Source organism: Pseudofulvimonas gallinarii, assembly GCF_004343305.1.
GTDB classification, from domain to species: domain Bacteria; phylum Pseudomonadota; class Gammaproteobacteria; order Xanthomonadales; family UBA2363; genus Pseudofulvimonas; species Pseudofulvimonas gallinarii.
In genome coordinates, this window is sequence record NZ_SMAF01000013.1 from 1 (window position 1) to 56,405 (window position 56,405).

The window sequence follows — 56,405 nt, forward strand, 5'->3', positions numbered from 1 at the left end:
AACCGGGGTCGCGCGAAGCCCGCTGCGTAGTGGCGAGAAGCTGGCCGATCGGGTCCATGCGCAACTGTCCGACATCAAGCTCCGGCCCGACCTGGCGCGCTCGTTCTTCGGGCATACAAGTGTCGCCTATATTTCTGACTGATCAGTAAACCTTTCCACCCACGCCCTTGAACTTCTCGACAAAGGCGGCGATTTTCTGGAACACGCTCTGCTTCTTGGTCAGGAATTGCGGGTTCAATGGGCTCATCTTGGGCAGAAGCGCGTTGAGCTCCGTGCCGTTTTCGCTGGCGTACTCACGCTTGAGTGAGGTGGTGATGTATCGCCTGGCGGCCTCGGCGTTGAGGCTCTCACTGTCGATCAGCTCCTGGGCTTCGCGCTGCTGCTCCGCTTGCGCAAATGTGAAGAAAGCCTCGATCACACTGGTCTTGTCGCCAAGCTGGTCCAGGTCGGTCTGATTGATAAAGTCCACCACCAGGCTTTCCTTGGCGCGGTTACCCAGGCTTGCCCGGATCACACGCCGCACCTCATCCACCAGTTCAGACTTGCTCTTGGTCTTCTTGTTGTGCTCGAAGATCAGTTCCAGGATGTAGTCGAGGTTGATTTCCTGCGACTTCAAGAGATCCACCTCGAAGACCACGTCATCCCAGTCGATGGTCGATTTATCTTTCTCGTCCCCTGCCTTCTGGCGGCGTAGCCAGTCACGCACGTCGTTGTAGGTCGAGCGGTAGTCCTGAATTTTCCGATCTGGCGGGAGCTTGATCGCCTGCAGCGCGGTCAGGTCTTCATCGCTCAGGTAATGTTTAGCCTTGAATGCTTCCACTGCGGCGGGGTCCGTCAGATCGACGCTCTGCAACGCCTTCAAGCTGGCAAATTCGTCATAGTTCTGCAGCACGTTCTCGACGCGCAGATACTCGCCGAACAGTTTGACGAAGGCCTTCTTGTCCGCCTCCTTCTCAATGGCGGCAGGGTCGGGGAAGCGCTCTTCCAGTTCCCGCACCACATCCATGAAGCCCCGGCGCGCCTCACCGGTGGCCGCATCGGTGAAGCCTTCCATATACTCCTTGTAGCTTTTCTCCAGCAACACGTTCCGGGTGTTCTTGTCACCAAACAGGGTGATGGCATCGATGGTCGCCTGTTCCAGATCGCGGAAGGTGACGATGTTGCCGAAGGTCTTGGTGGCGTCAAAAATGCGGTTGGTGCGCGAATAGGCCTGCATCAGCCCGTGGTAGCGCAGGTTCTTGTCGACAAAAAGCGTGTTGAGCGTGGGGGCATCAAAACCGGTAAGGAACATGCCGACCACAATCAGCAGATCGACATCCTGCTCTTTGACGCGCTTGGCCAGGTCGCGGTAGTAGTTCTGGAAGCCATTGCTGTCCACGCTGAAGTTGGTCTTGAACAGCGCGTTGTAGTCGGCGATGGCCGCGCTCAGGAACTCCTTGGCGCTGCTGTTCATGGCCGACACATCAAAGCTCTCGTCCTGGATATCGCCAATCGCATCCTGCTCCTCGTTGGCAGCAAACGAGAAGATGGTGGCCACCTTCAACGGCTTGTCGCTGTTCTTCTGCAACTCCCGGAAGCACTCGTAATACAGCTTGGCCGCATCCACGCTGCTGACGGCGAACATGGCGTTGAAGCCCTTGTTGCCCGGTTGCAGGCGGTGGGTCTTCTGCCGGAAGTTGTTCAGGATGTACTGGGTGATCTCGCGGATGCGATCCGGGTGCAGCAGGGCTTGCCGGTTCTCCGCCGCACTCAGCTTCTTCTCGTCCTGTTCGGTCTCGATGGCCTTGAATTGCGGGCGCACATCGTTGTAGTCCACCTTGAACTTCAGCACCTTCTCGTCGCGGATCGCATCAGTGATCACGTACGCGTGCAGCTCACGGCCAAACACGCTGGCCGTGGTTTCGGCGCCCAGTGCGTTCTGCGGGAAAATGGGCGTGCCGGTGAAACCAAACTGGTAGAACCTCTTGAACTTTTTCTTCAGGTTCTTCTGCGCCTCGCCAAACTGGCTGCGGTGGCACTCATCGAAGATGAACACCACCTGCTTGCCGTAGATGGGCAAGTCGGCCTCGCTCTTCATCAGGTTGTTGAGCTTCTGGATGGTGGTGACGACGATCTTGTTGTCGTCCTTCTCCAGGTTGCGCTTCAGGCCCGCCGTGCTGTCCGAGCCGTTGACGCTGTCCGGTGAAAAACGCTGGTATTCCTTCATGGTCTGATAGTCCAGATCCTTGCGATCCACCACGAAGAACACCTTGTCGATGAAGTCCAGCTCAGTGGCCAGGCGCGCTGCCTTGAAGCTGGTCAAGGTCTTGCCGCTGCCGGTGGTGTGCCAGATGAAGCCACCGCTTTCCGTGTTGCTCCAGTTCCTGGCCTGATAGCTGCTCTTGATCTTCCACAGAATGCGTTCCGTGGCGGCGATCTGGTAAGGCCGCATCACCAGCAGCGTGTTGCTGACGTCGAACACCGAGTAATGCAGCAGCACATTGAGCAAGGTGTGCTTCTGGAAGAAGGTGGCCGTGAAGTCCTTCAGGTCCTTGATCAGCGTGTTGTCCGCCTTCGCCCAGTTCATGGTGAAGTCGAAACTGTTCTTGTTGCGCTGCGTGGTATTGGCAAAGTAACGGGTGTCGGTGCCGTTGGAGATCACGAACAGCTGCAGATACCTGAACAAGGAATGTTCGCTGTTGAAGCTCTCCTTGCTGTAGCGATGCACCTGGTTGAAGGCTTCCCGGATCGCCACGCCGCGCTTCTTCAGCTCCACCTGCACCAGCGGCAGGCCATTGACCAGAATCGTCACGTCATAGCGGTTGGCATGACTGCCCGTCTGCTCGAACTGCTTGATCACCTGCACCTTGTTGCGGGCGATGTTCTTCTTGTCCAGCAGGTAAATGTTCTGGATGCGCCCATCGTCAAAGATAAAGTCGTGGATGTAGTCGTCGTGAACCTTGCGGGTCTTTTCAACGATGCCCTCGCTGGGCTTGTCCAGCCAGGTTTCCACAAAGCGCATCCATTCGCCCTCGGTGAACTGAACGGCGTTGAGTGCCTGCAGCTGCACGCGCACGTTGGCCAGCAAATCGAGGGGCGACTTGATGAACGAAGCAAACTCGTAGCCCTGATTGACCAGATCCTGGATCAGCTCCCGTTCCAGGTCGCTTTCGCTCTGGTAGTTCTCGGCAACTTTCCATTCCGGCTCATACCTATCCAGAACAATGAAATTCCGGGACTCGGCGATGGTCTTGTAGTCACTCATTCTTCGGCACCCTTCCTTTTCAGCAGCTTTTTCACGGTGCGATCGAAATCGAATTCGATGCGATACTGCATTCGGCAAAAATGTCGGTGATTTGTTGATAAATCCGCCACTCGCTGGCACGTATCGAGCGCACCCGCTCCAGCAGTTCACGGAAATAGTCCTTGCCAAAGTAACGGCCATTTTTCAGCCGCTCATCATCCATGGCAAAGCCCTTGATGATGTATTCCTTGATCAGCTGGGTGGCCCAGATACGAAACTGTGTAGCCTGCGCCGAATTGACGCGGCAGCCCACCGAGATGACCGCATCGAGGTTGTAGTACTGGGTCTGGTACTTTTTGCCGTCTTCGGCAGTTGTTTTCAAAATGGAAATAACTAAATCCGGGTTTAGCTCATTACTTTCAAAGATGTTTTTCAGGTGCTTGGAGACGGCAGGCACACCCACGCCAAACAACTCCGCCATGCGCTTATGGGTCAGCCAAAGGGTCTCGTCGGCAAGCAGAACCTCGACCTTGATCGCGCCATTCGGGGCGGTGTAGAGCAGGAATTCCGTGGTTTGGTCGCGCAATGTGAGCTGGTATCTTGGCATGGCCGTATCCCTTTACGCACTGGCGGCGGAAGCGGTTTCAGCTTTGGGAAAGTTGAACAGCAAGTCGCGGTAATACGCGTATTGCTTCTGGCGCAACTCGATTTCGCGGGGCAAGCCTTCGGTGATGGAGTTGGTCAGGGCGTCGAATTTGTCGAGGATGGCGACGATGCGGGCTTGTTCGGCAAGTGGGGGGATGGGAATAAGCACGCCTTCCATCTCGCTTTTTCTGATCGATGGTACAGCACCAGAATCATTTGCCACCGACCTCAGATCGAACGTTTGTATCCAATAGAAAAGGAACCGGTCGATTATTTCGCTTCCCGGGATCACGCCCATCACGTTGTTGTCGTATGCGGATGGCACGGAAAGAAGACGCTTTTTGTTCGTCGCCACGGCAGCGCCGATTTTTGGAAATATAACTGTCCCCACAGGTGCCGGCTTTACCCCGAGTTTCCGGATCGTCTCTGCATCAACATAATTGTTGGCCTTCTGCATCGTTGTTTCATTCCCAACGATGTTCATGTCGCTGACCTTGTAGAACGGGTACGGGCCTCCGTCATGGCCCTGATAGGCGTTGGGAAAGCCCCAGCCGCTGCGAACTTCCGCAACGTCTCCCAGCGTTTTCCACTCCACTTCGTCGTCTTCAAAACTCAACAACTGATCGCGATAGTAGTTGTATTGTTTTCTGCGGGCGGTCAGCTCGGCGGTCAGCTCGGCGGTCAGCTCGGTGAAGCTGTCCAGTATGCGAACGATTTCGGCCTGGATTTCAAGCGATTTTTGGGGGTTGTCTGGACAAAGGATAGGTACGAGGATTTTTCTGAAACGATCCTTAGATACATTAAAGCGGGTGACACCACTTGCCATCTTGGCAATTTCAGACCTCATGAAGCTGCTGCGAAAAAGATGCTTTGAAAACCCAGGAGTTATCGGAATATCCTTTTTAAATCGAACTCCAAATGAAAAGCTATTTAAGAAAACAGCGCCTGCAACGTCCGTCGTGACGGCTGATGACATCCCGACTTCATCCGCGGTCTCGGATGATCCGGTAAAAAGAACATCGCCATACCTAACCTCATTCTGCCTTTCTGAATCAGACACTTTGACGCACTCGATGGCAGAGAAGTCAACACTTTTGTTTGCGAAGATATTTTTGTAAGTTACATATTTAGCGTTTCCGCCTTCGAAGTCAGATTTACTCTTTCCGGTAAGGCCGCCATAGATCTGGGCCAATTCCCCTAATGGCAGCCATTCAACTTCAGCACCATCTAACAGCTTTTCCAAGAAGTTCTTGCCGCTCATACCTTCGACTCCTCGCCCTCGATCTCCGCAACGATGGCATCAATGTCCTTGCGCAACTGGTCGATCCGGGCAACGGTGTTTTTCAGTTCGGCATTGAGCTGGGCGATGTCCACCACTTCGCGGTTGTCCTTGGCTTCCACGTAGCTACTGACCGACAGGTTGTAGTCGTTAGCCGCCACCTGCTCGAACGGCACGGATCTGGCGAAATGATCGACGTTGGCCTTGCTGTCGAACACAGCCATGATCTGGTCGATGTGCGCATCCATCAGCAGGTTGTTATTAGTGCCCTTCTTGAACAAGTCGCTGGCGTCGATGAACTGGATGGTGGTATCGGTCTTGTGCTTGGACAGCACCAGGATGTTCACCGCGATGGTGGTGCCGTAGAACAGGTTGGGCGCCAGCGATATCACGGTTTCGACGTAGTTGTTATCCACCAGATACTGGCGGATTTTCTGCTCGGCACCGCCCCGGTAAAAGATGCCGGGGAAGCAGACGATCGCAGCGCGGCCCTTGCTGGAGAGGTAGCTGAGCGCGTGCAGCACAAAGGCAAAGTCGGCCTTGGACTTGGGCGCAAGCACACCGGCCGGCGCGAAGCGTTCGTCGTTGATCAGTGTCGGGTCGTCGCTGCCGATCCACTTCACCGAATACGGCGGGTTGGAGACGATGGCGTCGAAGGGCTTTTCGTCGCCAAAGTACGGTTCGGTCAGGGTATTGCCGAGCTGGATGTTGAATTTGTCGTAGTTGATGTTGTGCAGGAACATGTTCATCCGCGCCAGGTTGTACGTGGTGTGGTTGATTTCCTGCCCAAAGAAGCCGTCTTCGATGATGTGGTCGTCAAACTGCCTCTTGGCTTGCAGCAGCAACGAGCCCGAACCGCAGGCCGGGTCGTAGATCTTGTTGATGCTGGATTGCCCATGCATCGCCAACCGGGCAATCAGCTTGGAGACCTGCTGCGGGGTGAAGAACTCGCCGCCGGATTTCCCCGCATTGGCCGCGTAGTTGGAAATCAGGAACTCGTAGGCGTCGCCGAACAGGTCGATATGGCTGGCGTCGAAGCCGCCGAAATCCAGTTCCGCCACACGTTTGAGCACCTTGGCCAAGCGCTCATTCTTGTCTTTGACGGTATTGCCCAGGCGGTTGCTGGTGGTGTCGAAATCCGCAAACAGGCCTTTGATGTCATGCTCGGAGGGGTAGCCGCTGGCCGACGCTTCGATGGCCTTGAAGATGTTGGCCAGGTCCGTGTTCAGGCTTTCGTTGGTGTTGGCCTTGGCGGCGACGTTGGCGAAGAGCTGGCTGGGGTAGATGAAATAGCCCTTGGTCTTGATGGCGTCATCCTTGGCGGCCGCAATGTTAGGGTCATCGTCCGCCATGGCGGCGTAATTGACGGACGGGTCGCCGCCGGTGATGTAATCGGTGAAGTTTTCGCTGATGAAGCGATAGAACAGCGTGCCCAGCACGTATTGCTTGAAGTCCCAGCCATCGACGGCACCGCGCACGTCGTTGGCGATATCCCAGATCTTGCGCTGTAGCGCGGCGCGTTGTTCGTTGCTTGTCATTCTGTTGTTCCTGATTCGATCGTCGGTTGTTATTTCTTCAAAGCGCCGACTGGGGGTCGATAACCCGGCGCGAGTTTTGCGTTTTCGACGCCATACAAGGCCAGCGGATCACTGAGCCACAGGCGGTACTGTTCTTCTTTGAGGCGATGGTCGGGCGAGCAGTCCACGCTCCAGCGCAGCAGCATGTAGCCCGCGACGGCGGCACGGACGCGCATCCGGATTGAGCCGTCGGTCATCCCGTAGTCCATCTTGATGATCTCGGGGCGCTCAAGACGCGGGTGCGGCACGAAGTCCAGCTCGACGATGCGCGTCCACTGGATGTCGTTGTCCGGACGTTCGTTGGCCTGTGGCTCCTCGTCGAGCAGCGTTGGCGTTTCGATACGGGTGATGACGAAGTCCCGAAACTCTCCGCTCTTGCGATCAAAGGCCCGGACGTGCCAGCGCAGGCCGGTGTCCACCAGCGCGAAGGGAACGATGACGCGCTCGGACTCACCGCTGCTCATCGAGTGGTAGCGGATGGCGATTGGCCGCTTGGCGTGGATCGCCCGGCAGACCGGGGCCAGCACATCCATCCTGGGATTGCTCAGAGCGGTGGGTGACTCGCACGGCAGCAGCGGCTGCGTTGCGCCGTTCACCCCATCGCCGAAGCCCAGAGCCAGCGCGGACAGCACGCGCTGCGATGCGTGATCGAACAGCGGGGAGAATGCCTGCCCGATACGGTAGATCTTGTTGCTACCGTCAAAGGTGATGTTCTGCGGCGCGATTTCCCGGTACAGCGCCAAATCGCGTGTCGCCCCTGCAGGCGCCACACCAAAGCGCTCAATCAGCCCTGGGCGACCAATCTCACCGAAGAAGTAGAGCCGGAAGTCGATGTAGGCCAGCCGCTCGCGCTGGGCGTGGCTCAAGCTCTCGACGCGCGGGGGTTGGGTCACCGAAGGCTCCTCATCCACGACGGACGACCGAAAGACTGTGATTGGTTTTATGTTTGTCCATTGGTAGCCGGCTCACATGATCAAAATGATGATATCATGCGCCACTGCTTGTAGCTGAGCAAGCAATCGAAGCGGACAAATCGTCGAATCCACGCCCTCAAGGCCAAGGCGTTACTACTTAACTCGGCAAACGGACGCGGGTTCGGTTCCGTGTTCCGCCACCAAGATCCCAACCCTTATCGGTTGGGATTTTTTTTGGCTGAAACGCCAATGTTGGCGCGGTTTCCGGGCATGGCCTCGCGAGCGGTGGGTATGCTCACAGCCTCGTTTTCGCCCCTTCTCGCCTCTCTGTTCTCGGTTTTTCTCTAATGGCCTCGCGAGCGTTCGCGAGGCTTCCCCCTGGTTTTATGCGGGTTTCGGGTCGATGGGTTGTGGTTGGTCACTGCATGGATGGGGCGACCGAGGGCCGAGCGACCAAAGAAAACGGCCTTCAGGCGGTTCCTGGCGCCGGATGCGAGACGGGACGGACTCAACCCCAAACAGCGGCTGGCCATGGCCGCTTAACTCTACTTTTGAGCGCCCCTAGTTCCGGGGGGATTACCGTCTGCGTCTTTCTTCATGCGCGCCCCCCCCCCGTTGGAGCATCGTCCAACACATAGCTTGTACTGCGCCCGCCTGCATCCGATTTCCGCAGCACGCCGCGCGCGAGCAGGTCGTTGATGTCACGCAGCGCCGTGTCTGGCGAGCACTTGGCGATCGCCGCCCACTTGCTGCTGGTGAGCTTGCCCTCGAAGCCATCGAGTAGCCGGTTGAGCAATTTCACCTGTCGCTCGTTCAAAGGTGTGGCTGCCCAGCGCTGCCAGAACCGCGCCTTGGCCAATACAGAGTCGAGGGTGTGCTGCGCCTGATCGACGGCGCGATGCAGGGTGTCGAGGAACCAGGCCAGCCACTCGGTGACGTCCATGGACCGCTTCTGGGTGCGCTCCAGAATATCGTAGTAGGCCTTGCGCTCCCGCTGGATCTGCGCCGACAGGCTGTAGAAGCGCTGCGGGCTGCCGTCGGCGCGCGCCAACAGCAGGTCGCCGATGGCCCGGGCGATACGGCCGTTGCCGTCGTCGAACGGGTGCAAGGTCACGAACCACAGATGGGCAAGCCCCGCCTTGACGAGCGGTGGCTCACCCGAGTCCGCATTGACCCATTCGAGGAAACGACCTGTCTCGGTCTCCAGTCGATCGGCGGGCGGCGCCTCGAAATGCACGCGCTGGCGGCCGATGGGACCGGAGACCACCTGCATGGGGCCACTGGCATCGTCGCGCCAACTGCCGACCTTGATTTTGGAAAGGCCGGAGTAACCGGTGGGAAAGAGCGCCGCGTGCCAGCCAAACAACCGCTCGCGGGTCACTGGCGCCGCGCAGTTGACCGTGGCGTCGAGCACCATCTCCACCACGCCTTCGACATGACGATCGACTGGAGCCAACGCCCCGATGTCCACGCCGAGCCGGCGCGCGATGGACGAGCGCACGGATTCGACGTTGAGCTGCTCGCCTTCGATCTCGCTGGTCTTGACCACGTCTTCGGTGAGCGCCGCCAGGCTGGCCTGATCGCGCAGCGCCATGCCCACGTCGGCCAGACGCCCCAGCAAGAGCCCTTGAGCACGACTCACATCCGCCATAGGGCCAGCGAGCGCCGCCAGGTCGAAGCGCCAGTCCGGCCAGTCACTGGCCTGCCAGATGTACTTGTAATCGCCGCTGTTCATGCGGAGATTATGGGCTTCATTCTCCGCATGCGCAAGTTATTCACCGCATATAATGCGGCGATAGAAGGTGCGATTCCCCGCACCCCGGGCTGCCTTACCCCGGAGTGGGTGTGAATGGGTGTGCTCCTGGTCGGGGGGACGGACGTGGGTTCGATTCCCGGATCCCGGAATCGAACCGGACCAGAGAAGCATACGAATTTGAACGGCCATCTCGGTGACCGATCCGCGGGGAAAACCGCTTGATCGTCCGCTGACTCTGACCTGTCAACCCCCGCTTTTCGCAGCAGCCAGCAGGACTTATCAACTTGCCGGAACGCCGGTATCGCGTACTTTCAACGGTCGTTTGGCGCGGGTTGCCCGACCAGCGGCCGCGCCGAGCCAGGCAAGTCAACTTGACCACCCGATCCGGGCGATGTCGTTCCAACGGCCATTTGACAGAGGTGCGACCTCGGGAAAATGCCTTTCGAGCGAATCTCATGCACGGACGCGGGTTCGATTCCTGCCGGCCGACCAGATCAGGAAAAACTCGAACCGCTGATTCCAGCGGCTTTTCTTCCAACGTGACTGGCCAACAATTGGTCACGTCCGGGCTTGGCCGGGCGTGGTTTGAGCAACATTTTCGGCCATATTGCCGAGCGGCAGAGGGGCGAACCTGTCCGCGCCTCCGCCAGCCGGTTGCCGCGCCAGGGCATGGCCGCGCACGACATCGACGCGGAACAGTTGCACCAGTCCGACGACGAAGAACAGCGCGGTGACCTGCAAGGCGATGCGGTGGTTGCCGCCGCTGAACCAGTTGACGAAGCCGTAGCTCAGCGGCCCCAGGATCATCGCCACGCGCACCGCCAGGCCCCACAGGCCGAAGATTTCGCCTTCGCGTTCCGGCGGACACAGGTAGCCGACCAGTGCGCGACCCGCCGACTGCGAGGCGCCCAGGCTCAGTCCGGCGAAGTTGGCGGCGGTCCAGATCACCCAGCGCGCATCGGAGAGGAAAAACAGCAGGATCGCCAGCAGCCAGCCGACGAGCGTGATGGCCAGCGTGCGGCGGTGGCCAAGGCGGTCCTGCACCAGTCCGAACACGAAGGCGCCGACGGCGGCGGTGACGTTCACCACCAGCACCAGGACGATACTTTCCTGGGTGCTGAAACCCAGCGCCTGGGTGGTGAATACCGCCGCCAGGGTGATCACCGTCGCCACGCCGGACTGGTACCAGACGATGCAGATCAGGAAGCGGCGCAGGTCCGGCAGGTCGCGGCTGCTGGCGATGGAACTTTTCAGACCGGCCAGCGCGGTGGCAACCATGCCGGCGGTGGCCTGCCCGGTGGGCTGCGAGCGTTCGCGCAGCAGGGTCAGCGTCGGTACTGCCGACACTGCGAAGGCGATGGCGGTGATCAGCATGGTCTGGCGTATGGCCACGTCATCGGTCACGCCGCGGCCGGGTGCACCGAGGATCCACACCAGGCAGATGCCCAGCACCAGCAGTCCGCCGACATAGCCGAATGCCCAGCCGAAACCCGACAGGCGACCCATCGACTCGTCGGCGGCCAACTCTGGCAGGAAGGCGGCGATGAGGCTTTCACCCAGGCTGTAGGCGAGATTGGACACCACGATCAGCACAAGGGCGAGCCAGACATCGCCCGGCCCGCACAGCGCCAGCGCCGCCGTGCTGAGCACGCAGCCGATGGTGGTGATCCACAGCAGCTGCAGCTTGTTGGCGCGGCGGTCGGAATACGCACCCAGCACCGGCGCCGCGATGATCACCAGCGCGTACGACAGCGACAGCCCCAACGTCCAGGCCAGCGTGCCCCAGCTGGCATTGCCGGTGACCACGGCGACGAAGTAGGCATTGAACACCGCGGTGATGACCACGGTGGTGTAGCCCGAGTTGGCGAAGTCGTAGCAGGCCCAGGCGAACAGCTCACGACGTCGTACCGGTGGCACCTCCGGCCCATACTGCCTGCGCACGCCGCCTCCCTTCCCTGTCGCACTGTCCATGCCGTCTAGCCTAACGCGCCGCCCGACGCAGGCGAAGCGCCCTGGTCACCTGGCCCCTGCTGCGTCCATTTGCCGTGTCCCGGTACAAGCCATCACTCCGGAGACACCATGAACCTGGCCACCCGTCCGCTTCTCGCCGCCACCCTGGGGCTGGCCGCCGCGACCGCGCAGGCGCAGCCCTGGCAACTGCAGCAGCTGATCCTGCCCCCGTTCGAGACAGCACAGCAGATCAACGCCTAAGCCGGCTTCGGGCGCACGGTGGCGCTGTCGGGGGACTGGCTCGCCGTCGGCGTGCCCTTCTGGCACTGCTCCGGTGGCCCGCCGGGTGCCGTGCTCATGTACCGGCTCGGCACCGATCACCAGTACCGCCATGTGCAGACGCTGTGCAATGTCGGCCCGGGCACGTCGATCACCATCGACGGCGACAGCATGGTGGTCGGATGGAGCCATTATGACGCCACCCCGGGTGATGACCTGTACACGGGCCGGGTCAGCTTCCTGCGCTGGAACCCCGTCCTGCAGCACTGGGCGATCGCGGGTATCCGCGATGGCAGCGCCACGGGCCTGCTCGGCAGTTCGGTGGCGATGCGCAATGGCGTGGTGATCGCCGGCGAGTCCGGCTATGCCCAGGGCCACGGGCGTATCCGCAGCTGGCGCTGGGCGGGAGCATTCGTCATTGAGGAAACACCGGTGCTGCCGCCGCAGGTCCCGTTCCCGATCCGCCCCGGCAACGAACCGGAAGGCTTCGGCTCGCAGGTCGATCTCGACCTGCGTGGCTGCGTCGGCGACTGCATCGAGCCGCTGGATGCCCTGGTCACACTCGGGCGAAGTGGTGTGTACACCGCCGCCCGGACCTCCGCCGGCTGGGGCCCGCTCGCGCTGAAGAAGCCGCTGCGCGGAATGAAGACGGCGTTCTCCGACATCGCCATCAACGACTCGCTGGTGGTAACCACCATGCAGATGTTCGGTGACGACCCGGACTCACCCTGCGCCACAGACATCTGGCGCACCGAGGTCCGCCTGCTGCAGCGTCTGCCCGGCAGCGAGAACCTGCGCGAGATCGGCATCCTCTGCCGCGACCAGATGCCGTTCGGCCCGGGCCCGCAGTTCGTCAACGAGGTCGAGCTGGACGACCGCGGACCGGTCTTCCACTTCAGCCTGCCCGACGAGCCGGCGCTCATGGAAGGCGTGGTCAGTACCTGGGCCATGGATGTACGCGGCCGTCCCGAACTCGTCGATGCACTGGTCGATCCGGACCTGGTCACCGTGCGCTGGGAGGAGACCGGATTCTTCGCCTACAACCCCGATTTCGCCGGTGACTATTTCGGCGACGGCCTGGCTATCGATGGCGACCGCATGGCCATCGGAGCGCCCATGCGCAACGCGCTGCTTTCGACACTGGGATCCGGCTACGTGGTCATCTACCGCCGCTGAGGCGGGGCGCACCACGCCGGCGGCCAGGCAGTGACGGCGTGGTCTGCCGCCGGGGACGGCGCCAAACGACCGGGACCTGCTCCACCGGCCATGGATGGCGCGCCGGCAGCCATCGCATCCGGCATCCGCCGCCGGTCACCGCCCATCAATCTCCACGCAGCCACTTGATCATGTGTGGATAGGGCTCGACACCCTCTTGCCGCGCCGCCTCGCCAACGCGGGTCATGCCCGCCTGCGCGAGGCCGTGGGCGCCAGGATACACGCCCATCGAATAGGTCAGGATCAGCGCCTGCGACTTGCCGCGGTAGCCACCGGCATGGAACAGCACTGACGGCGACAGACCCAATGCCACCGTCGCCGCGTAGGCCCACGCGGTCGCTTCGACCTCGCCGGCGTGTGCCGCCGCGACCTGGCCGTCCACATCGTCAGTGAGGCGAGCGCGCTCGTTCGCCGGGGTGACCGCGACATGTCCGGCCTCGTGCAGCAGGTCCCCCGGCCAGCGCAGTTTCGCCAGGTCGACTACTAGCTCGCCCGTTTCGATGCGCAGCCCCGGCAGGAAGGCATCGTCCGATACGTCGCCTTCGCGGACCACGATCCCGATGCTGCGCAGAAAGCCGATGATCGTTCGCGCCGGGGCGTCCGCGTCGGATTCTGGCGTGGTGTCGGTGTTTGCATCCTCGCCGACCGGAGATGCCTCGCGCGTCATGGCGTGCCCCGCGTCCCGGCCATCAGTCTGCGCCGTGCGGATCCACGGATTCGACAATGCGCACGGCCTCACGCGCCGCCGGCCCTTCGTAGCCGGCATCCCAGGCGAAGCGGTACTCGCGATCGGGGAGGAACATCACCAGTGCCGGGAACGGCTGGTCGTCGTAGTGGCGCATGGCGGTGCCCAGGTACTCGTCATACTGGTCGGCGCGCAACGGCTTGAACACGACCGGATAACCGCCGGTGAGAATGCTGTCGTCCTTGACGCCGGACTGCAATGTTCCGCCGTTTTGCAGGCGCTGGTGGCAGGCCATCAGCACGGCATGCGCGTGCGCTTCGGGCAGACCGAACACCAGCACTTCGGGCGCTCCGAAGGTGGCCCAGAACCCGATGGAGCAACTGAACGGATCTTCGTCGTCGCTGGATGCGGCGACATGGAGGCAATGCCAACCATGCATCTGGATGTGACTGGCGATCGTCTGTTCCTGGGTCACGTCGTTTCCATCGCGATGAATGTGGCGTCGAGGATACAGGAGGTGCCCGCGCCCACACGCCACAGGAGCGCCGAGCAAGTACACCAGGGCGCCATAACCTCGCGCAACGTCACTATTTCGCATTTGACCGGCTGAAGCGCCGCCCCGCGGCTACAATCGTCGCCCCTGATTCGTTGCCCCTTGCGGAGCTTTCATGTCTGTCCTGGCCGCCTCCCTGTCCGACCGTGTGGACGCCCTCGCCCAGCACTTCGCGTCGGCCAGTCCCTTCCCGCATGTTGTCATTCCCGACTTTCTTGACGAGGCCTTCTGCCAGTCGCTGCTCGCGGATTTCCCCGACTTCGAGAAGCGGCATGCGCTCAACGAGATGGGCGAGGTGGGTGGCAAGGCGGTGCGCATGGACGTGCGCGACATTTCCGACAGCTATCGGCAACTGGATGCCCTCATCCAGCGCGAGGAATTTCTGTCGCTGGTGTCCCGGATCACCGGCATTCCCGACCTGCTCTATGACCCCGACTACCTTGGCGGCGGCACCCACGAAAACGTCGATGGTCAGGGCCTGGATGTGCATGTCGACTTCAACTACCACCCGCGCACGCGTTGGCACCGTCGCCTGAACCTGATCATCTACCTCAATCCCGACTGGCAAGCCGAATGGGGCGGTCAGCTGGAGCTGCATGCCGACCCGTGGAGCGACCGCGCGGAAGGAAAAGTCCAGGTGCCGCCGCTGTTCAACCAGTGCGTGATCTTCGAGACCAGCGAGCACTCCTGGCACGGTTTTCCGACCATCCATCTGCCGGAAAACACGCCGAACCTGTCGCGCAAGTCATTCGCCATCTATCTGTATACGCGCGAGCGGCCGGCCACGCAGACCGCGCCACCGCACGCCACCGTTTACGTCCCGCCGCTGATGCCCGATGGCTGGCAGGCCGGACGGACGCTCGACGACGCAGACCTGCGCGAACTGCGCAACCGCTTCGCCCGCCTGCGCGGACAACTCCGTTATCTCTACGATCGCGAGCTGCGCTTCGGCGCACAGCTGAGCGAGCTGGAAGCTGCCCTTGACGAAGCCCGCCGCGGCCAGCGCCTGGACATCCAAGGCTTCGTCAGCCAGCCCGACGGCTGCACCGGCCTGTGGCCCGACGGCTGGGCCGGCGCCGCGCTCGCCACACGACTGGTGCCCACGCGCCCTGCCCGTTCGCTCCGGTTGCAACTGTGGGCGCCGCCGCAACTGGCGGGCAACCAGACGCTGCGCTTCGAACTGGACAAGCAGTCGCACGACTACACCTTGTCGCCAGGCGACGTCACCACGATCAACCTGCCGGTTGATGGACGCAGCGGCCGCGACAGCGATCTGCGCATCCACGCGGAACGGGTGTGGCAGCCGGCCGCAGCCGGCGATTCGTCGGATCAGCGTGAGCTGGCTTACAGGGTCGTATCGGTGGTCATCGAATAAGCCGCGGCATATCCTGAGCGTGCGGGTGCGCGGATGCTTGACGGCGCCGCGCGCGCTCGCCACGCTGCCGCGATGAAACCGATCCTGATCCGCAACGCCGACGTTTTCGCCCCCGAGCCGCTGGGTCGCCAGCATCTGTTGCTGGCCGGTGGTCGCATCATCTGGATGGGCAGCACCGATCTGGAACTGCCACCGGTGCTGGACGTGGACACGCTGGACCTGGGCGGTCGCCGGCTGATTCCCGGCCTGATCGACGGGCACGTCCATGTCACCGGCGGTGGCGGTGAGGCCGGCTTCGCCAGCCGCGTGCCGGCGCCGAAGCTGTCGCGCTACACCCGGGCCGGCGTGACTACCGTGGTCGGCCTGCTGGGCACCGATGATGTTTCGCGTGGACCTCGCGAGCTGGTGGCAACCGTCAACGCCTTGCGCGAGGAAGGACTCAACGCCTTCGCCTACGCGGGCGGCTACCACCTGCCACCGGTCACGCTGACCGGCGCGGTGCGCAGCGATCTGGTGTTCATCGATTGCCTGCTCGGCGTCGGCGAACTGGCGATCAGCGATCACCGCTCCAGTCAGCCGACCCTGGACGAGCTGCTGCGCATCGCCTCGGAATGCCATGTCGCCGGGCTGATGACCGGCAAGGCCGGCATCCTGCACCTGCACCTGGGCGATGGTCCACGCGGCCTGGAGCTGGTACGTCGCGCATTGGACGAAACCGAATTGCCGGCGCGGGTGTTCAATCCCACCCACGTCAACCGGCGCAAGGCGCTGTTCGCCGAAGCCATCGACCTGGCCCGCCGTGGCTGTCATGTCGACATCACCGCGTTCCCGGTCGAGGACGGCGAAGACGCGTGGTCGGCCGAGGATGCGCTGATGCGCTACCTGGACAGCGGCGCGCCACCGAACCGGGTCACGATCAGCTCCGATGCCGGCGGCTGCCTGCCCTGTTTCGACGCCGAAGGCCGGGTCACCGGCATGGGCGTCGGCGAGTCCGGCGCGCTGCTGGAAAGCCTGCGTGCCCTGCTGGCGCGCGGCGTGGCCCTCGCTGACGTGCTGCCGGCCTATACCCGCAACGCTGCCGACCTGCTGCGCCTTGGCGGCAAGGGCCGGATCGAGGCTGGTGCGGACGCCGATCTGGTCGTGCTGGATGAGGCCGGCCATGCCTGCGACGTGATCATCGGCGGGCTGTTGCACCTGCGTGACGGACAGGTGGTTCGTCGTGGTATGTTCGAGCACGATTCAGGGTGAACAAAGGACACCCGGAACCGGCCCCGCCGGTTCGACAATGACATGTAATGAATGGAGCAGTGGATGCCGAGCAAGGTAGCTGAGGGGCAGCAGCGCGGATGGATCGTTCCCATCGGCGGTGCTGAAGACAAGGAAGCCAATCCGAAAGTCCTCAAACGATTCCTGGATGTGTGCGGCGGCAGCGATGCCGACATCGTGGTGATTCCCACGGCCAGCCGACTGGTCGAAACCGGCACGCAGTACGACCGGTTGTTTCGCCAGCTGGGCGCGCGCGACGTGGAGATCCTGGACTTCGATACCCGTCGCGACTGCGAGGAGGAAAACCGCCTCAAGCGCATCGAGCGGGCGACCGGCGTGTTCTTCACGGGCGGCAACCAGCTGCGGCTGTCGACCACGATCGGCGGCACGCCGGTGGCCAAGCTGATCCGCGTGCGCAACGCCCAGGGCATGACCGTGGGCGGAACCAGCGCCGGCGCCGGCATTCTCAGCGAGCACATGATCGCCTTCGGCCAGGAAGGTTCGTCGCCAACAGCGAGCAGCGTGCGCCTGGCGCCAGGCCTCGGACTGACCAACCGTTTCATCATCGACCAGCATTTCCGCCAGCGCGACCGCCTCGGCCGCCTGGTCGCGGCGATGGCCTACAACCCGTTCGCGGTCGGCATCGGCCTGGACGAGGACACCGCCGCCTTCATCGCGCCGGACAACACGCTGGAAGTGGAAGGCTCCGGCGCGGTCACGGTGGTCGATGCCGGTGGCCTTCAGTTCTCGTCGATGGCGCAGGTGGCGGAGAACGAACCGGTGTGCCTGCTCGGCCTGACCGTGCACATCCTGACCGCCGGCGCCACCTTCAACCTGCACACCCGAAAGGCTTCCGCCGGCACCTTGAGCCCACGAAAGAGCTGATCGAATCGAACAAGGACAGTCCCATGCGCATACTCAATCGCAACGTCTACGTCGGCCCTTCGCAGTATGCGCACTTCCCGGTGATCCGGCTGGAGCTGGATCTGGGTCCGCTGGAGGACTGGCCGACCGCCCGTCTCGGACCGGCGTTCATCGACGCACTGGTGGAACGCCTGCCCGGCCTCGCCGAACATGGCTGCTCCTATCGCGAGCCCGGCGGCTTCATCCGCCGCATGCGCGAGGATGAAGGCACCTGGCTGGGCCATGTCTTCGAACATGTCGCCATCGAGCTGCAGAACATCGCCGGCGAGGATGTCACCTTCGGCCGCACGCGCAGCATCGACGACCGGCCCGGTGTCTATTCGGTGGTCTACGAATACGCACAGCGCGAGGAAGGCATTGCCGCAGGCGAGCTGGCGCTGCGCCTGCTCAGCTCGCTGCTGCCGTCCGGCCTTCGTCCCGCCGGCATCGTGCCGGACGACTGGGACTGGGAACACGAGCGCGACAGCTTCATCAAGTACGCGCAACGCCGCGCGCTGGGTCCATCGACGGCGTCCCTGGTGCGCGCCGCCCGCGAGCGCGACATACCCTGGCTGCGCCTCAACGAACAGTCATTGATACAGCTCGGCCACGGCAAGTACCAGCAGCGCATCCAGGCGACGATCACCGGGCGCACGCCGTACATCGCCGTCGAACTGGCCGGCGACAAGGAGGAGACCAACCGCATCCTCGCCAACCTCGGCCTGCCGGTGCCGCAGCAGATCCTGGTGACCAGTGCCGATGCCGCGGTGAAGGCGGCGCGCAAACTCGGTGGCCAGGTCGTCACCAAACCCTACAACGGCAACCACGGCCGCGGCATCACCATCGGCATCAGCAGCGACGAGGATGTGCGCGCCGGCTTCGAGGCCGCGCGCGAGCATTCCCGGTCGGTGATCGTGGAGACCTACCTGCCTGGCGACGATCATCGCCTGCTGGTGGTGAACGGCAAGCTGATCGCCGCCACGCGGCGCACGCCGGGCCACGTGGTCGGTGATGGCAAGCGCACCGTCGCCGAGCTGGTCGAGATCGTCAACCAGGATCCGCGCCGCGGCGTTGGCCACGAGAAGGTGCTGACCAAGCTGCAGCTCGACCGCGAAGCGAACATGATGCTCGAGCGCATGGGCTACACCAGCGAGTCGGTGCCCAGGGACGGCGAGGTCGTCTACCTGCGCTCCACCGCGAACCTTTCGACCGGCGGCACCGCGACCGACGTCACCGACATCATCCATCCCGACAACCGCGACATGGCCGAACGCGCCGTGCGTGCGATCGGCCTGGACGTCGGCGGCGTCGACTTCCTGTCGCCCAACATCGCCGAAAGCTACCGTCGCGTCGGCGGTGGCATCTGCGAGGTCAACGCCGCGCCTGGCTTCCGCATGCACGTCGCACCCAGCGAAGGCACGCCGCGCGATGTCGCCAGCCCGGTGATCGACATGCTGTTTCCGTCGGGATCGCCTTCGCGCGTGCCGATCGCGGCGATCACCGGCACCAACGGCAAGACCACGACCACGCGCATGCTCGCGCACATCACCAAGATGGCCGGCTACACGCCGGGCATGACGACGACCGATGGCGTCTACATCGACGGCCAGCGTACCGTCGAGGGCGACATGACCGGCCCGGTTTCGGCGCGCATGGTGCTTTCCGACCCCACGGTCGACATCGCGGTGCTGGAAACGGCGCGCGGCGGCCTGGTCCGAGCCGGCATGGGCGTGACGCGCGTGAACGTCGGCGCCGTCATCAACGTGCAGTCCGACCACCTCGGCCTGAAGGGCGTGAACACGCTGGAACAGCTCGCCGAGATCAAGCGTGTCGTCGTCGAAGTGGCCGAGGACTGTGCTGTCCTCAACGCCGATGATCCCAACGTCCTGAAGATGTCCGGCTATACCGACGCGAAGACCATCTGCTACGTGACGATGAACCCGTCCAACGCGCTGGTGCGCGAGCACATCCGCGCCGGCGGCCGCGCCTGCGCGCTCGAGGCTGGCGTCAACGGCCAGATGATCACGCTGTACGACAAGGGCAGCCATATCCCGCTGCTGTGGACGCACCTGATCCCGGCCACGCTGGAAGGCCGCGCCCTCCACAACGTGCAGAACGCGATGTTCGCAGCCGCGATGGCGTATTCGCTTGACATCAAGCTGGACGCGATCCGCCTCGGCCTCCGCACCTTCGACACCACGTTCTTCCAGGCGCCGGGCCGCATGAACGTGTTCGACGAGCATCCGTTCAAGGTGCTGTTCGACTACGCGCACAACGCCCACGCAGTCGGCGTGATCGCCGAGCTGGCACAGCGCCTGGATGTCGAAGGCCGCCGCATCGTGGTCGTCGCCGGTCCGGGCGACCGCCGCGACGAGGACATCGAAGCCATCGGCCATGCCGTCGCCGGCAGCTTCGACCACTACATCGTGCGCCGCGACGACAACCTGCGCGGCCGTGACGGCGACGAGGTGCCGCTGCTGCTCGCCCGCGCCCTGCGCGACAAGGGCGTCGGTGATGACGCGATCTCGGTGATTCCCGACGAACAGCAGGCCATCGATGCCGCCCTGCAGATGGGCCAGCCGGGCGACCTGATCGTGATCTTCGCCGATGCACTGGCGCGTTCCTGGAAGCAGATCACCAAGTTCCGTCCGGAAGGCGCGCAAGCGTCCCGTGCACCGGCACCGCCGCCGGCCAGCTTCGTCAGCGACGACGCCATGGAAGACCCCGTGCCGGCGCTCGACCTGGAAGGCATGATCCGCGACGAACGCGGCCTGCGTTACGCGCCGCAGGAAGAAAGTGACTGAAGCCGCGGGCCGGCCAGCCTGGCCGGCCCGACCCGTGAAAAGCAGACCGGATTGACCCGCACGATGACCGATGCCGCGCCATCGCCGTTCGACGACTCGCGCCGACTGACCGGCCCCAACCTGTATTTCGCCAGCACCGGTGCGGCGCTGGAAACGCTGGTCGGGGCGCCGGTGCCGGAAACGCTGCTGGCCGGCTGGCAGGCGCGAATCGGCCAAGCTCGGCAGGCGCTGGGCTGGCCGGACGGCGATCTCGTGATCCGGCGCCACCACTCCGGCGCATCACTGGCCTTCAGCGCGCCCTTCGACCAGCTGTACGCGGCAGCGGACGTCAACGAATGGGCGTGGCTGGCCAGCCTGCATGAACACGGCAGTCTTGACCCGGGCGCAGTGCCGTTCGCGCCCGGCCATCCGGCCCTCTGGAACCCCGAACAGGCGATGCAGACATTGCAGGCGGCTGCACGCGCCGAACAGCGGCCTCTGCTGCACGAACTGGAAAACGCGGCCCTGCAGACGCAGCGGGCCTTCCTGGTTGATGACGACGAGGTGTCCATCGGCCTCGGCACGGGCAGCCGTACCTGGGCGCTCGACGATGCACCGCGTCCAGCCGACATCGACTGGTCGGCGCTGCACGATATTCCCACCGCGCTGGTGACCGGTTCCAACGGCAAGACCACGACCGTTCGCCTGCTCTCCTCGATCTGGCGCAACAACGGCCGCCACACCGTGCACAGCTGCACGGATGGCCTGTACCTGGATGGCGAGCTGCTCGAAGGCGGTGACTATTCCGGCCCGGGCGGCGCCCGCGCCGTCCTGCGCAATGCCGCCGCCGAAGCCGCCATCCTGGAAACCGCGCGCGGCGGACTGCTGCGCCGTGGCCTGGCGCTGCGACGCGCCGACGTCGCCGTGGTGACCAATGTGCAGCCGGACCATTTTGGCGAGTACGGCATCCACAACCTCGACGACCTGACGATGGTGAAGCTGACCGTCGCCCGCGCGCTCGATGAGCGGCGCACGCTGGTCGTGAATGCCGACGACCCGCAGCTGCGTCGCCACGCGCCAGGACTGCCCTGCCCGCTTGCCTGGTTCGCGCTCGATTTCGACGAACCGCTGCTGGCGGTGCGCCGCGCGAGCGGTGCGGCGACCTGCGGCGTCCGCGACGGCCACCTGCACGCCAGCATCAACGGTTGTGAACACGACTTCGGCGAGGTCGCCGCCATGCCGGTCACCTTCGCCGGCACGGCGCGACACAACATCTCGAACATCGCGGCGGCGACGCTGGCCGCGTTGCACATGGGCGTGGACGCCAGCGTCATCGCCGCGACACTGGCGCGCTTCGGCAGCGATCGCCGCGACAATCCCGGCCGCCTGCAACGCTGGCAGCTGGGCGACGTGGTGGTGCTGCTCGACTACGCACACAACCCGGACGGCCTTGGACATCTGCTCGCGCTGGCCGACCGCGAACGCCGGGACGGGGCCGGCATGCGCCTGCTGCTCGGCCAGGCCGGCAACCGGGAAGACGAGGATATCGCCCGTCTAGGCAAAGTCGCCGCGCGCTTCTCGCCGGCCCTGGTCGTGCTCAAGGACATCCAGGGTTACGAGCGTGGTCGCGCCGAGGGCGAAGTCGCAGCCATCCTGACCACAGCGCTGACATCGCACGGGGTGGCCGCGGACCGCATCGAGGTCGAGCTCGACGAGGCCACCGCGGTGCGCCGGCTGCTCGCGAGCGCGCGCCAAGGGGACGTCGTGGTCCTGCCGGTGCACAGCACGGCCGGCCGCCAGCATGTCGATGGCCTGCTGGCGCGGATGGAGTCTTTGGGCTGGAGCGCTGGCCAGCCGCTTCCCTGATGCCGGCATAGCGGCATCCAGTACCGGCACCCGCTCTGGTTCGGCGTGCCTTGTCAAACTGGTTCGCATAGGAATGGCCGCATTCAAGGCGCGGGAATGCGTTTTTTCCCTGGAGTGCGGGGGTTTGAGTCCGGCGCTCCGCAAAGCAGCACCCGGCAGCACGACCGGTTGCCGAACGGCACGGCCTCGTCCCGACCGCCGCTTCGGGATTGGCCGGATCCGGCTGATACCATCCTGCGACCCCCATCAGACGAGCGCAGCCCCATGTCAGGCTCAGTGACCGAGTGGTTGCGGGAACACCTGGTTTCACTGGTCGTCATCACCGTCTACGTGCTGGCGCTGCTCAGTGCCGCGCGCGCCGTCCTGTTCTCGCGCACCGCCCAGGGATCGATGGCCTGGGTACTGGCCCTGCTGCTGATGCCTTTCCTGACCCTGCCGTTCTACTGGGTCTTCGGACGCAGCAAGTTCGAGGGCTATGTCGGCCGCCGCAATCGAGTGATGGCGCGCGCCGCGACGCGCCTGGCCGAGTTCGAGACCGTCGAGAGTTACCTGGACCTGCCCGACGAGCGCTTCGCCGAACTGCATACCCTCGCCCGACGCCTGGGTGCCGGTGGCTTCGCCCGCGGCAACCGCACCCGGCTGCTGATCGACGGCGAGGCCGCCTTCGAGGAAATGCTGGCGGCGATTTCCAGTGCCCGCCGGTTCGTGCTGGTGCAGTTCTACATCTTCCGCGACGACGGAATCGGCCGCCGTTTCCAGGAAGCGATGATGGAGCGCGCGCGCGCCGGGGTGACGGTCTGCTTCCTATACGACGAGATCGGCTATCGCCTGGGCGATCGCTTCCTGCGTCCGCTTCGCGATTGCGGCATCGCCTGCTTTCCGTTCGATCCGGGTCGCAAGGGCGTGCGCCTGCAGATCAACTTCCGCAACCACCGCAAGGTGGTTGTCGTCGATGGCACCTGCGCATTCCTGGGTGGTGTCAACGTCGGCGACGACTACCTGGGCAAGTATCCGCAACGTGGCTTCTGGCGCGACACCCATCTGCGCGTCGACGGCCCGGCCGCGGCACAGGCACAGGTGGCGTTCTTCAAGGACTGGTTCTGGGCCACTGACGAACTGCCGCCGGTCAAGTTCCACATCGTGCCGGAGGACGACGGCGAGGCGCGCGTGCTGGTCTGGCATACAGGTCCATCCGATCCGCAGCCGGAATGCCTGCTCAGCTGGCTGGCCGTCATCAACAACGCCCGCGAGCGGCTGTGGCTGGCCACGCCCTACTTCGTGCCCCCCGAACCAGTCCTGCACGCGCTGCGCCTGGCGATGATGCGCGGCGTCGATGTCCGCATCCTGGTGCCGCAGAAGAACGACAACCTCGCCGTTCAGCTGGCCAGCCAGGTACATCTGGCCGACATGGCGAACTGCGGTGCGCATGTCTACCGCTGGACCGACGGGTTCATGCACCAGAAGGTGGCCCTGGCGGACGACGGTCTGGTCGTCATCGGCGCCGCCAACCTGGACCACCGGTCCATCTTCATCAACTTCGAGATTTCGGCGCTGTGCGTCGATGCGCAGCTCTCGCTTGAGGTTGCGCAGATGCTGGAGCAGGACTTCGAACGCAGCGAGCGCATCAGCCTCGACGAGTTCCGCAACGCCGGCTACTGGCGCCGACTCGCGTGCCGCACCGCCAACCTCTTCGCGCCGATGCTTTGAGCGGCGACTCCGGGACGGCCCATCACCAGCCTGGATCACGGTCGCGCAGCCAATCCGATCTGGTGTTCGGCAGCAGCCGCCAGCCGCCGAGCCGACATCGCGCTCGCGAAGTGAGGCAAATCTATCACGACCGACTCCTAAGGTTATACGAACAAGCAAACAGGCGCGCCATGCTGCCGACGCCTGCCCCAGCCGACTCGTATCGTCAGAGCATGACAACACATTCCCAACAAGAACCTTGATGCATTGGCTTCGACCTGCTCTTATCCAGGCCATCCACGCGATCAGGAAATCGGTATGAACGTTCACACCACAACGTCCTCTGCGAACACGCGCCCAATGACGTGGCCGGCCCTTGTGTTAATGATCGTGTGCGGCATGGCGCAGGCTGCCATGCCTGTCCGTTCCGGCCACGCCGGCCACTGGTACGCCACCGACCGCAGCGGCGAGGGCTGGGTATTGGAACTGCGCGGCCCCGATAGCGCCTGGCTGTACTGGTTCACCTACGACAGCCAGGGCCGGCAACGCTGGCTGACCGCCACCGGCCAGATCGTGCCCGATGGCGATGATGGCCAGCGCATCGACTTCGCGCAGCTGGTGGTGACGCGTGGCGCGCTTTGGCGCGGCCTTCGATCCCGACGACGTGATCCGCGAAGCGGTCGGCTCGGCCAGCCTGCGCTTCAGCAGTTGCGACCGCGGCCAGTTCAGCTACAACGCCTTCAACCAGAGCCAGACCTTCGACGTTCAGCGCCTGGCCCGGGTGATGGGCACCCGCTGCGAAACCCCGCACGGCGTCACCGGCCGCGAAGTCGCCGATCACGCCGGCCAGAGCGGCTCGTGGTACGACCCCACGCACAACGGCGAACCCAAGTTCCGCAGCTAATCACGTAACCCGTTGATCGCATTGATGCACGCGGTGCAAAAATGCCACTACAAGGCGGGTTGTGTGCTGGGCGTGGGGAGTTTGAGTGCCTCGAACAGTTCGATCTGCTGGGGTTGAAGGCGTCCGATGCCGGTGACGGGTGTGCCGTCGATCTGGACGCGTTGCTGCTGGATCTGGCGCAGCAGAGTGAGTGCAGCGTTCGGTGAGAGTGGGTGCCCGGCCGCCTTGAGCTTGTACCGCATGACGCGATGGATGACCAGCGCCAGGAAGCAGATGAGGGCGTGTGCGCGGATGCGCTCGGGCAGGCGGTGATGCACGGGGGCGATCTCGATGTCGCTCTTGAGTACCCGGAAGCCGCGCTCGATATCGGCCAGTGCCTTGTAGCGGGCAATGACCTCGCCGGCGCTCAAGTCGGTGTTGGTGACCAGCAACAGTTTGCCGTCCAGTTGTTCGGCCTGCGCCAAGGCGGCCTCGTCGCGGTCGAAGCTGAAGCGGTCGGCGTGCAGGTCGGCTTTCAGGATACGGCTCAAGCCCGCCTTCTTGACCTGTTCGCAAAAACGCACATACGCACGCCGATCGGTCGACCTGCGCCCGCGCAGCGAGGTGCCCGCATCGGCAGCGTCCAGCCGCTGGGCCATGCGCTCGCCTTCGGCTTCGATGTCCTCAATCAAGGCGCGACGCTTGGCGGCTTGCGCGGCAGCGCGATCAGGATCGTCAGCGACGATCAGTCGCCGCCCTTCCCAGGTCGATTCGCCGATCCCCTCGGCAAAGCGCATGGCCGCCACCCGCTCACCGAAGTCGGTGTAGCGGCGCGCGGGCACAGCCAGGATGTAGTTCACGGGCTTGCCGCTGGCGGTCTTCGTGGCTTCCACGGCCGCCAGGTTGTCCAGGCTCAGCAGCCCACGATCGGCTACCAGCACGACCTGGTCGATCTGGTAGCGGCCGATGGCCTTCTCGATGGCCGGCAGCAATGTGGCGACTTCGCCGATGTTGCCGGCATGCACTTCATGGGCAATGGGCAAGCCTTCGGCCGTCTGGATCACGCCCAGCACAAACTGGCGCGCGATGCCGCCCGTTTCCTTGCTGAGGCCGAAGGCGCGCACATCGCCGTCCACCGTGCCTTCGCCATGAATGCGCACGGTGGTGAGGTCGTAGAACACGATCGACACCGACTGGTCCAGCAAGGGGCGAAGCTGGTCGGCCACTATCATTCCCTGATCGTCGAAACGGCAGCCGCGAACACTTCATAGAAAACGTTGTTGCAACGCGGACGGTCAACCGCAGCGCCGGCAGGGCATTTCATGCCCCGCCGGTGCTGTTCTGGATCCGTCTGTTGTACGGAGGCGCTGGCGCAGGTGCTACCCTATTGCGCCGCGTCAAGCGTCCCGCCATGTCGTACACGCCGATCGTCGCCACCCTCGGATACGTGCTGTCGCCCGATCACCAGCAGGTGCTGATGATCCATCGCAACGCACGCCAGGACGACCAGCACCTGGGCAAATACAACGGCCTGGGCGGGAAGCTGGATGCCGGTGAGGACATCATGGCCGGCATGGTCCGCGAGATCCGCGAGGAAGCAGGCATCGAATGCACGGCGATGAACCTGCGCGGCACGCTGAACTGGCCCGGTTTCGGCAAGAATGGCGAAGACTGGATGGGCTTCATCTTCCTGATCACCGCCTTCGAGGGCACGGCGCATGCCGGCAACCACGAAGGCACCCTCGAATGGGTGCCGCGCGACCGCCTGATGACCCTGCCGATGTGGGAAGGCGACCGGCACTTCCTGCCGCTGGTCTTCGACGACGATCCGCGCCCATTCCACGGCGTGATGCCCTACCGCGACGGCCGCATGCAGTCGTGGTCCTACAGCCGCCTGTAAGACGCGTGCCGGACGCATGCCGACCGAACTCCTCCACTGGCTGATCCTGGCCGCCAAGGGCCTGATCATCGGCATCGCCGTTTCGGCGCCGGTGGGCGCGGTCGGCGTACTGGTAATCCGGCGCGCGCTGGCCTATCACCCCTGGAACGGATTCTTCGCCGGACTGGGCGGTGCCTTCGGCGACGCCATTTTCGCCTCGATGGCCGGCTTCGGACTGACCGCCATCACCGACGTCCTCAACGCATGGCAATGGCCCCTGCGCGCCGGCGGCGGCGTCATCCTGCTGATCATCGGCGTGGCTCTGATCATCCACATCAAGAAGACCTACAACTCGCCGCGCGAGGTGGACAAGCGGCCCATGCGGCGACGCAAGGCTTTTCTCGCCGGACTGGCGCTGACGCTCGGCAATCCGGTCATCGCCCTGACCTTCTTCGCGGTGTTCGCGGCGGCGGGCCTGACCAGCAACCCGGTGAACTACGTCGATACCGGCATCCTGGTCGTCACCATCTTCCTCGGCACCGCACTGTGGTTCCTGGCGCTGAGCTTCTCGGCCTATGCCGTCATCCGCCGCCACGGCGAACGCGCCGCACGCATCTTCGACGTCTTCGCGGCCGGGCTGCTGATCGTGATCGGCCTGTTCGCGCTGTTCAGTCCGGTCTAGCGATCCCGTCGTCGTCGGCCTGCAGGCCGGCGCGGGCGCTGGCCTGCTCATAGACGGCCCGGTCCAGCAGGCCGGTTTCCCGTGCTACCAGCACCGGCACCAGCATCTGTCCCGTCACGTTGGTCATCGTGCGCATCATGTCGAGGATGCGGTCGATGGCGAGCAGGAACCCGAGGCCTTCCAGCGGCAGCCCGGCCGCGCTCAGCACGACGGTGGCCATGACCACGGCCGTTCCCGGCACGCCGGCGGTACCGAAGCTGCCCAGCACCGACGCCATGGCGATGATCAGGTATTGCGGCACGCTCAGTTCGATGCCGAAATACTGTGCGATGAAAACCGAAGCGAGCGCCGGATAGATCGCACCGCAGCCGTCCATCTTGATGCTCGCGCCCAACGGAACCGCGAAGGCGGTGTAGTTGCGGTCGACACCCAGGTTGTCGCTGACGCAACGCATCGCCACCGGCATGGAGGCGAAGCTGGACGAGGTGACGAAGGCGATCTGCATGCCGGGCGCGGCGCCGCGGAAGAAGCGCAGCGGATTCAGCCCATGCGCGGCCAGCAGGCCGCTGTACACCAGCGCGATGTGCAGCGCGCAGGCCAGGTAGAGGGCGACGACGAAATCGGCCAGGGGCAGCAGCCGCTCGAAACCATAGGTGCCGACCAGTGCCGCGATCAGGCCGAAGGTTCCGATCGGCGTGAATTCCAGCACGAAGCGCGTCACCTGGATCATCAGGTCGCTGGCCTCGCCGGCCAGCGCGCGCAGTCGCGCGGTTTTCTCGCCCAGTCTGACCAGCGCGAAACCGAGCAGGCCGGCGAAGAAAATCACCTGCAGGATGCGTCCTTCAGCCAGCGCCGCGAACGGATTGGAGGGCACCACGTCGAGCAGCACCTGGGCAACACCAGGCACCTCTCGCGGCGTGTAGTTGTCGACCGGCACCAGTTCGCCGACGCCGACACCGGGCTGCAGGATCCAGGCAACCGCCAGGCCGATGCCCACCGCAAGCAGCGCCGTCACCACGAACCAGGCGAAGGTGCGACCGGCCAGGCCGGCGATGCTGCGCTGGCCATGAAGGCTGGCCACGGCATTGATCACCGCAAAGAACACCAGCGGCGTGGCGATCATTTTGATCAGGTTGACGTAAAGCGTACCCAGCGGCTGCAGCCAGGTGGCGGCTGCCGGACCAAGGAGCCAGCCGACCAGCCCGCCGAGGACGAAGCCGCCCAGGACACGCTGCCAGAAGGGAATGCGGAACCAGAGTTTCAACATCGTGCGACGCGTGCGATGGCCGGCCGGCGTGGCCGGTCACCACGATACAGGCGATCGAGGCGGCATTCATGCGGCGCAACATCGACCAGACGGCGGCCAGGCTCGGGCTGGCGCCGGCCTTGCGCGGACCGGCCGCCCCTTCCGGTTGATACGTGCAGAAGTGTGAGCCGGAAGGAAACGGCCCGCGACGTTGCCGCCGCGGGCCGCGTTACCGGTGTTGCCATGCCGGACTCCGCCGAATCCGACCGTGACAGGATTCTCCGAGGGGTGCCGATCGGGAATCGGGCGATTCCGGTTCCGGCATCGGAATTTTCCGTGTCCCCGGGCATCCTTCGGGAATCGCAGCGCTGTTGCAGTGCGAGCCCCTGCCGGGTCCGGTCTCGTCCAGCCGATCACGCAAAAAAGCCGCCCACCCGGAATCCGGTCCCGGTGGGCGGTAATCGCGCGACGATGACCCGGCGAGGGGGTGCCGGATCGTGCCAGCCGGAGAGTGAGAGGACATCAGGCCAGCGCGGACATGCTGGCCGGTGCTATCGCCCGGGTCATCGGCGATTTTCCGAATGCGGCCTCGGAAAATTCCGAGTCCGCCCGTGGCTATTCGAACGGCGTCCGCAGCAGGGTGTCGAAACGCACGTGGAAGTAGTTCTCGTAGAGGTTCTGCACCAGCACGTCATAGCCGGACGGCGTCAGGTGGAAGCAGTCGCGCCCGACAAAGCCGTGGTCGCGCATGGCGGTCACCGGACTGGGTCGGGACGGGTCACCCGGCGGCGGAAGATCACCCGGAGCGAAGGTGTCGACGCCAAAGGTAAACTGCATCTGCCCGGCATGGCTGACATGGCGCACGCGCGGATGCGCGGTCAGGCTGGCCAGGTCGGATTCGAAATCGGCCATGGCTTCGTTGATCTGGCCGGTGTCGGCGAGCCCATCGACTGGTGCAGCGGCCGGCACACGGCGATGCCGGCAAGGCTGTTGAGGGTGTCGCGGAAGTTCGGGTAGTCGTACAGGCTGATCACGATCTCGACCTGCGGCCGCGTGTCGATGATGTGGTGGATCACGGTGTCCAGGTCGTCTCGGATCTACTGGCGCAGCGCCGCGGCATCCGGCGGCGACATCGAGACCGACCAGGCATCGAGGAAATCGTTGCCACCGATGGTGAGCTGCACGGTGTCGATGGAGGGATTGGCGTCAAGCGCCTGGCTGATCAACGCCAGTCCTGACGGTGCCGCCCATTCGGCCGCGGTCGAGCCGCTCTCCGTCGTCGTCGCGCCAACCACACCGAACCGTTCGGCATCATGGGCCGCGAACACCAGCGCGTGCACGCCGTCTTCCCACTGTTGTGCCGCCCAGCTGTCGCCGACCAGCAACACCTTCGGTACCGTCTGCGCCCAGGCCGGCAGCGCGCACAGCGCCAGCGACCATGCCAGTGATCGAGCAATCCGCATTCAGTTGTTCCTCCCGTGGAAGTCCGATGGTAATCAGGCGCGGCACCGGCCCCAAGCGCGGATGATGTGCATGCGCAACATCCGGTGATGGAAAACGGGCGTATCGGGCGACCGCCGGATGCGGGTCGCCACTGCGGCAGGCCGTGCCGTCGCGAGGTCGCCCGGCGATGCGACGGGCCACGGCCGGAAGGCCGCCCGCGTTCCCGGTATCGAGGGGCAACGCCTGTCCGGTGCTGCCCGTACCATCTGGCTACGAACCCGAGGACCTCTCGATGACCGGACCCGATCCCAGCAACCCGCACCCGATGCCGGGATTCCCGCAGGTGTGCTACATCCGCAACACGATCCGCAATCCGAACATCATCGTCGGCGAGTACACCTACTACGACGATCCGGAAAACCCGGAGGATTTCGAGCGCAATGTCCTCTACCACTTGCCCTTCATCGGCGACCGGCTGGTGATCGGTCGCTTCTGCGCCATCGCGCGCGGTGCCAGGTTCATCATGAATGGCGCGAACCACAAGATGGATGGACTGTCGACCTATCCGTTCCAGATCTTCGGCAATGGCTGGGAAAAGGTGATGCCGGAGCGCTCCGGCCTGGGCAGTCGTGGCGACACGGTGATCGGCAACGACGTGTGGATCGGCTATGAGGCGCTGATCATGCCCGGCGTGAAGATCGGCAACGGCGCCATCGTCGCGGCACGCAGCGTCGTCGCCTCCGACGTGCCGGCGTACACCCTCGTCGGCGGCAATCCGGCGCGACCGATCCGCCAGCGCTTCGATCCGCAGAAAGTGGCGCGCCTGGAAGCGCTGGCCTGGTGGGACTGGCCGGTTGAAACGATCACCCGCCATCTCGAACTGATCGTCGGGGCCGACGTCGACGCCCTCGCGACCGTGGCCCCGGAGCACTGACCATGCGCCTGTGGTCATTGCATCCGCGCCATCTCGATCCCGCTGGCCTGGTGGCGCTGTGGCGCGAGGCACTACTGGCCAAGGCCGTGCTGCGCGGGGAAACCCGAGGCTATCGCCACCATCCGCAACTGCAGCGGTTCCAGGCCCATCCGCAGCCGCGCTCCGCCATCAACGCCTATCTCGCGGCGGTGCATGAGGAAGCCAGCACGCGCGGTTACCGTTTCGATCGCAGCAAGATCGGCCCGGTCCGTGAAGTCGAATCGATCGCGGTCAGCAGTGGGCAGCTGGCGCTGGAATGGACACACCTGCTGCGCAAGCTTGAAGTGCGCAGTCCCGCCGTCCATGAACGCTGGGCAGGCACGCCCGGGCCGGACTGCCATCCGCTGTTCCATCGGGTGCCCGGACCGGTGGCGAGCTGGGAAAAGGCTGTCTGAAACAACGCACCCGGCAGCGGATGCGCGCCGCCGCGATCGATCCGGCGCCCGGCCGGTTGCCGCCGCTCGCGGCAAGGCCCCTGCCGACGCAACCCTTGCCTGCGTTCCGCAACCCGCTCCACGCGGCGTGCCGAGGGCGGCCTGCTGGTGCCGGCCACTAGACTGGTTCCAGCTTCCACGGAGTTGCCATGAAGACGATCCGCCGCCTGCCTTCCACCCTGGCCCTGGTTTCCGCCTGTCTTTTCGCCCTGTCCGCCTTCGCCGGGCGCGACCACCTCGACATCAGCGAGGCCGATGCCTGGGCGCTGCATTCGCGTGTCCTCACCCTCGACACGCATGTCGATATCGGCCGCGGTTACGCGACCCACCAGCTCGATCCAGGCGGACTCACGCGCGCGCAGGTCGATCTGCCGAAGATGCGGGCCGGCGACCTCGACGCTGTCTTCCTCATCGTCTATACCGGCCAGGGACCGCTGACCGCCGAAGGCTATGCCGGCGCCCGTGGGCAGGCCGAGAACAGCTACCAGGCGATCCAGCGCTTCGTGCGCGCCTATCCCGACCAGGTCGGACTGGCACGCAGCGCCGACGACATCGGATCCATCCACGCCAGCGGTCGTCGTGTCGTCGTCATGGGCATGGAAAACGCGTATCCACTGGGTGACAGCGTCGCCGACGTGGGGCTCTGGGCACGACGCGGCGTGCGCTATGTAGGCCTGACGCATATCGGCCACAACCAGTTCGCCGGCAGCTCGAATCCGCAGGAAAGGCTGGGCGACGGCGAGGACACCGGCCTCAGCGATCTCGGCCGCGAACTGGTCAAGGCGCTCAACGACCATGGCGTGATGATCGACGTCTCGCACGTCGGCAAGCGTTCGATGATGGAGGCCACCGCCCTGTCGCGGGCGCCGGTGATCGCCTCGCATTCCGGCGCCCATGGCCACTATGCCAATGCCCGCAACCTCGACGATGAACAGCTGCGTGCGATCCGGGACAACGGCGGCGTCGCGCAGATGGTCGCCTTCCGCAGCTACGTGGCCGACCTCAGCCCGGGCGTGGCCGAAGGCCAGGTGGCACTGCGGGAACGCTTTTTCGCCAATGGCTGGCAATCAGCCACTGAGGCCGACATCGCCGCCTACCAGGCCGAGCTGGCAAAGCTGCGCAGCGAGCATGGCGACGTCGACGTGCGCCAGTTCGTCGATCACATCGACTACGCGGTGAAGCTGGTCGGCATCGGGCATGTCGGCATTGCGTCCGACTTCGATGGCGGTGGCGGTGTGCAGGGCTGGGATGACGCCAGCGAAAGCGTCAACGTCACCTGGGAACTGATGCGCCGCGGCTACAGCGAAGAACAGATCGCCAAGCTGTGGGGCGGCAATGTCCTGCGCGTGATGCGCGAGGCGGAGCGCCTGCGTCGGCGTTGAGCCGGCGTATCCGCGCGGACGCAGCCGGGGACGCGCCTGGTCTTCTGTGCGTGATGCGCGGGGTACCGCGCCTGATCTTCTGCGCGTGATGCGCGGGGTACGAGACTGGATTCCTGCGCGTGATGCGCATATTGGCCGCGCGCCGGCCGGGGCACCCCGCGCGCATCGGTGCTCGACATTGGTCTCCCGAGCGTGACCCGCGATAGCCCGTGCGGGCGCTGCGGACACCGATGCGCGCATCGACGTGCGACGCGGATGCGCACGCGACGCACGGGACGGAACGTCTGCGAGCGTGGGTTCCACGGATCGAAGCGGCTGCCTGCCCCGGGACATCGACGCACGCATCGGCCGTGGGGCTTCGGCCCCATCGCATGGATTCGATTCACGGCGCCATGGCTAGCGGCGCAGATCGCCTTCCGACAGCCGCGTGTGCAGCACGCCGGTCTGTCGTTCCACGTCCACATGCCGGGCGACCGGATCGATGCGGTAGGTCAGGTAATGGCTGACCCGCGCGTTGCCGAGTGGATCCTCGCGGAATGTCACCAGGCAGTCGCCGTCACGCCAGCGCGCCGAGGGATAGAGCAGTCCGGCCTGTCCCTGGCGCGCCAGGTAATGGCCGATCGACTGTGTGGCCGTATAGTCGTTGGCGACCAGTTCCGGATGCCCCGTTTCCTTGCCGCGCACATCGACGAACAGGCCGGCGGCGTGCACGAGGTACACGCAGCGATGACGGATCACCGGCTGTTCGACACCTTCGATGGCCAGCACCTGCTGCAGCGCGTGGTAACAGGTTTCCGCCAGCGCCGTCGCCTCGTCGAGCGCGCCGTACCAGGCACGTGTCGTGCCATCGGCGAAGCGGCTGCCGACGATGGCATCGGCGGTGAACGGGTACAGCACGGCTTCCGAATACGCCAGGCCACGCTGGATCACGCCACGGCCGGCGGGACGCACGGCCATTTCCGCCAGCACGGCGGCCGACTGCGCCCCGGTATCCGGCACGAGGTCGTCGAACAGGTTCTGCGAATGCCGCAGCGAGGTGATGTTTCGAACTACATCGCCGTCGAACCGCGTCAGCGTATCCAGCAGCGCCATCACTGGCCCCGCTGGAAATCGACCAGCCGCGCCACGCGGGCAATGCCGATCAGTCCGCCGGCCAGCATCACGTCCAGTGGCCGTTCGCCGGCCAGTGCGCTGTTGCGGCGCTTCACCCAGCTCCAGCGCAGCGCTTCGTCTTCGGGAAACAGCAGGCGCAGGCCCTTGTGGATGCCGAGCAGGTAGCCGGCGCGGTCCAGGCAGTCGCGGCTGTCCGGCAGCGGCTGGTCGCCGCGCTGGTAGGCGCGCACCAGCTTGCGGCTCTCCGGGCTCATACCCAGCAGCAGCATCTGCTCGGCCGTGGTCAGTTCCCAGCGCGCGAACAGCGCCACCAGCGTCCGCGCCAGGTCCCGGCGCACCTGCTCGTCGCGCACCGCCAGTTGCGGGGCGGCTTCGGTAAGGGTCGAGGTGGTCATGTCCCCATCATAGGGAGATCATTCCCCGCTTCAAGCGCACCGTCGCACCCGGCGAGACGGACCGCACCCAGTCCATGATGGTACGTCTGTTGGCCAAACCGAATTGGCTGGTGCCCGAGGCCGGACTCGAACCGGCATAACCGCGAGGTCGAGGGATTTTCGTCCCACTTCGGCTTTCGCCGCCAGCGCGAATGCGCTGTTCGTGGGCTGGAGCACGCCTTCACCTTGGCCATGTCCGGCTTTAGGTGCCCGCCGTCTGCTCTCTACACCTTCCCGGCTCGCACCGGGCTTGGCTCGGCGTTGGCTCGGATACCACAGCATCCAGGGCTTTCACCGACTTTGACGGGCTTCACTCCGGAGGTTTCCCCCCGGAGGCTCAATTACTCAAGTCCCTTGTGTCTACCAATTTCACCACTCGGGCGTCGCTTGTAGTGAACACGTCCTGGATCCATGGGATCACCGGACACATACAACCTGGGCCAATATTCTCGCAGTCTAGACCACATGCGTCGTCAGGACCTCCTCCCCCAGCATGTCGGTGATCTTTACCGCAACGGTCGCCCCTCCCTCTGGTACGTCCAGCGTGTACTCGCCGGCCACGAAGTCGGCCTTGCGGGCGGGCACGTCGGCGTGGACCACGTTGAACACGACGCCGTCGTAATCGGTGTCGATCATCACGCTGTCTACCATGGTACGCCAGTCGGTGACCCTGGCTTGGACCACGCCGGACTGAGCTATGACAACGCCTTGGCCGAGACTGTCAACGGGCAGCGTGCAGTCCTGGTGCCACTCGGCGGTGCGCGCGCGCATGAAGTCGCGGGTCGCCTGGTAGATGGTGAAGGTCGGGTCCAGGGTGAAGTCCAGGGCGATCAGCTCGTCGCCCACCGCGTTCCACTTATCGCTGCCCGCGCGGCCGCCTGCGCCCACAGCCGGCTGGCGTTCTAGCGGGTGCTCCGAACGAATGTGCCGACCCCTTGGTCACCCGACCTCGCGATCCAGGCTGCGGCCAACACCAATAGCCTGCTGCGGGATACGCAGGAATGGCGGCCTTCCGGCTTCACGGCCAGAGAGCCAGTCCAGGATCTCGGCTATCGCGGGATACTGCTCATGGGAATAGCCGGAGTCACGCCAGCGAGCCAATTTTTCGGCGATCAGTTGAGGCAGTTGCATGCAGTCAGCGTCCTGCTTTGGGAGAGACAAGTTCCAGCTTCGGATAGTAGGTGCGATACCGGCTGGCGTCCCGTGTCAGCAGCACCATGCCCTCTACGGCGGCATGCGCACCGATATAGAAATCCGGCAGCGGTGAGGTGCGGACACCCCTGGCCTGTCGGTATCGCAAGAAAGACTTGCCGGCAAGGAAGCCTGCCTCCCAGGGCAGCTCCAGACGAGTGAAAGTATCAAGGGACAGAGCCTCGTCCAGTTCCTCGATACGTTCGAACCCTACCGAGACTTCGGCATAAATGAGGGCGTTGATGCACAGTTCGGCTTCGGCAGCACAAGCCTCCAGATGGCCGGCTGACCAGTCATACCACGTTGGATCCTCTGTCAGCACATCCAGCAGGACGTTGGCGTCCACAAGCACACGTTTCACGATGCTTCATTCGCCACGGGTCAGTTGCATGATTTCATCGGTGCTCATGCCGGCGGTTGCACGACCACGCAAGCGGGCGGCCAGCCCGCCGCGACGGCTCTTGGCAGAACGGGCCAAGGTAGTGTCCGCCTCCCGCAAAGCCGCCACACGCACGAAGGTGGCCACCGGCAATCCCTGTAATTGGGCAGCACGGCGCAGGCGATCCTTGTCCTCGACGCTTAGGCGCAAGTCGAGACGGTCAGCAGCTACAGTCATATCGAACCTCCATGTACGGTACTCTACCGTACAGTCGGCCATCTGTCACCGTTGCGGCCAGTGAGACGGATCGGGGCGGCGGGCACTTGCGCCGGAGGCGGCAACCACATGAATATGTGGCATGGACCTTACCGACCGCCAGCAAGCCATCCTCGACTTCCTGCTCGCCTGGCAGGCGCAGCATGGGTACCCGCCGACACGTGCCGAGATCGCCCGCGCCTTCGGCTTCTCGCAGGCCCGCAGCGCCGAGGACCACCTGCGCGCGCTGGCGGCCAAGGGCGCCATCGCGCTGGAACCCGGGCGCTCACGCGGCATCCGCGTGCTGCATTCGCCAGCCGGCGCAGCGACAACCGAGGCCGGTGAGTCGGACCTGCTGAACCTGCCGCTGGTCGGCCGGGTGGCCGCCGGTGCGCCGATCCTTTCCGATGCCCATATCGCCGGCCGCTACAGCATCGACCGCGCGCTGTTCCGGCCGCGGCCGCATTTCCTGCTGCGCGTCGAAGGCGAAAGCATGCGCGACGCCGGCATCCTCGACGGCGACCTCATCGCCGTGCATCGCACGCCGGTGGCGGAGCCGGGCCAGATCGTCGTCGCCCGCCTCGACGACGAGATCACCGTCAAGCGCCTGCAGCGACTGAAGAACGGCCACTACGCGCTGCTGCCGGCCAATCCCGATTACGCGTCCATTCCGGTCGATCCGGACCGGCAGGCCTTCGCCATCGAAGGCCTGCATGTCGGCGTCATCCGTCGCGGCTGAACATGCGGCCATGGCTGACAGCTCCGTCCTGGCCCTGCCCGTCCGCGGCGATGTGTGGCGCGGTCGCCGCCGCACCGCCCCGGTACCGGCGCTGCCCACCGGCCATGCCGGGCTCGATGCCCTGCTGCCCGCCCGCGGCTGGCCGGTCGGCATGCTGTGCGAGATCCTGCACGAGGGCGATGGCGTCGGCGAGCTGCGCGTGGTCATGCCTGCGCTGGCGCAACTGGCACGGCAGGCACGGCCGGTGATCTGGATCGCGCCACCATACCAGCCCTATGCGCCGGCCCTGGATGCGCAGGGCCTGCCACCGGCCGGACAGCGCGTCATCCAGCCCGACAGCGATCGGCAGGCGCTGTGGGCGGCCGAACAGTGCCTGCGCGCCGGCAGTTGCGCGGCGGTGCTGCTGTGGCCGGCGAACCTGAGCATCACCGCTTCGCGACGCCTGCAATTGGCGGCGGAAACCGGGCGCGGGCATGGCTTCGTCTTCCGCCACCGCCGCCACCTTGTCGACGCCAGCCCGGCACCGATCCGGCTGTCGGTGCGCCGCGACCATGATTCCATCCGTATCCATCTGGACAAGTGCCGAGGCCTGCTGGCGCCGCCGGCCGAGGAGATCGCCCTGTGAACATGCGCGCGCCACTGTGGGCCTGTCTGCATCTTCGCGCACCGGCGCTGGCGGCCGTGCAGCGACGCCTGGCCTCGCCACCGTCGTTGCTGGCCGTCAGCGACGGGGCGGAAAACCGGCCTTGGATACTCGCCTGCTCGGCTGCCGCATCGACGGCGGGCGTGCGCCCCGGCCAGTCGCTGCCGGCGGCACGCGCACTGTGCCCGGCCCTGAAGGTGCAACGACGCGATCCGGCCGCCGAACGTGAACTGCACGAACTGCTGGGCGCCTGGGCCTATGGCTACAGCGACCAGGTCAGCCTGGAACTGCCCGAAGCGGTGGCACTGGAAGTGGGTGGCAGCCTGAAGCTGTTCCGCGGCTGGCCCAACCTGGAACGCCTGCTGCGCGAAGACCTGGCGCGGCTGGGACTGGAAGCCAGCCTGGCGCTCGCACCGCGTCCGCGCGCCGCCTGGCTGCTGGCCCGACGGCAGGACGGCCTGGTGGTCGAGGACGAGGTCCGGCTGCAGCAGCATCTGGATGCGCTGCCCATCGTCGAGGCCGGCCTGGCGGCCAGCGCCAGCGCCGCCCTGCGCGCCATGGGCTTCCTGCGCCTGCGCGAACTGGCGGCGTTGCCGCGCGACAGCCTCGGCCGGCGCATCGGCCCGGAAGCACTGGCGCAACTCGACCGCCTGTACGGCCGTGCACCCGATCCCCTGCCGCGCTGGCAACCGCCGGCGCACTTCGAATCGACGCTGGAGTTCGATGCCCGGCCCACGGCCATCGAACCGCTGCTGTTCGCGCTGCGACGCCTGCTCAACGAACTGGCCGTCGTCCTGCATGCCCGCGACGGCGGCGTGCAGCACTTCCGCCTGTTGCTGCTGCACGAGGACCGGCCGGTGACCACCGTACCGGTAGGCCTGCTGCGTGCGGAGCGCGATCCGGCGCGTCTTCTGGAACTGACCCGCGCGCGCCTGGAACGGGTAGCGCTGCCGGCGCCCATAGCCGGCCTCGGCCTGATCGCCGATGCGCTGCCGCCCTTCCGTCCCGCCATCGCCGACCTGTTCGCACAGGCGCGGCCGGATGCCAGCGACTGGCCGCTGCTGCTGGAACGCCTGCGTGCACGACTCGGCGATGGCGCCATCCTCGAGCCGGTCGTCAGCGCCGACCACCGCCCCGAACGGGCCGGCACCCTGCGCGCCCTCGACCGAGACAGCGGTATCCCGGTGGCGTCACCCCGCACCGGCAGCGCATCCATCGGCCATGCACGGCAACTGGCGGAAACCCGACCGGTGTGGCTGCTGCCGCGACCCGTGCCCTTGCGCCAGCCGCCGCTGCGCATCGTCTCCGGCCCGGAGCGGCTGGAAAGCGGCTGGTGGGACGGCGGCGACGTGCGCCGCGACTACTACGTGGTGGAAACCCGCGAAGGCCAACGGGCCTGGGCCTATTGCCCGCCCGGCCGGCGCGAAGGCTGGATGCTGCATGGCTGGTTCGCATGACGGTGAGGCCGCACCCGCCTCCGCCCGCGTCATCGCCCTGCCCACGGCACCACGACAGGCACGACCGGGTGATGGCAGGCATGGCCATCACGCCGGGAAAGATCCTGGCTTTGCCGCGCAAGAAACACACGGCACACGCATAGCGCCTGAAACGCGTGCCGATGCGGACGCGACGGGCAAAGACATGCGCACCCACTCGTCCGCAGCGGCGACCGTCACGCCGCTGCACAGGACACGGCGCGCTGCGATCCCCCATGCCCATACCGATGCATCCTGCACCGCGACATCGCCGTCTCCGGAGCCGGGCTACGCCGAACTGCATTGTCTGTCCGCCTTCAGCTTCGGTCGCGGCGCCAGCAGCGCCACGGAGCTGTTCGAACGCGCCCGCGAACTCGGCTATGCGGCGCTGGCCATCACCGACGAGTGCACGCTGGCCGGCATCGTGCGCGCCCTGGAAGCCAGCGAACGGACCGGCCTGCCACTGATCGTCGGCAGCAGCTTCCGCCTCGCCTGCGGATTGCGCTGCGTCCTGCTCTGCGAAGACCTCGCCGGTTACCAGCGCCTGTGCCAGCTCATCACCACCGCGCGGCGCCGTTGCGACAAGGGCCGGTACGAACTGCAGCGCGGCGATCTCGAAGACGGCGACAACACCGGCCTGCTGGCACTGTGGCTGCCCGGCACGCACCCCGATCCCGATGAAGCGCAATGGTTGCGTGCGCGGTTCCCCGACCGGACCTGGCTGGCGGTGGAACTGCATCGCGAACACGACGACGAAGCGCGCCTGCGGCAGCTGCTCGATTTCGCCGCCATGCACGGCCTGCCCTGCGTCGCCAGCGGCGACGTGCACATGCACCTGCGCAGCCGGCGCGCATTGCAGGATGCGCTTACCGCCATCCGGCTCAACACCACGCTGGCCGAAGCCGGCACGCGCCTGTTCGGCAATGGCGAGCGCCACCTGCGCAGCCGGCGCGCACTCGCCGCCATCCATCCGCCGGCCCTGCTCGCCGAAACCCTGCGCATCGCCGCACGCTGCCGTTTCAACCTGCGCGACGTGCACTACCAGTATCCGCGCGAACTGGTGCCCGCCGGCCACACGCCCACGTCCTGGTTGCGCGCGCTGACCGCCGAAGGCGCGCGGCGACGCTGGCCGCAGGGCCTGCCGGAGGCGATCCACGCGCGCATCGAACACGAGCTGGCGATCATCGCCCGCCTGCGCTACGAGGCCTTCTTCCTCACCGTGCAGGACATTGTCCGCGAGGCGCGCGAGCGCGGCATCCTCTGCCAGGGCCGCGGTTCCGCCGCCAACTCGGCGGTCTGCTATGCCCTGGGCATCACCGCCGTGAATCCCGAACACCACCAGCTGCTGTTCGGCCGCTTCATCTCCGAGGAACGCAACGAGCCGCCCGACATCGACGTCGATTTCGAACACGAACGGCGCGAGGAGATCATCCAGTACGTGTACGGCAAGTACGGCCGCGAGCGCGCCGCGCTGGCCGCCACCGTGATCCGCTGGCAACCGCGCAGTGCCGTGCGCGAACTGGCCAAGGTGCTGGGCCTGTCGCGCGACCAGCAGGACGCGCTCAGCCATGCCTTCGGGCGCGGCCAGGGCGGCGTCGACATCGATCTGCGCCTGCGCGAAGCCGGCGTCGATCCGGAATCGCCGCTGATCCGCCGCCTGCTGTGGCTGCTGCCGCAGCTCATCGGCCTGCCACGGCACCTGTCGCAGCATGTCGGCGGCTTCGTCATCGCCGACCAGCCGCTGTGGCAGCTGGTGCCGGTGGAAAACGCCGCCATGGCCGAACGCAGCATCATCCAGTGGGACAAGGACGACCTGGAAGAGCTGAAGCTGCTGAAGGTCGATGTGCTGGCGCTGGGCATGCTCAGTTGCCTGCGCCGCTGCCTGGACAGCTACACGCGCCTGCGCGGCCGGCCACTGGAACTGGCCACCATTCCCGCCGACGACCGCGCCACCTACGACATGCTCCAGCGCGGTGATTCCATCGGCGTGTTCCAGGTCGAATCGCGCGCGCAGATGGCCATGCTGCCGCGCCTGAAACCGGCCTGTTTCTACGACCTGGTGGTGCAGGTCGCCATCGTGCGCCCCGGCCCGATCCAGGGCGGCATGGTGCATCCCTACCTGCGTCGGCGCAGCGGCGCCGAAAAGGTGGACTATCCCAGTGCAGCGGTGAAAGGCGTCCTGCACCGCACGCTGGGCGTGCCGATCTTCCAGGAACAGGTGATGGCGCTGGCCATGGTCGCCGCCGGCTTCAGCGAGGGCGAAGCCGACCAGCTGCGCCGCTCGATGGCGGCCTGGAAACGCCGGGGCGGCCTGGAAAAGTGGCGCACGCGCATCCTCGAGGGCATGGCCGCGAACGGTTATGACGACGACTATGCCGAACGCATCTTCGAGCAGATCAAGGGCTTCGGCGACTATGGCTTCCCGGAATCGCACGCTGCCAGCTTCGCGCTGCTGACCTACGTCTCGGCGTGGTTCAAATGCCACGAACCGGCGATCTTCTTCGCCGCCCTGCTCGACAGCCTGCCCATGGGTTTCTATGCGCCGGCGCAGCTGGTCGCACAGGCGCGACGCGATGGCGTGCCGGTGCTGCCGGTGGACGTGCGTGCCAGCGGCGCCGGCAGCCTGCTGGTACCCGATGCCACCGGCCGCCTGGCCTTGCGGCTGGGCCTGGATCGCGTCAACGGCCTGGGCTGCGAAGCCATCGAACGACTGCTCGCCGCCCGTGCACAGGCGCCGTTCCGCGATGTCGGCGACCTCGCCCGCCGCGCCGGACTGGACCGGCGCACGCTGCAGGTCCTGGCCCAGGCCGGCGCCCTGCGCCAGCTGGCCGGCCACCGTCATCGTGCCGCCTGGGCGATCGCCGGCACCGAAGCGGCACGCAGCGGCCTGGCGCTGGCCGACGACAGCGCCCGCGAAGCACGCGTCACCCTGCGACCGCCAGGCTTCGCCGACGACATCCACGCCGACTACGCCGGCCTGGGCTTCAGCCTGCAGGGCCATCCGCTGCAGCTGCTGCGGCCGCGCCTGCACGCCCGCGGCGTGCTGCGCGCGAAGGATCTGGAAGATCGCGGCCACGGCCAGTCCGTGCGCGTCGCCGGCCTGGTGACCACGCGGCAACGCCCGGGCACCGCCTCGGGCGTCACCTTCGTCACCCTGGAGGACGAAACCGGCCTGGTGAACCTGATCGTCTGGCCGGCCATCGCCCTGCGCGACCGGCGTGCGCTGCTGGAGTCATCGCTGCTCGGCGTGCGCGGCACCCTGCAGTTCGCCGAAGGCGTGCGGCATGTCATCGCCGAACGCCTCTACAACCTCAGCGACCGCCTTCCCGGCCTGCGCAGCGAAAGCCGCGATTTCCAGTAAGGCGCGGCGTCCTGTCGCGGCAGCAGCGGAAACCCGCCTGCACGGGCGCCAACCAGCCGGCTGCGCGCGCCGGGCTGGTATCATGCCCGCCCTTTCCGACTGCCGGCGTCCTCGCATGAGCCACAGCGAATCCCCAGGCCTGAGCTACCGCGACGCCGGTGTCGACATCGACGCCGGCAATGCCCTGGTCGAGCGCATCAAGCCCGCCGTCGCCCGCACCCGCCGCCCGGAAGTGCTGGGTGGACTGGGCGGCTTCGGCGCCCTGTTCGAGATCCCGCCGGGACGCTGGAAGCATCCCGTCCTGGTCTCCGGCACCGATGGCGTCGGCACCAAGCTGAAGCTGGCGCAGCAGCTGGACCGCCACGACGGCATCGGCATCGACCTGGTCGGCATGTGCGTCAACGACGTGCTGGTCCAGGGCGCCGAGCCGCTGTTCTTCCTCGACTATTTCGCTTGCGGCAAGCTCAGTGTCGACACCGCCGCCGCGGTCGTCACCAGCATCGCCCGTGGCTGCGAGCTGGCCGGTTGCGCGCTGGTCGGTGGCGAAACCGCCGAGATGCCCGGCATGTACGGCGACGGTGAATACGACCTGGCCGGATTCTGCGTCGGCGCCGTGGAGAAGGACGCCATCCACGACGGCAGCCGGATCCAGCCCGGCGACGTGCTGCTCGGCATCGGCTCCAGCGGTGCGCACAGCAACGGCTATTCGCTGATCCGCCGCATCGTCGACCTGGACCGCGATGCCCTGAGGCGCGACATCGATGGCGCGTCGCTGGCCGATCGCCTGCTCGAGCCGACGCGCATCTACGTCAAACCCATCCTCGGACTGCTGGCCACCGGTGCCGCCGTGCATGGCATGGCGCACATCACCGGCGGCGGCCTGAGCGAGAACATCATCCGCGTCGTGCCGGAAGGCCTGGGCCTTCGCATCGACCCGCATGCATGGACGCGTCCAGCCCTGTTCGACTGGCTGCAGCGCACCGGCAAGGTCGCCGATGCGGAGATGTGGCGCACCTTCAACTGCGGCATCGGCTACGTGCTGATCCTGCCGGCCTCTGCCGTCGACGGCGCGCGCGCGCATCTGGACCGTGTCGGCTGGCCGAGCTGGGTGATCGGTGAAGTCACCGCGCAAAGCGGTGGCGAGCGCGTGCGCTTCGCTGGATGACGGCCGCAGCACGCATCGCCGTGCTGGTATCCGGGCGCGGCAGCAACCTGCAGGCCCTGATCGACGCGCAGGCAAACGGTCGCCTGCCGGGCCGGATCGTCGTCGTCGGCAGCAACAAGCCCGACTGCGCGGCGCTGGATCGGGCGACGGCCGCAGGCATCGACACCTTCGCGCTGCGCCAGCGCGACTTCGCCGACCGCGAGGCGATGGATGCCGCCCTGGATGCCGAACTGCGCCGGCACTCGCCGGGCCTGGTCGTCCTCGCCGGCTTCATGCGCATCCTGTCGCCGACGATGGTGGCGGGCTGGCCAGGACGCATGCTCAACATCCATCCGTCGCTGCTGCCGAAGTATCCCGGCCTGGACACGCACGCCCGCGCACTGGCGGCCGGCGACAGCGAACATGGCGCCAGCGTCCACTACGTGATTCCCGAGCTGGATGCCGGACCGGTGATCGCCCAGGTGCGCATTCCCGTGCTCGCCGGCGACACGCCGGACGCGCTGGCGCAGCGGCTGCTTCTGCGCGAGCATGCCCTGATGGTGGCGGCCATCGCACTGGTCGCCGCCGGCGACGTGCAATTGACGCCAGCCGGCATTCAGTTCAGTGGCGCGACACTCGCCGCTCCCCTGCGCTTGAATGACGACGATGTCCTGGTTGCCGATAACGACGCTGCTGCTCGCTAGTCTCCTCGCCACCGCGGTGGCGACGCCCGTCCTCGCCGACAACACACCGCTCGCGCCGTACCGTGCCGACTACGAAGTGCACCGCAATGGCAAGGCCATCGGCTCCAGCCATACCGAGCTGATCCGCCAGGGCGAGACGTGGACCTGGCGCTCGCAGACCGCCGGTGAACGCGGCATGGCCTGGATGGTCGGCCTGAAGGTCGAGCAGTCGATGGATTTCCAGTGGCAGGACGACCTGCCGCGGCCGATGCGCTCGACCTACGAGCAGCAGGCGACGCTGGGCAACCGCAGCGTCGAAGTGGCGTACGACTGGAGCGCGCAGCGCTATCACCTGAAGGACCGCAAGGGCGATCACACGCATGCGCTGGAAACCGGCGCCACCGACCGCTACGGCAGCGGCGTCAGCGTGGCGGCGATGCTGGCGCGCGGCGAAACCGACTTCACGCTCAAGGTGGCGCACGCCGACGGCCTGCGCGACTGGCGCTTCCGGGTAACCGGCGAGGAGACCCTCGAATCACCGGGCGGGCCGGTGCGCACGCTCCGCGTCGAACGCGTCCGCGATGATGACGATCGCAGCACGGTCACGTGGGTCGATCCGGCACGCAACTATGTCGTGGTGCGCATGCTGCAGGTCGAGGACGGCGACCGCACCGAATCGCGGCTGCGCGGTTACACCGCGCGCTGAGGCAAGCTTCCGCCACGGCCGTCTGTTTTTCCTGTCAACACGGGTCCGGCAAGAACCGGCGATACCTGGAGCGTCCCCGGTCGGGCTTCAGGCGCGGCTGGTGTCCAGCCAAACGGCCAGGCCTTGCGCATTCAGCTCGATGTCACCGCCCAGAAGCTCGTCGATCACCGCCTCGTCCAGCGTGACGCCGTGCTGCCGGGCGCGCCGCAGCAGCCGGGCGCGCAGCCCGTCCATCAATGCCAGGTGTCGATCGTCGCGATCGGCGCAAGCGCGTGCCAGTGCCACCATGTCGTCGATTTCCGCATGCATGTCGGCGGCGAGCCGTTCGACCTCGTCCAGCCGGCCGAAATGGGTCGGGAACATCGCCCGCGGATGGAATGCCAGCATCCGGTCGATGGACACATGCAGCGCCTCGGGCTCGAACTGCACCGGTGTTGTCGTCGGAAAAATGAAAGCCCCCTGTCCGGTGTCGAAGTCGCGATAGGAAATGCCGAAGGTATCGCCCGTGAAGAAAACGCCGGCAACATCATCGTGAATGGCGATGTGGTGACGGGCGTGGCCGGGCGTATCCAGGCACAGCAGCGGCCGTCCGGCGAGTTCGACGACATGGCCGTCGCCGGCTTCGACGACGCGTTCGGCCGGGACCGGTTGCAGGGTGCCGTACATCGCCTGCATCGCGGCTTCGCCATACACCGCGGTCGCCCCGGCAGTCAGTTTCGAAGGATCGATCATGTGCCGCGCACCGCGCGGATGCACGACGACGCGGGCATTGGGCAGATGCGGCAGCAGTGCACCTGCGCCGCCGGCGTGATCGAGGTGGACGTGCGTGAGGACCAGCCAGTCGATCTGCCCGGCCGTCATCCCTGCGCGCTCAAGCGCCGCCAGCATGTGCGGTACAGAATGGTTGGTACCGCAGTCGATGAAGGCGCCGCGGCCATCCCCTTCCACCAGGTAGGCGGCTGCGAATTGCGGCCGTACCTGGGCGGTGTCGATGGTGTGGATGCCCTTCCACGGCGCGATGATGGCGGGTTGGAAAGCGGATCCCGTGGTCATGTGTGCATCCATGTTCATGGCGACCATCTTAGGTTCGCCGCGAATACCGCATGACAAGGGGACGTTAAACCGCCACGCGGCGACGCTTTGCCGGGACCGGTTGACACCTCGGCCCGAGGTCGAAGCGGCGACCGGGACTTGCCGCGGGTCATGCGGCGCGTACTGCCCCTTCCCCGTTCCCCGGAAGCGCGGCCATCAAACGCATCCCGGGTCAAACCACCGGGTACTGGATCGCCCCGAAATCGGCCTCGGGACATTCGAGCATGAGATCGACGATCACAGGAACCGTATGCGACAGGATCGTGGCGCCGTCACGCACCTGGGCCCTGTTCACCGCGCTGTTCCAGGTCGCGCCGCCATGCAGCAGCTGGTTGCGCAGCACATACAGGCGATCGAACACGATCGAAAGAACGGTCGCGGTATCGCCTGACATCACTGCCGCGGTGGCCAGCTTGCGGCTGGCCGCGAACGTTTCTTCCCAGCGACCGCTGCTGTCGTGGTCCCGCAAAGCACGCCAGAAGGGCGCGTAGACATAGCGGTTCTCGATCAACACGCGCACCGGCCCGCTGAACTGCCGCAGCATCAGACCGGCGAGGCGTTGACCGGCGTCCCGCGACAGCAGCATGGCGAAGAACGCGCGCAGTCGATCGCGCTCGCTCTGCTCGTGCGCGAACTCGCTGGCGTAAGCCGCGTTGAAAGCGATCCAGAGGAAGATGAAGCGCGCGTCGGTGTCATCACCGTCGCGTTCGGCCCGACCCAGCCAGCTGATCGCCCGATGCAGGCGCGTCCGCCAGGCTTCCGGTGCCGTCTCGCCCGCCGCCTTGAGCTTCCGCTTGAGCCCCTCCGCATCCATCGCCTGCGTCATCACTCCGCCTCCCTGGCATGCCCGTCCACATCCGGACCCGCCACAGCGTAGCCGGCGTCACCCGGGCCAGCACCGGTGTGCATCGAACTCCACCGCTGGCATCGCACTCCTGCGGCACCACCACAACCTCACCGTCGCAGCCTTGGCGCGACGCGCTCCCGGCTTCAGGCTGAAGCACCGCGCCTAGTCCTGCGCCGAGGTTCAGCCCCCACTCCCTTCCGGGCGGAACTTCGCTCAGCGGCCGTAGGCGTCGGTAGCGGCGAGCAGGGCGCTGGCGATGCCCGGTTCGAAAGCCGAATGTCCGGCGGCATCGATGATCTTCAGATCGGCTTCCGGCCAGACCTTGTGCAGATCCCAGGCCGAACGCATGGGACAGACCACGTCGTAGCGTCCCTGCACGATGGTCGCCGGAATGTGGCGGATGCGGTCGACGTCGCGCAGCAGCTGCCCGTCGACTTCGAAGAAGCCACCATTGACGAAGTAGTGGCACTCGATGCGCGCGAACGCGAGGGCGAATTCGTCGGCCTGTGTCGCGGCGACGTGCCCCGGATCGGGCAGCAGAAAGCTGGTGCGGCTTTCCCAGGTCGTCCAGGCAACGGCTGCGGCCAGACGTGTCGCCGGATCCGTTGACGTCAGGCGCCGGTAGTAGGCGCCCATCAGGTCGCCGTGTTCAACCTGCGGAATCGCCGCCAGATAGTCATCCCAGGCATCGGGATACAGCGCGTCGCAACCTTTCTGGTAGAACCATTCCAGCTCCCAGCGACGCAGCATGAAGATGCCGCGCAGCACCAGCTCGGTCACAGCTTCGGGATGCCGCTGCGCATAGGACAACGCCAGCGTGGAACCCCAGGAGCCGCCGAAGACCTGCCAGCGGTCGATGCCCAGGTGCGTGCGCAGGCGCTCGATGTCCTCGACAAGGTGCCAGGTGGTGTTGTCGGTGAGCTCCGCGTGTGGCGTCGAACGTCCGCAGCCGCGCTGGTCGAACAGGATGATCCGGTAGCGCTTCGGATCGAAGAAGCGGCGCATCTTCGGCGAGCAGCCGGCGCCCGGACCGCCATGCAGGCATACGACCGGCTTGCCGGCCGGATTGCCGCATTGTTCGTAATAGAGCGTGTGGAGGGATGAAACCTGCAGCCGACCGCTGTCGTAGGGTTCGATTTCCGGATACAGCGCGCGCTGCTCGCTCATGCCAGTCCTTTTCGCGAGGTGCCCGGTGACAGTGGGCGACCGGGCAATGGGACAGATCGAAACTGGTCGGGGCGGCGAGATTCGAACTCGCGACCACCACACCCCCAGCGTGGTGCGCTACCAGGCTGCGCTACGCCCCGAGGTTTCGATTGAGCGGCGCAGTCTAGCAAACCCGGCGCTGCCTGAACAGTCTCCAAGGCGGGACCCGCCGAAGCGAGACAGGCGGTGAAAACGTGTGCGGCCGGCGCTCTTATGCAGGTCCGCCTTTGTACCGGTTGTCCATCCACCAGCCGGCTTCGTTGATGACGATTGCACAGGACCCCTTCGGGGCATGGCGACCCCGCGGTTCGGTGCAATTCGGGATCCGCGGCCGGCTGCGCCGTCGGATGTGTCGGCTTGAGCACAGCCGGGTCAGCAGCCATGCCACGCAAGGGCCTGTCGGCACGCGGAAAGCGAAGGCGCCTTGAACGGTTCCATCCGGCACGGCGCGGATGGCCGGAAACGGTCAGCGTCGCGGGAGCGGGACCAGCGGCCGCAGTTCGTCACCGTGCGCGCCAGCGGCCTGTGCGGCCGCGGCGGCGGCGGCGGCCGCTTCCGCCTCTGCGTCTGGCGGCATCGTCTGCGTGCGACCATCCGGCATCGCATAGGGCACCGGCTCGAGCACGCTGTTCTGGCCGTCGGCGGTATCGACCAGGCGCCAGAGGCGGCCGGTCTGCGTATCCAGCATGTACTGGTCGGCATTGAACTCGTTGATCTGGCCGAACACGAAGCGGCCGCCGCCGAGAACGGCCGGCTTGTTGGACGACTGGGCAGATACGTCGCTGGCGCCGATCAGCGAGGCCACGACGACGGCGAGATGGAAGGCTGTGCGAGTCATGGCGGATTCGGACCGCGAGCCGCAGCCGCAGTTCCCTGCGGTCAGCGTCGCAGGATCTGCAGGACTTCCTCGAGTTCCAGACGCAGCTGCTTGACCAGCTGCTGGACGATGGACGACTCCATCCGGCCCTGCTCGCCTTCCAGGCGCTGGCGGGCGCCACCGATGGTGAAGCCCTGTTCGTAAAGCAGCGAGCGGATCTGGCGGATCATCAGCACGTCCTGGCGCTGGTAATAGCGCCGGTTGCCGCGCCGCTTGACCGGCTTCAGGCTGGCGAACTCGGTTTCCCAGTAGCGAAGCACGTGCGGCTTGACGGCACAGAGCTCGCTGACCTCGCCGATCGTGAAGTAGCGTTTCGCCGGGATCGCCGGCAATTCGTCATTGCTGGTCGGGTCCAACATAGGTCTCTACCCGTGCACGCAGCTTCTGACCCGGACGAAAAGTCACGACGCGACGGGCAGATATGGGGATTTCTTCACCTGTTTTCGGGTTGCGGCCGGGACGCTGGTTTTTCTGGCGAAGCTCGAAGTTTCCGAAGCCGGACAGCTTGACCTGCTCGCCACGCGCCAATGCGCCGCGCAGCGTCTCGAACAGGGCATCGACGAATTCCTTGGCCTCGCGCTTGTTCAGCCCGACATCCTGGAACAATCGATCCGCCATCTCCGCCTTGGTGAGCGTCGTCGTCATTCCCCCTACCCTCGAAGTTCAGCCTGGAATGCCTTGTTCAGCGCCTGCACCGCCGAAGCGACTGCCTGGTCAGCATCCTCGTCGGTAAGAGTGCGTGAAGGGTTCCGCAAAATCAAGCCCATGGCGATGCTTTTCAATCCGTCAGGCAAACCTTTGCCGCGGTATTCGTCGAACACCACGAGGTCTTCCAGCAGCTCGCCCACGGCCTCCCTGACCGCGCCCTGCAGTGCCGAATACGCTACCGCATCGCTGACCAGGACGGCGATGTCGCGCCGCACCTGCGGGAACCGGGACAGGCCGGTCGCGGCGGGCACGCGTGCCTGCCGGAGCGCGTCCAGCTCGATTTCCGCGACGTGGACCGGATCGCTGCCCAGGTCCAGGGCCTTCTGTACCGCCGGATGCAGCGCTCCCGCGAAGCCGACGACCACGCCGTCGCGGAGCACGCGGGCGGAGCGGCCCGGGTGCAGCCAGGGCACATCGGCAGCCGGCTCGAACTGCCAGCGGCGGCCATCGCCACCCAGGGCGATCAGGGCTTCGAGGTCACCCTTGAGATCGTGGAAATCCGCCGGGCGCCGCGCTGCGCCCCACTGCTCGGCATCGGCCGGACCGGCCATGACCAAAGCAAGCTGATCGATTTCACCTGAAAAATTATCAGTTTTCTGATGAAAGCTGCGACCAAGCTCGAAGAGCCGGACGCGGTCCTGCTGGCGCGCGCGGTTGTAGGCCAGCGCCTGCACCAGGCCGGGCAGCAGCGACGGCCGCATCACGGCGAGCTCGGCCGAGAGCGGGTTGGCCAGCTCCACGCGCGGGCCGGACAGCAGCCAGCGATCCAGCAGCGTTCCATCGACAAAGGCGAAGGTCAAAGCCTCCAGCCAGCCTCGCGCGGCCAGCGTGGAGCGCAGGCGCGAATCGGCCAGGCGACCTTCGCCGGGCAGGGCCGGCGCCAGTTCGCCCGCCGGCGCCCGCGTCGGAATGCGGTCGTAGCCGTGGATGCGGGCGACTTCCTCGATCAGGTCTTCCTCGATCGCGATATCGAAGCGCCAGCTCGGCGGCGTGACCAGCCAGCCGTCGCCGTCGGCCGCGACGCTCATGCCCAGCGTCGACAGGACGCGCTCGACATCCGCATCCGCGACCTCGACGCCCAGCAGGCGACCGATGCGAGCGCGGCGCAGGGCCACGGGCGCGCGGTTGGGCAGGTGCGACGCACTCACCGCCTCCACCACCGGGCCAGGCTGTCCCCCGGCAATGGCCGTCAGCAGCGCCGTGGCGCGCTCGATGGCCAGACGCGGCAGTTCCGGATCGACGCCGCGCTCGAAACGGTGCGAGGCATCGGTGTGCATGCCCAGGCGGCGGGCACGGCCGGTGATGGCCGACGGCACGAAGTGCGCGGACTCCAGGAATACATCGACGGTGTCGTCGGTCACGCGGCTGTCAAGGCCACCCATGATGCCGGCCAGGGCGACCGCGCCGCCGTCGTCGGCGACAACGAGGAAACCCTCGTCAACCTCGACCTCGCGTCCGTCCAGCAGCGTGATCTTCTCGCCTGCCCTGGCGGCGCGGACGTGGATGTCGCCCTGCAGACGCGCCTGGTCGAAGGCGTGCATAGGCTGGCCGAGCTCGAGCATGACGTAGGCGGTAATGTCCACGGCAATGCTGATCGGGCGGATGCCGCCGCGCCGCAGGCGCTCGGCCATCCAGACCGGTGTACGGGCACGGGCGTCGATGCCGCTCACCACGCGGCCGCAGTAGCGCGGGCACTGCGCGGGCGCATCCAGGCGGACGCCGCGCTGGCTGTCATGGGCAGCCGCCACCGGTTCGATCGCCGGCATGGCGACCTGGCGGCCGAAGCTCGCGGCGACGTCGTAGGCGACGCCACGAAGTCCGAGGCAGTCGGCGCGGTTGGGCGTCAGGCCCAGCTCGATACTGGCGTCCGGCAGCGCCAGGTACCGGGCCAGCGGCGTCCCGACGGGCGCATCATCGGGCAGCTCCATGAGGCCGGTGGCGTCCTGGTCCAGTCCCAGTTCACGGGCCGAACACAGCATGCCCTGTGATTCGACGCCGCGCAGGCGCGCCGCCTTGATCGCCATGCCGTTGGGCAGCGCGGCGCCGATCTGCGCCAGTGGCGCCTTCAGGCCGGCACGGGCATTCGGAGCGCCGCAGACGATCTGCACGGAGCCGTGGCCGGTATCGACCTGACAGACCTGCAGGCGATCCGCCTCCGGATGGCGCTCGGCGCTGACGATCTGCGCCACCACGACATGGTCGAGGCCGGCGCCCAGTTCGGCGACCGATTCGACCTCCAGGCCGATCATGTCCAGCCGTCGGCACAGGGTCTCCCGGTCGACGCCCGGATCGACCCACTCACGCAACCAGTTCTCGCTGAATTTCATTGCGGTCCGCTCCGCTTACCGCAGGCCGGTGCACGCGACGGGCGCGGGGCAATAAGCCCGGCCCGACCGCCCTGCAACGGCCCGACTCAATTGAATTGCCGCAGGAAGCGCACGTCGTTCTCGAAGAACGCGCGCAGGTCAGTGACGCCGTAGCGCAGCATGGCCAGGCGTTCAACGCCCATGCCGAAGGCGAAGCCCGAATAGCGCTCCGGATCGATGCCGCAGTTTTCCAGCACCCGCGGATGCACCATGCCGGCGCCCAGCACTTCCAGCCAGCGGCTGGACCCGTCAGGCAGCTGCCAGCGGATCACGACATCGGCGCCGGGCTCCACGAACGGGAAGTACGTGGGCTTGAACATCATCTCGAAGTCACGCTCGAAGAAGCCGCGCAGGAAGGCCGACAGCGTGCCCTTCAGGTCGGCCAGCGTGATGCCCTCGCCCACCACCAGCCCTTCGACCTGGTGGAACATCGGCGAATGCGTCTGGTCGGAATCGCTGCGGTACACCTTGCCCGGCGCGATCAGCCGGATCGGCGGCTTGCGGCCATTCATGGCACGGATCTGCACCGGCGAGGTATGCGTGCGCAGCAGGCGCCCGTCACCAAAGTAGAAGGTGTCGTGCATTGCGCGCGCCGGATGGTCCGGCGGGAAATTCAGTGCCTCGAAATTGTGCCAGTCATCCTCGATTTCCGGCCCTTCGGCGACGTCGTAGCCGAAGCGGGCGAAGATGTCGATGATGCGGTCGAGCGCGCGCGTCAGTGGATGGATGCCGCCGATGTCACCGCGCCGGCCGGGCAGCGTGACGTCGATGCGTTCCGTCGCCAGGCGCTGCGCCAGCACCGACTGCTCGAGCGTGTCGCGGCGAGCGGCCAGCAGTTCGGTCAGTTCGCTCTTGAGACGGTTGACCGCCTCGCCACGCAGCTTGCGCTGCTCGGGCGACAATCCGCCCAATGCCTTGAGTTCGGCGGTCAGCAGCCCCTGCTTGCCGAGCAGGGCTATACGCAAGGCTTCCAGCGCCTCAAGGCCGTCGGCGCCCGCGATCGCTTCCCTGGCATTGTCCAGCGTCAGTCCCGGCTTGGACATTTTCCGGTCTCCAAAATGCGCGTGGGGATCGGTGTACCCGATCCCCACGCCAGCAGTCATCGGCCTGCCGCGTCAGCGGCAGGCATGTATGCGGTTCAGGCCGCAAGACTCTGCTTGGCGCGCTCGGCGATGGCGCCAAACGCCTTCAGGTCGTGGAAGGCCAGGTCCGCCAGGACCTTGCGGTCGATGTTGATCTCGGCCTTCTTGAGGCCGGCGATCAGGCGGCTGTAGGACAGGCCGAATTCACGCGCAGCCGCGTTGATACGGACGATCCACAGCGCACGGAAGTTGCGCTTCTTCTGCTTGCGGCCGATGTAGGCGTACTGCTGCGCCTTGGTGACGGCCTGCTTGGCTACGCGGAAAACCTTGCGGCGGGCGTTGTAATAGCCCTTCGCACGGCTGAGGACCTTCTTGTGACGGCGGCGCGCAACGACACCACGCTTGACTCGTGCCATGGTTCAACCCTCCTCAGAGATACGGAAGCATGCGCTGGACGCGGCCTGCGTCCTCGGCACGTACGTGGTTGGTGGCACGCAGACCGCGCTTACGCTTGGTCGACTTCTTGGTCAGGATGTGGCTCTTGAAGGCGTGGCCGGCCTTGAACTTGCCGGACGCCGTCTTGCGGAAGCGCTTGGCCGCCGCACGGTTGGTCTTGATCTTTGGCATTGCTAATGCTCCTGGAGCGATCTAGTTCGATACCGTTCCAAGTGGCGGCCTTGACCGCACTTCCATGTCGACTCGGTTCGGCGAATTGCCCCGCAGGACGCCTCACCGGACCATGGGATCCAGCGCGCGCGGACAGCGGGCCGCACATGATAGCAGCTTTATCAGGACTTTGCGCAAGTTTCCGGGACGAAAACCGGCGGGGAGACGGCCGACCCGGGGCGCGCCGGCCCTGACCTGACGGCGCGGCGCGGCGCACCGGCAGCGTGCCATGCCCGCAGCGCGTCGACGCGGCCGGACCGGCAATCCAGCGCCGCCTGGGCAGCGCGATGGCCTGGCCCGGGCGGGCGAAAACCCGGCCGAAGCCGGGTTCACGGAACCACCCGAGGCTTATTTGCGCTTCGGGGCGATCATCATCACCATCAGGCGACCTTCCTGGCGCGGCCGCTGCTCGACGACGATGTCATCGCCGAGATCGGCTTCGATGCGCTGCGTCTTCGCCAGACCGAGTTCCTGGTGGCTCATCTCGCGGCCACGGAACCGGATCGTGATCTTGACCTTGTCCCCTTCTTCCAGGAACCGGCGCATGTTTCGCAGCTTGATCTGGTAGTCGCCTTCGTCCGTGGTGGGACGGAACTTGACTTCCTTGATCTCGACCTGCTTCTGCTTCTTCTTGGCCGCGCTGGCCTTTTTCTGCTGCTCGAACTTGAACTTGCCATAGTCCATGATGCGGCAGACGGGCGGGTCGGCATTGGGCTGGATTTCCACCAGGTCCAAACCGGCCTCCTCGGCCATGGCCAGCGCCTGGGCGCGGGACAGAATTCCGGCCTGTTCGCCGTCGGCGTCAATCACGCGTACACGCGGGACGCGGATATCCTCGTTGCGGCGGTTGCCCTTGTCGTTGACAGTGCTGATTCGCAGTTCCTCCAGAGAATGATTGATATGCGGCGGGATCAGCCCTGCACCGACTCGGCCTTGAGCCGGTCGATGAACGCCTGGAGCGGCATTGCTCCCAGGTCCTCCCCGCCGCGCGTGCGCACCGCGATGGTCGCCTGCTCCTTCTCGCGGTCGCCCGCGACCAGCAGGTAGGGCACCTTCTGCAAGGTGTGCTCGCGAATCTTATAGCCGATCTTTTCGTTCCGCAAATCCGACTCGACCCGGAATCCTTGATTTGCAAGGGCTTTTCGAACTCCGGTCACATAATCGGCCTGCGCGTCGGTGATGTTCAGGCAAACGGCCTGGACCGGCGCCAGCCAGGCTGGCAGCAAGCCGGCGTAATGCTCGATCAGGATGCCGATGAAACGCTCCATCGAACCCACGATCGCGCGGTGCAGCATGACCGGATGGCGACGCGACGAGTGCTCGTCGACATACTCGGCGCCCAGGCGCTGCGGCATCATGAAATCGACCTGCATGGTGCCCAGCTGCCAGGCGCGGCCGATCGCATCCTTGAGGTGGTACTCGATCTTCGGGCCGTAGAAGGCACCCTCGCCGGGCAGCTCCGTCCAGGCCACGCCGCACGACGACAGCGCGGCACGCAGCGCGCCTTCGGCCTTGTCCCAGGTGGCGTCGTCGCCGAGGCGTGATTCCGGACGCAGCGCGATCTTCACCTCGATGTCGCTGAACCCGAAGGCGCTGTACACCTTCAGCGCCTGTTGGTGGAAGGCGGTGACTTCCGCCTCGACCTGGTCCTCGGTGCAGAAGACGTGGCCGTCATCCTGCGTGAACGCGCGCACGCGCATGATGCCGTGCAACGCGCCGGACGGCTCGTTGCGGTGGCAGCCGCCGAACTCGCCGTAGCGGATCGGCAGGTCGCGGTAGCTGTGCAGGCCGGCGTTGTAGATCTGCACATGGCCCGGGCAGTTCATCGGCTTGAGCGCGTACTCGCGCTTTTCCGATTCGGTGAAGAACATGTTGTCCTTGTAGTTGTCCCAGTGGCCGGACTTCTTCCACAGGGTCACGTCGAGGATCTGCGGCGCCTTCACTTCCTGGTAACCGGATTCCCTGTAGACGCGGCGCATGTACTGCTCGACCACCTGCCAGAGCGCCCAGCCCCTGGGGTGCCAGAACACCATGCCCGGCGCCTCTTCCTGCTGGTGGAACAGGTCGAGCTGGCGCGCGAGCTTGCGGTGGTCGCGCTTCTCGGCTTCCTCGATACGCTGGATGTAGGCCTTCAGCTGCTTCTCGTCGGCCCAGGCGGTGCCGTAGATGCGCTGCAGCTGTTCGTTGCTGGCGTCACCGCGCCAGTAGGCGCCGGACAGCTTGGTCAGCTTGAATGCCTTCAGGAAGCGCGTGTTCGGCACGTGCGGCCCCCGGCACATGTCGACGTATTCCTGGTGGTAGTACAGGCCCATGGCCGTGATTTCCGGACCCATGTCCTCGATCAGGCGCAGTTTGTAGTCCTCGCCGCGCGACTTGAAGACCTCGACGACTTCGGCGCGCGGGGTCATCTTCTTGACGACGTCGTAGTCCTGGGCGATCAGTTCACGCATGCGCGCCTCGATCGCGGCGACATCCTCCGGCGTGAACGGGCGCTCGTAGGCGATGTCGTAGTAGAAGCCGTCGTCGATGACCGGTCCGATGACCATGCGCGCGGTCGGGAA

53 protein-coding genes, 1 tRNA gene and 2 pseudogenes (1 of these 56 running past the window's edge) are annotated in these 56,405 nt (G+C 65.7%); 23 read left to right on the top strand and 33 right to left on the bottom strand.

Annotated features, from left to right (window positions below):
* Positions 1-142 (top strand): annotated as a pseudogene (locus EDC25_RS09410) (IS630 family transposase); the annotation flags it as partial.
* Here EDC25_RS09410 and EDC25_RS09415 read toward each other — a convergent pair.
* The 6 genes from EDC25_RS09415 to EDC25_RS09440 form a co-directional block, all read right to left on the bottom strand.
* Positions 143-3,244, bottom strand: a complete 3,102-nt coding sequence (locus tag EDC25_RS09415) for a type I restriction endonuclease subunit R (RefSeq protein WP_132577442.1) — start codon at positions 3,242-3,244, stop codon at positions 143-145. It lies immediately after the preceding pseudogene.
* Between the two features lie 31 nt (positions 3,245-3,275).
* The gene (locus tag EDC25_RS09420) at positions 3,276-3,830 is read right to left on the bottom strand and encodes a virulence RhuM family protein (RefSeq protein ID WP_132577443.1); all 555 of its coding nucleotides are present in this window, start codon (positions 3,828-3,830) and stop codon (positions 3,276-3,278) included.
* Between the two features lie 12 nt (positions 3,831-3,842).
* Positions 3,843-5,129 (bottom strand): restriction endonuclease subunit S, encoded by a 1,287-nt coding sequence (locus EDC25_RS09425; protein WP_123521152.1) that lies wholly within the window; start codon positions 5,127-5,129, stop codon positions 3,843-3,845.
* Complete coding sequence (locus EDC25_RS09430) at positions 5,126-6,685, bottom strand: type I restriction-modification system subunit M (RefSeq protein WP_123521151.1); 1,560 nt, start codon at positions 6,683-6,685, stop codon at positions 5,126-5,128. Before EDC25_RS09430 ends, EDC25_RS09425 begins: the two co-directional genes overlap by 4 nt.
* A 29-nt stretch (positions 6,686-6,714) precedes the next feature.
* Complete coding sequence (locus EDC25_RS09435) at positions 6,715-7,617, bottom strand: WYL domain-containing protein (RefSeq protein ID WP_205984884.1); 903 nt, start codon at positions 7,615-7,617, stop codon at positions 6,715-6,717.
* A gap of 616 nt (positions 7,618-8,233) precedes the next feature.
* On the bottom strand, positions 8,234-9,373 hold the full coding sequence (locus tag EDC25_RS09440) for a Fic family protein (RefSeq protein ID WP_123521149.1): 1,140 nt from the start codon (positions 9,371-9,373) through the stop codon (positions 8,234-8,236).
* A 424-nt stretch (positions 9,374-9,797) separates the two neighbouring features.
* Here EDC25_RS09440 and EDC25_RS14725 point away from each other — a divergent pair.
* Positions 9,798-9,886, top strand: a pseudogene (locus EDC25_RS14725).
* A gap of 66 nt (positions 9,887-9,952) precedes the next feature.
* On the opposite strand, the gene EDC25_RS09445 reads toward EDC25_RS14725, so the two are convergent.
* A complete protein-coding gene (locus EDC25_RS09445; protein WP_205984883.1) occupies positions 9,953-11,335 on the bottom strand; it encodes an MFS transporter in 1,383 nt (460 codons plus the stop codon).
* Positions 11,336-11,473: 138 nt separating this feature from the next.
* On the opposite strand from EDC25_RS09445, the gene EDC25_RS15100 reads away from it, so the two are divergent.
* Positions 11,474-11,605, top strand: a complete 132-nt coding sequence (locus EDC25_RS15100) for a hypothetical protein (protein ID WP_276312279.1) — start codon at positions 11,474-11,476, stop codon at positions 11,603-11,605.
* Between the two features lie 18 nt (positions 11,606-11,623).
* Positions 11,624-12,799 (top strand): FG-GAP repeat protein, encoded by a 1,176-nt coding sequence (locus EDC25_RS09450; protein WP_123521147.1) that lies wholly within the window; start codon positions 11,624-11,626, stop codon positions 12,797-12,799.
* A gap of 145 nt (positions 12,800-12,944) precedes the next feature.
* Here EDC25_RS09450 and EDC25_RS09455 read toward each other — a convergent pair whose 3' ends face one another.
* A complete protein-coding gene (locus EDC25_RS09455) occupies positions 12,945-13,505 on the bottom strand; it encodes a hypothetical protein (RefSeq protein ID WP_123521146.1) in 561 nt (186 codons plus the stop codon).
* Between the two features lie 22 nt (positions 13,506-13,527).
* On the bottom strand, positions 13,528-13,998 hold the full coding sequence (locus EDC25_RS09460) for a DUF4262 domain-containing protein (protein WP_164483927.1): 471 nt from the start codon (positions 13,996-13,998) through the stop codon (positions 13,528-13,530).
* 193 nt (positions 13,999-14,191) lie between these two features.
* Between EDC25_RS09460 and EDC25_RS09465 the strand changes: the two genes are divergently transcribed.
* The 7 genes from EDC25_RS09465 to EDC25_RS09495 all read left to right on the top strand — a co-directional run bounded on the left by EDC25_RS09465 (position 14,192) and on the right by EDC25_RS09495 (position 24,859).
* A complete protein-coding gene (locus EDC25_RS09465; protein ID WP_123521144.1) occupies positions 14,192-15,451 on the top strand; it encodes a 2OG-Fe(II) oxygenase in 1,260 nt (419 codons plus the stop codon).
* A 72-nt stretch (positions 15,452-15,523) separates the two neighbouring features.
* Entirely contained in the window at positions 15,524-16,699 is a 1,176-nt protein-coding gene (gene iadA, locus EDC25_RS09470) for a beta-aspartyl-peptidase (protein WP_123521161.1), read from the top strand.
* A gap of 63 nt (positions 16,700-16,762) precedes the next feature.
* Positions 16,763-17,602 (top strand): cyanophycinase, encoded by an 840-nt coding sequence (locus EDC25_RS09475; protein WP_123521160.1) that lies wholly within the window; start codon positions 16,763-16,765, stop codon positions 17,600-17,602.
* A 23-nt stretch (positions 17,603-17,625) separates the two neighbouring features.
* Positions 17,626-20,424 carry a cyanophycin synthetase gene (cphA, locus tag EDC25_RS09480; RefSeq protein WP_123521143.1) on the top strand — a complete coding sequence of 933 codons (2,799 nt, stop codon included), beginning with the start codon at positions 17,626-17,628 and terminating at the stop codon, positions 20,422-20,424.
* Between the two features lie 51 nt (positions 20,425-20,475).
* Positions 20,476-22,269, top strand: a complete 1,794-nt coding sequence (locus EDC25_RS09485; protein ID WP_240639587.1) for a Mur ligase family protein — start codon at positions 20,476-20,478, stop codon at positions 22,267-22,269.
* 264 nt (positions 22,270-22,533) lie between these two features.
* Positions 22,534-23,976, top strand: a complete 1,443-nt coding sequence (gene cls, locus EDC25_RS09490) for a cardiolipin synthase (protein ID WP_164483926.1) — start codon at positions 22,534-22,536, stop codon at positions 23,974-23,976.
* 607 nt (positions 23,977-24,583) lie between these two features.
* A complete protein-coding gene (locus EDC25_RS09495) occupies positions 24,584-24,859 on the top strand; it encodes a hypothetical protein (protein WP_123521140.1) in 276 nt (91 codons plus the stop codon).
* Between the two features lie 47 nt (positions 24,860-24,906).
* Here EDC25_RS09495 and EDC25_RS09500 read toward each other — a convergent pair whose 3' ends face one another.
* Complete coding sequence (locus EDC25_RS09500) at positions 24,907-26,070, bottom strand: IS1634 family transposase (RefSeq protein WP_123521139.1); 1,164 nt, start codon at positions 26,068-26,070, stop codon at positions 24,907-24,909.
* 179 nt (positions 26,071-26,249) lie between these two features.
* On the opposite strand from EDC25_RS09500, the gene EDC25_RS09505 reads away from it, so the two are divergent.
* Positions 26,250-26,738, top strand: coding sequence for an NUDIX hydrolase (locus tag EDC25_RS09505; protein ID WP_123521138.1), 489 nt, complete (start codon positions 26,250-26,252; stop codon positions 26,736-26,738).
* Between the two features lie 16 nt (positions 26,739-26,754).
* Positions 26,755-27,399, top strand: coding sequence for a LysE family translocator (locus tag EDC25_RS09510; protein WP_123521137.1), 645 nt, complete (start codon positions 26,755-26,757; stop codon positions 27,397-27,399).
* Here the strand turns inward: EDC25_RS09510 and EDC25_RS09515 are convergent.
* The 4 genes from EDC25_RS09515 to EDC25_RS09530 form a co-directional block, all read right to left on the bottom strand.
* Positions 27,386-28,666, bottom strand: coding sequence for a dicarboxylate/amino acid:cation symporter (locus EDC25_RS09515; protein ID WP_123521136.1), 1,281 nt, complete (start codon positions 28,664-28,666; stop codon positions 27,386-27,388). The two genes, EDC25_RS09510 and EDC25_RS09515, sit on opposite strands and share 14 nt — an antisense overlap.
* Positions 28,667-29,260: 594 nt before the next feature.
* Entirely contained in the window at positions 29,261-29,557 is a 297-nt protein-coding gene (locus tag EDC25_RS09520; protein WP_123521135.1) for a hypothetical protein, read from the bottom strand.
* Positions 29,524-29,721: a hypothetical protein gene (locus EDC25_RS09525; protein WP_123521134.1), complete on the bottom strand. Its 198-nt coding sequence runs from the start codon at positions 29,719-29,721 to the stop codon at positions 29,524-29,526. Before EDC25_RS09525 ends, EDC25_RS09520 begins: the two co-directional genes overlap by 34 nt.
* Before the next feature lie 21 nt (positions 29,722-29,742).
* Positions 29,743-30,108: a hypothetical protein gene (locus EDC25_RS09530; RefSeq protein WP_123521133.1), complete on the bottom strand. Its 366-nt coding sequence runs from the start codon at positions 30,106-30,108 to the stop codon at positions 29,743-29,745.
* Between the two features lie 272 nt (positions 30,109-30,380).
* On the opposite strand from EDC25_RS09530, the gene EDC25_RS09535 reads away from it, so the two are divergent.
* The 3 genes from EDC25_RS09535 to EDC25_RS09545 all read left to right on the top strand — a co-directional run bounded on the left by EDC25_RS09535 (position 30,381) and on the right by EDC25_RS09545 (position 32,877).
* Positions 30,381-31,022, top strand: a complete 642-nt coding sequence (locus EDC25_RS09535) for a Vat family streptogramin A O-acetyltransferase (protein ID WP_123521159.1) — start codon at positions 30,381-30,383, stop codon at positions 31,020-31,022.
* 2 nt (positions 31,023-31,024) lie between these two features.
* Complete coding sequence (locus tag EDC25_RS09540; RefSeq protein WP_123521132.1) at positions 31,025-31,456, top strand: pyrimidine dimer DNA glycosylase/endonuclease V; 432 nt, start codon at positions 31,025-31,027, stop codon at positions 31,454-31,456.
* A gap of 188 nt (positions 31,457-31,644) precedes the next feature.
* Complete coding sequence (locus tag EDC25_RS09545) at positions 31,645-32,877, top strand: dipeptidase (protein ID WP_123521131.1); 1,233 nt, start codon at positions 31,645-31,647, stop codon at positions 32,875-32,877.
* A 396-nt stretch (positions 32,878-33,273) separates the two neighbouring features.
* Here EDC25_RS09545 and EDC25_RS09550 read toward each other — a convergent pair whose 3' ends face one another.
* From EDC25_RS09550 to EDC25_RS09580, 6 genes are all read right to left on the bottom strand, one after another.
* A complete protein-coding gene (locus tag EDC25_RS09550; RefSeq protein ID WP_123521130.1) occupies positions 33,274-33,969 on the bottom strand; it encodes an RES family NAD+ phosphorylase in 696 nt (231 codons plus the stop codon).
* Complete coding sequence (locus EDC25_RS09555; protein WP_123521129.1) at positions 33,969-34,385, bottom strand: MbcA/ParS/Xre antitoxin family protein; 417 nt, start codon at positions 34,383-34,385, stop codon at positions 33,969-33,971. The genes EDC25_RS09550 and EDC25_RS09555 overlap by 1 nt, the downstream gene beginning before the upstream one ends.
* A 495-nt stretch (positions 34,386-34,880) precedes the next feature.
* A complete protein-coding gene (locus tag EDC25_RS09565; RefSeq protein WP_164483924.1) occupies positions 34,881-35,270 on the bottom strand; it encodes a hypothetical protein in 390 nt (129 codons plus the stop codon).
* 93 nt (positions 35,271-35,363) lie between these two features.
* A complete protein-coding gene (locus EDC25_RS09570) occupies positions 35,364-35,555 on the bottom strand; it encodes a hypothetical protein (RefSeq protein ID WP_132577444.1) in 192 nt (63 codons plus the stop codon).
* A gap of 4 nt (positions 35,556-35,559) precedes the next feature.
* Positions 35,560-35,976: a type II toxin-antitoxin system VapC family toxin gene (locus tag EDC25_RS09575; RefSeq protein WP_123521126.1), complete on the bottom strand. Its 417-nt coding sequence runs from the start codon at positions 35,974-35,976 to the stop codon at positions 35,560-35,562.
* A gap of 6 nt (positions 35,977-35,982) precedes the next feature.
* Positions 35,983-36,231, bottom strand: a complete 249-nt coding sequence (locus EDC25_RS09580; protein WP_123521158.1) for a type II toxin -antitoxin system TacA 1-like antitoxin — start codon at positions 36,229-36,231, stop codon at positions 35,983-35,985.
* A 121-nt stretch (positions 36,232-36,352) separates the two neighbouring features.
* On the opposite strand from EDC25_RS09580, the gene lexA reads away from it, so the two are divergent.
* The 7 genes from lexA (at position 36,353) to EDC25_RS09615 (ending at position 45,000) form a co-directional block, all read left to right on the top strand.
* Positions 36,353-36,988: a transcriptional repressor LexA gene (lexA, locus tag EDC25_RS09585; RefSeq protein ID WP_123521125.1), complete on the top strand. Its 636-nt coding sequence runs from the start codon at positions 36,353-36,355 to the stop codon at positions 36,986-36,988.
* Positions 36,989-36,998: 10 nt separating this feature from the next.
* Positions 36,999-37,613: a translesion DNA synthesis-associated protein ImuA gene (imuA, locus tag EDC25_RS09590; RefSeq protein WP_123521157.1), complete on the top strand. Its 615-nt coding sequence runs from the start codon at positions 36,999-37,001 to the stop codon at positions 37,611-37,613.
* A gap of 2 nt (positions 37,614-37,615) precedes the next feature.
* Positions 37,616-39,088: a Y-family DNA polymerase gene (locus tag EDC25_RS09595; protein WP_123521124.1), complete on the top strand. Its 1,473-nt coding sequence runs from the start codon at positions 37,616-37,618 to the stop codon at positions 39,086-39,088.
* 184 nt (positions 39,089-39,272) lie between these two features.
* Entirely contained in the window at positions 39,273-42,467 is a 3,195-nt protein-coding gene (locus EDC25_RS09600) for an error-prone DNA polymerase (protein WP_123521123.1), read from the top strand.
* Positions 42,468-42,582: 115 nt separating this feature from the next.
* Positions 42,583-43,632 (top strand): phosphoribosylformylglycinamidine cyclo-ligase, encoded by a 1,050-nt coding sequence (purM, locus tag EDC25_RS09605; protein ID WP_123521122.1) that lies wholly within the window; start codon positions 42,583-42,585, stop codon positions 43,630-43,632.
* On the top strand, positions 43,629-44,315 hold the full coding sequence (gene purN, locus EDC25_RS09610; RefSeq protein ID WP_123521121.1) for a phosphoribosylglycinamide formyltransferase: 687 nt from the start codon (positions 43,629-43,631) through the stop codon (positions 44,313-44,315). The genes purM and purN overlap by 4 nt, the downstream gene beginning before the upstream one ends.
* Positions 44,278-45,000, top strand: a complete 723-nt coding sequence (locus tag EDC25_RS09615; RefSeq protein ID WP_164483925.1) for a DUF3108 domain-containing protein — start codon at positions 44,278-44,280, stop codon at positions 44,998-45,000. Before purN ends, EDC25_RS09615 begins: the two co-directional genes overlap by 38 nt.
* Before the next feature lie 87 nt (positions 45,001-45,087).
* On the opposite strand, the gene EDC25_RS09620 is transcribed toward EDC25_RS09615, so the two are convergent.
* The 13 genes from EDC25_RS09620 to thrS all read right to left on the bottom strand — a co-directional run.
* Positions 45,088-46,053, bottom strand: coding sequence for an MBL fold metallo-hydrolase (locus EDC25_RS09620; protein ID WP_205984881.1), 966 nt, complete (start codon positions 46,051-46,053; stop codon positions 45,088-45,090).
* 211 nt (positions 46,054-46,264) lie between these two features.
* Complete coding sequence (locus tag EDC25_RS09625) at positions 46,265-46,918, bottom strand: HEPN domain-containing protein (protein WP_240639586.1); 654 nt, start codon at positions 46,916-46,918, stop codon at positions 46,265-46,267.
* 234 nt (positions 46,919-47,152) lie between these two features.
* Positions 47,153-48,106 (bottom strand): prolyl aminopeptidase, encoded by a 954-nt coding sequence (gene pip, locus EDC25_RS09630; RefSeq protein WP_123521119.1) that lies wholly within the window; start codon positions 48,104-48,106, stop codon positions 47,153-47,155.
* A 63-nt stretch (positions 48,107-48,169) separates the two neighbouring features.
* Positions 48,170-48,246, bottom strand: a tRNA-Pro gene (locus EDC25_RS09635).
* Positions 48,247-48,611: 365 nt separating this feature from the next.
* Positions 48,612-48,983, bottom strand: a complete 372-nt coding sequence (locus tag EDC25_RS09640) for a hypothetical protein (RefSeq protein WP_123521118.1) — start codon at positions 48,981-48,983, stop codon at positions 48,612-48,614.
* Between the two features lie 41 nt (positions 48,984-49,024).
* The gene (locus EDC25_RS09645; protein ID WP_123521117.1) at positions 49,025-49,381 is read right to left on the bottom strand and encodes a MerR family transcriptional regulator; all 357 of its coding nucleotides are present in this window, start codon (positions 49,379-49,381) and stop codon (positions 49,025-49,027) included.
* Positions 49,359-49,667: an integration host factor subunit alpha gene (locus EDC25_RS09650; RefSeq protein WP_123521116.1), complete on the bottom strand. Its 309-nt coding sequence runs from the start codon at positions 49,665-49,667 to the stop codon at positions 49,359-49,361. The genes EDC25_RS09645 and EDC25_RS09650 overlap by 23 nt, the downstream gene beginning before the upstream one ends.
* 5 nt (positions 49,668-49,672) lie before the next feature.
* A complete protein-coding gene (gene pheT / locus EDC25_RS09655; protein ID WP_123521115.1) occupies positions 49,673-52,057 on the bottom strand; it encodes a phenylalanine--tRNA ligase subunit beta in 2,385 nt (794 codons plus the stop codon).
* An 86-nt stretch (positions 52,058-52,143) separates the two neighbouring features.
* Positions 52,144-53,139: a phenylalanine--tRNA ligase subunit alpha gene (gene pheS, locus EDC25_RS09660; RefSeq protein WP_123521114.1), complete on the bottom strand. Its 996-nt coding sequence runs from the start codon at positions 53,137-53,139 to the stop codon at positions 52,144-52,146.
* 95 nt (positions 53,140-53,234) lie between these two features.
* Complete coding sequence (gene rplT / locus EDC25_RS09665) at positions 53,235-53,594, bottom strand: 50S ribosomal protein L20 (protein WP_123521113.1); 360 nt, start codon at positions 53,592-53,594, stop codon at positions 53,235-53,237.
* A gap of 13 nt (positions 53,595-53,607) precedes the next feature.
* Entirely contained in the window at positions 53,608-53,805 is a 198-nt protein-coding gene (gene rpmI, locus EDC25_RS09670; RefSeq protein ID WP_123521112.1) for a 50S ribosomal protein L35, read from the bottom strand.
* A 387-nt stretch (positions 53,806-54,192) separates the two neighbouring features.
* Entirely contained in the window at positions 54,193-54,723 is a 531-nt protein-coding gene (gene infC / locus EDC25_RS09675; protein ID WP_377601029.1) for a translation initiation factor IF-3, read from the bottom strand.
* 32 nt (positions 54,724-54,755) lie between these two features.
* Positions 54,756-56,405 carry the 3' portion of a threonine--tRNA ligase gene (gene thrS / locus EDC25_RS09680; protein ID WP_123521079.1) on the bottom strand. 258 nt of this gene lie beyond the right edge of the window, so the window shows 1,650 of its 1,908 coding nt (coding positions 259-1,908); its start codon lies beyond the right edge, outside the window — the gene reads right to left on this strand; it ends in the stop codon at positions 54,756-54,758.

What these genes read in the sequence shown, in the direction of transcription:
- EDC25_RS09515 (WP_123521136.1), bottom strand. Translation starts at nt 28,666, where the DNA reads ATGTTGAAACTCTGGTTCCGCATTCCCTTCTGGCAGCGTGTCCTGGGC.
- EDC25_RS09420 (WP_132577443.1), bottom strand. Translation starts at nt 3,830, where the DNA reads ATGCCAAGATACCAGCTCACATTGCGCGACCAAACCACGGAATTCCTG.
- EDC25_RS09625 (WP_240639586.1), bottom strand. Translation starts at nt 46,918, where the DNA reads ATGACGCAGGCGATGGATGCGGAGGGGCTCAAGCGGAAGCTCAAGGCG.
- EDC25_RS09600 (WP_123521123.1), top strand. Translation starts at nt 39,273, where the DNA reads ATGCGCACCCACTCGTCCGCAGCGGCGACCGTCACGCCGCTGCACAGG.
- iadA (WP_123521161.1), top strand. Translation starts at nt 15,524, where the DNA reads ATGAAACCGATCCTGATCCGCAACGCCGACGTTTTCGCCCCCGAGCCG.
- EDC25_RS09425 (WP_123521152.1), bottom strand. Translation starts at nt 5,129, where the DNA reads ATGAGCGGCAAGAACTTCTTGGAAAAGCTGTTAGATGGTGCTGAAGTT.
- cls (WP_164483926.1), top strand. Translation starts at nt 22,534, where the DNA reads ATGTCAGGCTCAGTGACCGAGTGGTTGCGGGAACACCTGGTTTCACTG.
- EDC25_RS09465 (WP_123521144.1), top strand. Translation starts at nt 14,192, where the DNA reads ATGTCTGTCCTGGCCGCCTCCCTGTCCGACCGTGTGGACGCCCTCGCC.
- EDC25_RS09535 (WP_123521159.1), top strand. Translation starts at nt 30,381, where the DNA reads ATGACCGGACCCGATCCCAGCAACCCGCACCCGATGCCGGGATTCCCG.
- purM (WP_123521122.1), top strand. Translation starts at nt 42,583, where the DNA reads ATGAGCCACAGCGAATCCCCAGGCCTGAGCTACCGCGACGCCGGTGTC.
- EDC25_RS09540 (WP_123521132.1), top strand. Translation starts at nt 31,025, where the DNA reads ATGCGCCTGTGGTCATTGCATCCGCGCCATCTCGATCCCGCTGGCCTG.
- EDC25_RS09455 (WP_123521146.1), bottom strand. Translation starts at nt 13,505, where the DNA reads ATGACGCGCGAGGCATCTCCGGTCGGCGAGGATGCAAACACCGACACC.
- EDC25_RS09545 (WP_123521131.1), top strand. Translation starts at nt 31,645, where the DNA reads ATGAAGACGATCCGCCGCCTGCCTTCCACCCTGGCCCTGGTTTCCGCC.
- EDC25_RS09570 (WP_132577444.1), bottom strand. Translation starts at nt 35,555, where the DNA reads ATGCAACTGCCTCAACTGATCGCCGAAAAATTGGCTCGCTGGCGTGAC.
- EDC25_RS09615 (WP_164483925.1), top strand. Translation starts at nt 44,278, where the DNA reads ATGTCCTGGTTGCCGATAACGACGCTGCTGCTCGCTAGTCTCCTCGCC.
- lexA (WP_123521125.1), top strand. Translation starts at nt 36,353, where the DNA reads ATGGACCTTACCGACCGCCAGCAAGCCATCCTCGACTTCCTGCTCGCC.
- EDC25_RS09595 (WP_123521124.1), top strand. Translation starts at nt 37,616, where the DNA reads ATGCGCGCGCCACTGTGGGCCTGTCTGCATCTTCGCGCACCGGCGCTG.
- pheT (WP_123521115.1), bottom strand. Translation starts at nt 52,057, where the DNA reads ATGAAATTCAGCGAGAACTGGTTGCGTGAGTGGGTCGATCCGGGCGTC.
- EDC25_RS15100 (WP_276312279.1), top strand. Translation starts at nt 11,474, where the DNA reads ATGAACCTGGCCACCCGTCCGCTTCTCGCCGCCACCCTGGGGCTGGCC.
- rplT (WP_123521113.1), bottom strand. Translation starts at nt 53,594, where the DNA reads ATGGCACGAGTCAAGCGTGGTGTCGTTGCGCGCCGCCGTCACAAGAAG.
- EDC25_RS09505 (WP_123521138.1), top strand. Translation starts at nt 26,250, where the DNA reads ATGTCGTACACGCCGATCGTCGCCACCCTCGGATACGTGCTGTCGCCC.
- EDC25_RS09640 (WP_123521118.1), bottom strand. Translation starts at nt 48,983, where the DNA reads ATGACTCGCACAGCCTTCCATCTCGCCGTCGTCGTGGCCTCGCTGATC.
- EDC25_RS09555 (WP_123521129.1), bottom strand. Translation starts at nt 34,385, where the DNA reads ATGACCACCTCGACCCTTACCGAAGCCGCCCCGCAACTGGCGGTGCGC.
- pheS (WP_123521114.1), bottom strand. Translation starts at nt 53,139, where the DNA reads ATGTCCAAGCCGGGACTGACGCTGGACAATGCCAGGGAAGCGATCGCG.
- EDC25_RS09415 (WP_132577442.1), bottom strand. Translation starts at nt 3,244, where the DNA reads ATGAGTGACTACAAGACCATCGCCGAGTCCCGGAATTTCATTGTTCTG.
- EDC25_RS09475 (WP_123521160.1), top strand. Translation starts at nt 16,763, where the DNA reads ATGCCGAGCAAGGTAGCTGAGGGGCAGCAGCGCGGATGGATCGTTCCC.
- EDC25_RS09620 (WP_205984881.1), bottom strand. Translation starts at nt 46,053, where the DNA reads ATGACCACGGGATCCGCTTTCCAACCCGCCATCATCGCGCCGTGGAAG.
- EDC25_RS09550 (WP_123521130.1), bottom strand. Translation starts at nt 33,969, where the DNA reads ATGGCGCTGCTGGATACGCTGACGCGGTTCGACGGCGATGTAGTTCGA.
- imuA (WP_123521157.1), top strand. Translation starts at nt 36,999, where the DNA reads ATGGCTGACAGCTCCGTCCTGGCCCTGCCCGTCCGCGGCGATGTGTGG.
- EDC25_RS09500 (WP_123521139.1), bottom strand. Translation starts at nt 26,070, where the DNA reads ATGATAGTGGCCGACCAGCTTCGCCCCTTGCTGGACCAGTCGGTGTCG.
- cphA (WP_123521143.1), top strand. Translation starts at nt 17,626, where the DNA reads ATGCGCATACTCAATCGCAACGTCTACGTCGGCCCTTCGCAGTATGCG.
- EDC25_RS09530 (WP_123521133.1), bottom strand. Translation starts at nt 30,108, where the DNA reads ATGCGGATTGCTCGATCACTGGCATGGTCGCTGGCGCTGTGCGCGCTG.
- rpmI (WP_123521112.1), bottom strand. Translation starts at nt 53,805, where the DNA reads ATGCCAAAGATCAAGACCAACCGTGCGGCGGCCAAGCGCTTCCGCAAG.
- purN (WP_123521121.1), top strand. Translation starts at nt 43,629, where the DNA reads ATGACGGCCGCAGCACGCATCGCCGTGCTGGTATCCGGGCGCGGCAGC.
- EDC25_RS09645 (WP_123521117.1), bottom strand. Translation starts at nt 49,381, where the DNA reads ATGTTGGACCCGACCAGCAATGACGAATTGCCGGCGATCCCGGCGAAA.
- EDC25_RS09650 (WP_123521116.1), bottom strand. Translation starts at nt 49,667, where the DNA reads ATGACGACGACGCTCACCAAGGCGGAGATGGCGGATCGATTGTTCCAG.
- EDC25_RS09510 (WP_123521137.1), top strand. Translation starts at nt 26,755, where the DNA reads ATGCCGACCGAACTCCTCCACTGGCTGATCCTGGCCGCCAAGGGCCTG.
- EDC25_RS09580 (WP_123521158.1), bottom strand. Translation starts at nt 36,231, where the DNA reads ATGACTGTAGCTGCTGACCGTCTCGACTTGCGCCTAAGCGTCGAGGAC.
- EDC25_RS09520 (WP_123521135.1), bottom strand. Translation starts at nt 29,557, where the DNA reads ATGGCCGATTTCGAATCCGACCTGGCCAGCCTGACCGCGCATCCGCGC.
- pip (WP_123521119.1), bottom strand. Translation starts at nt 48,106, where the DNA reads ATGAGCGAGCAGCGCGCGCTGTATCCGGAAATCGAACCCTACGACAGC.
- EDC25_RS09440 (WP_123521149.1), bottom strand. Translation starts at nt 9,373, where the DNA reads ATGAACAGCGGCGATTACAAGTACATCTGGCAGGCCAGTGACTGGCCG.
- EDC25_RS09430 (WP_123521151.1), bottom strand. Translation starts at nt 6,685, where the DNA reads ATGACAAGCAACGAACAACGCGCCGCGCTACAGCGCAAGATCTGGGAT.